This is a genomic window from Seinonella peptonophila, assembly GCF_900129355.1.
GTDB lineage: Bacteria > Bacillota > Bacilli > Thermoactinomycetales > Thermoactinomycetaceae > Seinonella > Seinonella peptonophila.
Genome location: NZ_FQVL01000004.1, coordinates 1 through 57,671 on the forward strand (window position 1 = coordinate 1; position 57,671 = coordinate 57,671).

Here is a 57,671-nt window from a genome sequence, read left to right on the forward strand (position 1 = left end):
TTTTCTGTCAATTTGACAGTCTGATCAGCGTACTTCGCTCGATCGACCAGTGGCTCCCAGATGGGAATCTCAATGATAATCAGCAATTTTATTTCCGTTTTATTTTATCATATCTTGATTCGGAAGATATCCAAGATCACTCCAAAAATGGAATCGCAGACGAATAATCCATAATATTATGTTAATTTGATCGACGCGTGTCCCAGACCCCCGAAGGGCCCTGGGAACGCAGTGGTCGCCATCTTAGAGCTTTTCAACGGCGACTCTGGAAGCGCTAGTCGATGCGCTCCACCTCTGCCTCGCGTACGACGTGCATGACCTTGGTGATGATCGTCACGTCACCCACCAGCGAGTCTTTGATCCACCCGTTCCCCTGCTTGTATCCCGGGAAGTAGGTACCCTCCGTGAATTCGAGGGTGATCCTGGTCTCACTCCACGTCGCGATCTTCGACGAGGTTACTCTAATGATTGTGCCAAGATCTCAATCACATCTAATGTATCGACTTGTGCTTCCTTTTCTTTTGCTTTGACACCGTCTGAAAGCATGGTTAAACAGTATGGACAGGCACTCCCGATTAAATCAGGGCTAACTGCTAAGGCTTGCTCGGTTCTGGCGATGTTGACTCGTTTTCCTTCTTTCTCTTCTAGCCACATCAGCCCACCCCCAGCACCACAGCACATCGCACGCTCACGATTGCGCTCGATCTCGACTAGTGTAAGCCCTGGAATCTGTTTCAGAATAAACCTGGGCGCATCATACTCTCCATTATATCGACCAAGATAACATGAATCATGATAGGTGACCCGTTTATAGACTGGATGGACAGGCTTTAATCGCCCTTGGCGCAGTAACTGGGCAATCAATTGTGTATGATGAAGTACCTCCACCTTATATCCAAAATCAGGATACTCATTCTTGATGACTTGCAGTGCATGTGGGTCAATCGTGACAATCTTTTTGACATCGTATTCTGAAAATGTCTCAATATTGACTTGTGCCAATTCCTGAAATAAAAACTCATTTCCTAAACGCCTAACGGTATCGCCTGAATTTTTCTCTTCGTTACCCAGAATGGCAAATGAAACATTGGCTTTTTTTAAGATTCGAACAAGAGACTGCGAAATTTTCTGACTACGACGATCATAAGAACCCATTGACCCTACATAAAATAAATATTCAAAATCAGGAGCTTCTTTCACAGTCGGTACAGGTACCTCCGCATGTTCGACCCATCGAATACGATCTTTTTTACTCAACCCCCAAGGATTCCCCTGTCGTTCAATCTGTTGCATGGTTCGGGCAGCTTCAGGCGCCATCTCTCCTTGATCCATGACTAAATAGCGACGTAGGTCTACGATCTTATCTACGTGTTCATTCATAACAGGACAGACTTCTTCACAGTTGCGGCAAGTCGTACATGCCCACAGCTCTTGTGCTGTTACGACTCCTTCATGTAAAGGTAAAACCTGTGTAGGCTTATCCTTTCCTAAAAAAGTAAAGCCGGGAACCCATGGTGAACGCGAAGTCATCGCTGCTCCTTTGACAGTTAAGTGATCACGTAAGTTAACAATTAAATCCATTGGCGAAAGCATTTTTCCAGTGCCTGAAGCAGGGCAAACTTCTGTACACCGCCCACACTCTACACATGCATATAGATCAAGCAGTTGTTTTTGGTTAAAGTCTTCAATTTTTGCCACACCAAAACTTTCTTGTTCTTCATCTTCAAAATTGACTGGTGCCAATTTGCCAGGAAAGCGCAATCGCTTGAGAAAAACATTGATCGGTGCTGTTAATAGATGAAAATGCTTTGATTGGGGAATATAGAGTAGAAATGCAAAGAGGACAAATAGATGGAGCCACCAACATACATAAAAGGCAAACCAAGCAAATGATGGAGAGATCGATGAGCGAAACAGAAGAGCAAAAAATGAGGAAATCGGAGTCGCAAATCCTAAGGGCAATGAAAAGATGATTTTTTCAAATACAGCAGCGCCTAAGATCGTGCTCATCAAGCTAGTCAATAGTATGACAACAATCCCTGAGCGAAAGCCTCTTTTTAATCGAGGTAGACGCTCGACATACCGACGATACCCTGCATAGATCGTCGCAAACAACACAAGCGTAACGGTAACTTCTTGAATACCTAAAAAAACATGATAAGCAGGTAGCGGTAGATGCTGCCCTGGAAAGAGACCTTTTAGCACAAGATCAATCGCTCCAAATTGGATGATGATAAAACCATAAAACATCACAACATGCATAAAACCACTTCGACGATCTTGAAGAAGCCTTTTTTGTCCAAAAACATGAATTGCGACCTCATGTATACGATCTTTTATGCGCCAATCGAACAAGTGAGGTCGCCCTAAACGAATCCAACGATATCGACGATATACAACATCAAAAAATAGCCAAAGCACACAACCTGTCATCATGAGAAATGCCAATAGCTGTACAACCTGCCATCCTATCACTGGCCGCTCTCCTTTCAATCAAGTGTATCACTCTGTATAGAAAGGTTAACTTTAGAATAGAAAGACCTTGGATTGCAGCATTTCAGCTAAGATGTATGCTTCATTTTTACAACCATAATGATTCAACATAATATTCTGCTGTGAAATATTGATTCCACGACTTCTTCCTATGATTCATAGCGTATTCTTCAGTCTGGTACTATTCAATCTATATATATTTTATCATAAAATAAATAATGATTTCTTTTACACAAATAGCCCTAATAACATTTCACGAATCATCTTTCCAGCTAATACGACCGTTTGCTCAGTTGGATCATAGGCAGGTGCAACTTCGACCAGATCAGCTCCAACAATCTGTAACTCCGCAGCAGCAAGCGTATGGATCACTGTAAACATCTCTTGACTGGTAATTCCGCCTGAGTCTGGTGTACCAGTCCCTGGCGCAAATGCAGGGTCTAATACATCAATATCTATTGAAACATAAACGGGTCGATCTTTTATCGTTGGAATGATTTGTTTTAAAGGCTCTATCACTGCAAAGGGATAAAAATGAATCCCTGCTTCCTCAGCATAGGTTGCTTCTTCACGTGTCATGGAACGAATTCCAAATTGATATAGATTTTCTCCTCCAATCCGCTCAGCAATCTTACGCATGGGAGTTGCATGCGAATATACTTCTCCCTCATAGTCCTCCCGCAAGTCAGCATGCGCATCAAAATGAAGGACAACTAAATCTGGATACTTCGTATAAATCTCCTTTACAATCGGCCAAGTTACCAGATGCTCTCCTCCGATTCCAAAAGGAATCTTCTCATAACTTAGCAATTGTTGAACAAACACACTAATCTGTTCCAAGCTTCGCTGGGGGTTGCCAAAAGCAAGTGGAATATCGCCTGCATCAAAATATTGAATCTCTGATAAATCACGTCGTAGATAATGGCTATACTCTTCATGTACCAAAGAAGCCTCGCGAATTCTAGCAGGGCCTAGCCTGGAACCAGGGCGAAAACTAGCTGTCCAGTCCATCGGCATGCCATAAAGAACAACGCGTGAAGTCGTAAAATCATGACTTGATCCAATAAAAACATTTCCTGAATATGCTTCATCAAATCGCATGTTTTCATCTTCCTTCCTCTATCTTTTTTTTGAATATTATCATACATTCATAAGCAAGCTAATTGATAGCTTGGTTCAGCTTGTAGTCAGAGTCACGTAATGGCTCGTGCTCGTAGTTCTCGGTGACGCTCCGACCCGGGCTTGCAAAGATGTGTAACTGTCGCGTTCTGTTAGCCTTCGCGGCCAGGCAAAACTCGCTTCCTCCGGCATTCGCCTGCGGAGACTCGAACAGTTTGATCGAAAGGAAAATGCCGCTTCTGCTGCCGTTCTGCTAAGTTGCGCCCGAAATGGAGCTTTGCCGATCACCTCTCCACTCGCTCATTCGGTTTTTCTTCAGTCTGAAGCAAGTAATCTAGTAACTTGGTTACTTTTCTCTTAACCATATAGCAAAGTCTGGGAGCATGGAGGGAACTGTAAACTTTTTGATGGTGTGCCTGTTTGCGCAAGGCGAATGCTAGAAGAATATTATTCCTTTTTATTCCAAATACTAACATTGCCTATCATTTGAATTGGAATCAAAAGGAGCCGACTTCTATGCAGATGCAACGTTTACGACACATTGGATTTATTATACTAGGAATCGCCCTGTTGTTTGGGCTCTTTTTGCTCTATTTATATTTAAAACCGCTTCCTCCCCCTGATCTACCCATGCCTAGCAAAATATACGACGATCAAGGTAAATTGATTGGACAAATGCAAGCAGGGGCACAATCTGAGTTTGTTCCACTTCATCGACTACCCAAACATCTTATCCAAGCGACCTTGGCTGCAGAAGATGAATCTTTTTATCATCACTTTGGTTTCTCAGTTCGGGGGATTGCACGTGCTATTTGGACCAATATCAAAGCAGGTAGAATTACACAGGGAGCCAGCACTATTACACAACAGTTAGCTAGAAATCTATATCTTACACAAGATCGCACATGGAGTCGCAAGATAAAGGAAGCCATATTAACATTGCAATTGGAACTCCACTATAATAAAGATCAAATCCTAGAAATGTATTTAAATAAAATTAATTATGGAAATGGTGCTTATGGTGTAGGCAAGGCAGCACGTCTCTATCTAGGCAAAGATGCAAGCAAACTAAATCTTGCCGAAAGTACTTTTCTTGTCGGAATTCCCCGAGGGCCTGCTCTCTACTCACCCTATCATCATTTTGAGCGAACAAAAAAAAGGCAACAACACATCTTAGCCTTAATGGTCGAAGATCATATGATAACCCAGTCACAAGCACATGAAGCTGCTGAAGTTGTGATCGCTTTAACGAAACCGAAAAAAACCACAGAGATGCGTGCATATTACTTCCGTGATTATGTATTACAACGGCTTGTCCATAAATACGGTCTTGAACCAGAATATGTCCAATCTGGCGGTCTTCATATCTATACCACGTTAAATCAACAGCTTCAGAAGCAAGCTGAAACAGCCGTTCAACGCCATTTATCATCGGCAGATTCACTTCAAGGCGCACTCCTATCAGTTGATCCACATACAGGTGAAATCAAAGCAATGGTAGGAGGAAAAGATTATCGAAAATCGCAGTTTAATCGAATCTTTGCTAAGCGGCAGCCTGGTTCTACCTTTAAATCAATCTTATATTTACATGCCTTACAACAGGGCTATACACCTTCTACACAAATCATGAGCCGTCCCACTTCTTTTGCTTATGAGGGTGGAGTCTATCAGCCTGCCAACTTTCAAAATCATTATCCAAATCGGATGATCAATTTACGTGAGGCAATTGCTCGCTCTGATAATATTTATGCAGTTACAACGCTTTTCCAGGTCGGGATTAACTCTGTGATCGACTTAGCACAGAGGCTTGGCATGAAAAGTCCACTGCAACCCACTCCTTCGCTTGCTTTAGGAAGTTATGCTGTCACACCCTATGAATTGACCGAAGTATACAGTACCATTGCTAACTATGGTGTTCATCATGATTTAACTGGGATCAAACGAGTCGTTGACGCGAATGGGGAAGAATTGCTTCGCGAACACTCGAAAGGAACACCTACTGTCTCGCCTGCACATAGCTTTGTCCTGACACGTTTACTTACTTCTGTTTTTGAACCGGGTGGTACAGCTTATCGCGTTCGTCAACTTTTCGACCAACCAGCTGCTGGCAAAACGGGGAGTACAGACTGGGACGGCTGGATTACTGGCTACACACCGAATCTGACTACTACCGTTTGGGTTGGCTATGATCAAAACCGAAAACTCCCCCATATCAAAACAAGGGCTGCTCAATATATATGGGGTGACTATATGGATCAGGCCAGTAAAAGGCAAAAACAAAGACTTTTTCCTGTTCCAGCAGGTGTTAAAAGTGTTCGCATTGACCCAGAAACAGGCTTTCTAGCAACTCCTTTTTGCCCTCATTCCACCCAGGAATATTATGTTGCGGGAACGGAGCCACACCAAACCTGCCCCCTTCATCCAGTACCGTCCTCCACCTCACCTAGTCAAAAACCTTGGTGGAGAAGGATTTTTGAATGGAAGCTATGGTAAATATAATATTTACACAGACACTGACGACTAGCCTAAGATCGCGTGAGAGATGATCGACAAAGAGACTAGCCGCTTATCAAATTAAGTTCTAGTCAAGGAGAGATAAACATGGATGAACAAAGAAGTGAAAAACCCAATCGGAATGTAGGAGACTATTTAAAAGGGTCAAAAAAAGACAAACCAAGTAAAGACCCTATAAGCCATTTCTTAAAACCTAAGGAACAGGCACAAAACCAAGATGACCAAGAACGTGAATAAACACAAAAATAGCGAACCGACCACTCAGAGAGAGTGAAGGGGTTCGCTACTTTTGTGTCCTAGCAAAGTGTTCCGAAACCATATTTAGTGTACTCCTGTGCCATTCTTGCGACAAGAAGATCATTCTTTTGTTCACATACCGTTCACTTTCATAACAGCTGCTGCTTTAACTCATCAGAACTATTTGCCCAAGTCTCTTTATTATGAGCTTCAAGGAAATCGCGCAAGGCTTGTTTAGCAGCAGCAGGTAATTCATCTATGTTCACTCTTCGCTTTAATGCATCATCCATTCGATTCACATGTTCAGCAAGGTTTTTCCATCCTTTTCGCAATTCGTGATCAATCATCATGGAACAAGCTGTTATCCCAGCATAGAAAGAACCGGTTGCATTCCGATCCACAGTCACCCAGATAATCCAGTATAATTTTCCGTCTTTAACGAGTTCTTGATCTTCCTGAAAACGAATCCCTCGTTCAACCCGGCTCTTAGCATGAATCAAGCCCGGTTCAATCGATACTTTTTCTCCATTAATCAACAGAGCAGATAAATGATTCAAATTTAATGTTCCAGTATGATAACCACCATGAGTTGTCCGATCTCCACTCACAATATTGAATTGCGATTTACGTTCTTTCATATCCCCTACCTCCTCGCCAATCATTGTACCAAATGGATCAATGTAAATGTAGGATGAATCATATTGAGACTTTAATGAAGAAAAAAAGAAGGCTTACTCATGCGTTTTTGCGGCGTCTCTGGACGTTTGTGATGATGCTCGTTTTGTTGTTCAAATAATTGTGCCTGTAAATGCCGAATCTCCGAAACAATCTGTTTTCGAACTTGCCGCAGAGGCAGATGAATATTAAAAGTAGTGCCTCGACCAGGCTGACTGGTAACATGAACCTGTCCGCCGTGATCATTGATAATCCGATGACAAATGGAAAGACCCATACCTGTCCCTTCACCTTTTGTTGTAAAGAATGGTTCAAAAATTCTTGAAAAATGTTCAGGTTTAATGCCACATCCATTATCTTGAATGCGAATCATCACACGACCATGAAGCTCCTTCCATTTCACCTCTACTTTTCCATGATCCATTAAAGATTCTAAGCCATTTTGGATAAGGTTAATAATGACTTGCTTGATTTGTTCTGCATCAGCTTCGATCATCACCGCTTTACTGGGTGCAATCACTTTTATCTCATGACCCATTAGAAAAGACTTGGGTTGAAGTAGACTCATCACATCTTTCACTAGTTGATCTAGACTAAATTCTTGGTAACGAGCTGGCTTTGTCTCACTCAAGTTAAGAAATTGCTTTAGTAAATCATTGATACGATCAATTTCAGGTAGGATGATCGATTCCCATTTTTTCACCTCCATATTTTCCGCCGCTGAAATCTGGACAAACCCGCGAATCGAAGTGAGAGGGTTTCGAATCTCATGTGCCAAACCCGCAGCCAACTGACCGACCGCAGATAATTTTTCCAGTCTTTGACGATGCTCTTCCTCCCGATGGCGCAATCGTCTTTGCTCTATTGATAAGCGTTGTTCTGCTAAGCGAATCAGCTCATCTGCCGATTTTGCCTCCAATGGATATGTTGCTGTACCAACGCAATAGTTCACTAGCGTTCGATCAGCCTTAATCTCTTCCATCACACGCTCAATCGTATCCAAGCAGAGACGAAGAACAGATCGATCTCCAATAATGCCAATGGCAAACTGGTCTCCATCATAACGAGCTAACTTGGCGAAATGGGGTAAGTTTTTTTTAAGCTGCCTTGCTAATAACATTAAGATTTGATCTCCAAACTCAAGCCCTTCTTCCATATTGACCTGACGAAAGTCTGCCAAATCAACACAAACGACATGATAATATTGATCAGGTCCACAGCGCACAAGACTTTGAATCACTTGTTCCTTAAAGCCGCCAAAGTTATATAGGCCCGTCAAATAGTCTCTACGGTAAGTATCTTCAATCGTATCATGATATTCTTTCAACCTCTTTTGATTTTCCCGAACTTTGTCAGCCAGATATTGATTCTTCTCTTTATAGTGCTCAATTTTATGATTTGACTGCTTTAGTTGTAACAAAGTCCAGGCAACTCCTATAAAGAGTAATACCTCACCCATTAATTCTATGAGCATATACTTATTCCAAGTCGTAAAACTGTCTATAACGAGAAAAACAGTGGCAAAGATAAGCGTGATCGCAATATTACTTTTGCTTTGCGTTCGGTATAAGACAATACCCTGTGCAATAAGGTAAACTGCGAGCATCGGGATCGTCTGTGTCAAAATGTCTAATGTAGCAACTGATCCTAGTACGAGTAATGCATAAAGATAGACCGTGGATTTTCTCTTCTGACAAGCAATCCCCAGAAAAAGTAAACTCAATAGCAAAACAGTCCCTACACCAACGCACAGCCAGTGTAGAAAGGGATGCTTCAGAGCAAAATCTCTCACGAGAAAATAGAGGATATGATACTCGTAGCTGCTATGATAACTCAGCATACTTGATGACCACACTCCTTTACCGATTGAGCGTGCACCCCACTGATGAATTTAAGCTGAAACATAGGGGATTTCCTCAATTTAATTTCCTCTAAAATAAGGAAAATTTCATCTTATGTCTACTATTTCGACAAAATATATCAAGTTTTTTTGTCATTTCTGACGATGATAGGCAAAATAAAAACCCTGATATGACAAACAATGTCAAAACAGGGATAGATAAACAAAGCATCGAATAAGAGTGGTATGCGATGGAGCCGGTTCAGCCTGTATAGTTTACGAGATGGCTATAAACTGGATTTCCTTTTTCCTTTTTATTGTCCATCTCCTGACGCGCATCTTGTTTTGTGCCATTCTCCCAAATCGTATAAGGATCATTTACTGGAATGACTTGGTCATTTCGAAACATGGCTACATTCTGCCCACCATAGGCTTGTCCCGATTCATGGGCTTCCATCGCACCATTAAAATTTCCGGCTTGCTCCACTCCACGCGGTGGGAAAAGAGGTTGATCATTTAACAGGGTGTGTACAACTGTTTCTTTTAAGATATTTTTAATCTCTTCACTCCGGTATCCGCTCTCTAAGCCTTTGATCCATTGATAGACAGGCCCATCTTCTGGTGTGAAGGTAACATTTCGTTGCGTTGGTACATAGTCACCACGCATTTGAATTTGTTCTTTCAACGTACGTGCATCACAGATTGACTGTAATGGAAAATAGTTATTTCTGAGATAAGATTGAATGCAATACTTGACTAACATTGGAAACTGACCTTTTGGTAATATTTCATACCAGTATCGCACTAAGCGATCCTTTTTACCAAGATATACTCCCACAGTAATAGAAGACATATCAGCACCTCCGAAAAACGATTGAAAAATTTTAAATTACTTGAATTAATATTAATGGTAACAGTACCCATCCAATATAGTCAACCAAATACTTTGTCGAAAGATAGCAAATATACTCGGAAGCGAAAAAAACATGCTTTTTGGATGTACAAATTCTTCTTTTGGTCTTATTTCTCTTTTGTAATTACAAAAAAATTAAAAAATGCAAACCCGCTTTCTTTCTTTTGAACACTCCTTCCTATTGCAAACTCCCTGTCCTTGACATCCATTGTTTACGTTAAATGTTTCATCTATTAATTACTGCATAAATTCCAAAATTTAGTTCCTATTCTATTAAATTCCTAAAACGCCTTTTTGATATTTCATCATCTTATTTAAAAGGACAATGTTATTCTATTAATATTTTTTTCTTTTTCCTTATTTTGATAATTTACGTCTGAGTCTATTAGTTCATCTAAATTCGACAATTTATTCTATAATTCGTTATCTCCTTCCACCGTCTTTCGACAGGCGCAAAAAGCGGCAGCGAAAATCTGCATCTCATGATACAATATCCTTTATTGCACCTTTTTTCTATCCTTGTCAATGTCCAGAATGTGAACAATAATGCATAACATTAAATATTTTATTATCTATAAGATTAATTACATGTCTTATACGCATAGATCGAGCTGTATAATCAATAGACAAGGGCATGAATAGCTTGTAGTACCTCGTCCAAATCATCGTTGTGCGCATCATTTTTCAATCATTAGGCAAGCTGAGTAAATCGTCCTGAACCAGCAGACGTGGTGACTTGCATACATCTATGCAGCCTAGATTGGAATCAAAGCGTAAAAGATTGACAGAACCTGTAACTTGGTCGACAAGCTGACGTATTTCATGTGATATGCTTTTAAAAAAGGAATTCAAATGATGTGAGGGGGCTGGATTGGATGACCACACGTATTTTAGTGGTTGAAGACGAGAAACCAATCGCCGACATCTTAAAGTTTAATTTGGAAAAAGAAGGTTATGAAGTAGAATGTATCCATAATGGAGATGAAGCGATTCAGGCTGCAATTGCAAATCCGCCAAAGCTGATGCTGCTTGATCTCATGTTACCTGGTGCAGACGGGATTGAGGTTTGTCGGCAAATCCGCCAGCATCATCAATTTCCGATCATTATGCTCACCGCAAAAGACTCTGAAGTGGACAAAGTGCTTGGGCTGGAGATCGGCGCAGATGATTATGTGACGAAACCCTTCAGTAATCGAGAATTGTTAGCTCGAATCAAAGCTAACTTACGTCGAGTGGAGGAACAGAACAAACCGACTACACCAAAGGAAAATCAAGAACAATCCTTCCAAAGAGTTGGCGAATTGTCAATCGATGAACAAAGCTTTATCGTTCGCAAGCGTGATCATGATATCGACTTAACGCAGCGTGAGTTTGAATTACTTCTTTATATGGTAAAAAATGTAAATCAAGTTTTAACTCGGGAACATCTTCTTCAATCCGTTTGGGGATATGATTACTTCGGCGATGTACGAACAGTCGATGTAACCATCCGCCGACTTAGAGAAAAAATTGAGGACGATCCAGGCGCACCTAAATATATTATCACTAGACGTGGCATCGGCTACACATTGCGGGATCCAAATGCAAAACGTTAAAAAATCGTTCTCTAACTGGTTTGATTCCGTAAATAGCCTCCAATGGAAACTGGTAATCATCTACCTGCTGTTGATTATCATTGCCATGCAACTCATTGGTGCCTACTTCTTTCGTTCATTAGAAGATGAGTATGTTTCCGACCTACAAAAAGATTTACAGTCTCAAGCAAGTCTACTTGAAAATCCTCTTCGAGACACAATGCAACAAGACCATAGTCTCGTAAAGACACGAGCAGAAATTGATAAATTGCTAAAACGTCTTGTCTACTTAAAGTTGATGGATAAAACCTCGCCAAATATTGAGATTCAGATTACAGATGAAAAAGGTTTTGTGATTACTACAACAGGAACCAATCGAAATATTATCGGCAATAAAAATGTCCGTTTAAATCAAATTAAACCAAACCGCACCAATATTAGGCGTGATACACAAACAGGAAAAGATTATCTTGTCTATAAGCATGAAATTGTAAATGACAAGGGTATTCCAGTTGGTACTATCTATATGGAAGCATCATTAGAAAAAACATATAGTACCATTCGCTCCATCAGTAATCACTTTATCCAGATTACAGCATTATCTCTATTTGTGACTGCTTTCCTTGTCATCATTTTAGCGCGGACGATCACGACCCCCGTTAAAGAGGTAACAGCACAGGCTACTGCGATGGCTTCCGGCGATTTTGATCGAAAAGTAGATGTGCATAGTAAAGATGAAATCGGACAATTGGGTACAGCATTTAATCATCTAGCTTCACACTTACGAAAGGCACTCTCTGCAAATGAAGAGGAAAAAGGTAAGCTTGAATCGGTTCTGGCTCACATGAGTGATGGTGTGATCGCCACAGATAATCATGGCAAGATTATTGTTAAAAACCAACAAGCTGAACGATTACTTGGACAAACCATTCAACTCGGTGAATCGATTCATGACACACTTACATTAGGACAGCCCATCTCGCTTCCTCTGACTAAAAAAAGGCAGTCCTTAGTAGAACGCTCAAATGATGACCCAGAGGAACAGACAATCATCAAGACTACTTTTACGCCGATTACTAGGCAAGACCAAGAGCCAATCGGCATAGTTGCTGTGCTTGAGGACGTAACAGAACAAGAAAAGCTCGACCGACAACGAAAAGATTTTGTTGCCAATGTCTCCCATGAATTGCGCACGCCTTTAACGACGATTAAGAGTTATTTGGAAGCGCTTAGCGATGGAGCAATGGAAGAGCCAGAGCTGGCAACTCGTTTTCTGCAAGTAACACAGCAAGAGGCGGAGCGAATGTCCCGCTTGATCAATGATTTATTGCATCTGTCTCGACTTGATGCACAGAAGATCAAGATTCAGAAAAAAGCAATGCGAATTGACAATATCCTACAGAGCGCTGCTGATCGCTTCTCACTCCCTGCCGAGCAGAAGCAAGTTCATTTATCCTGTACAATTGAAGAGAAACTTCCACAGGTCTATATCGACCCCGATCTAATGGATCGAGTATTAGACAACCTGATTTCAAATGCAGTCAAGTATACATCGACAGAGGGAACGATTACGATCCATGCTCACCGCTTATTAGACGGATCTGTCGAAGTTTCGATTCGCGATACAGGCATCGGCATTCCAAAAAAAGACCTTGATCGGATTTTTGAGCGTTTCTATCGTGTTGATAAAGCTCGCTCTCGCGATATGGGTGGCACAGGGCTGGGGCTTTCCATTGCGAAAGAAATTGTTGAAGTGCATGGTGGGGAAATTGCGATTCATAGCACATACAAAAAAGGGACCACTGTTTCATTTACCCTGCCGCCATTTGAACCAGAGGTGATCAGGTGATGAATCAACGTTATCTAGAGCGAATCAAATCAACCATCTTAGTCTTTTTAGTTTTGCTCAGTTTTGTCCTAACAGGTTATCTATGGTACAGTGCACCCTCCTATGAAGAGAATCGTGATGACGATTATATTCAACCACCATACATTGGCAGTGAAAAAGACAACGATATTTCAACCTATGATCTTACACAGCCCCAACAGATTATCGCTCATCGAACAGGTCAACATCTGCTCATCCATTCGAATGAAAAAGTATTTCAGGAATTATATAATATGGTTCGAGGCGTCTCTCTAGTTGATTTTACGGTGGTACAACCAACACCTGAAGATTGGAACCGTTACTACAATCAATCACAAGCATCAGAGTTGCAGTTTCCAAATGGGTGCACCGTAGGACAGTTGGACACTTTTTTCCAACGTACAACACTAAGGGATGAAAGTACTTTACAAGCATTATCACAAATCAACCGACTTGGTTTCTTTACAGATAGTAAATCAAATCGGGTATGGATGTGGTTTTTTTCCGATGATGCACAACAAGTGGTACAAGCGCGCGTTGATAATCTAACACCAACCCAGCTTCAAACAGCTTTAAATCAAGTGATGCCTAACCGCAATCCACTTGTCATTCCAGTCCCCACGAATGAAAAAGCACCTTGGGACCCTATGAACAAAAATATTCCTTTCTCACATATGCTTTATCTGCCCACTGCGCCATTAAGGGTAAACAGCTTTGCATACGATTTTCGAACAATCGATATTAATACGATGAAGCAATGGCTTTTTAAAGACCCTTATGTGACACCGATTCAGCTTAATAATGACGAGCTGCTTTATATGTACAACAGCCAAGATCAAAATATCTACAGTGATCAGATTATCAATTATCGCAAAAAACAAGGCATGATGACTTACACCAATTCGCCTACTCCTACAGAAAAACCTAGAATGTTAATACGCGAGGAATTAAATCTAATCAATCAATTTATGCAGCTACACCGTGGCTGGACAGGGTCTTATGTTCTAGATCAATTAACATCAGATAAACAGGTAAATACGTATCTTTTTCGCATGTTACTACGTGGATTCCCTGTATACTGGGAAAACGAACAACCCGGAAACCAACCCAATACGATTGAGTTAAGTGTAACCCAAAACAGTGTTAGCAAATATTCGCGTTCACTTATTTTGTTAACTGGATCAACACCTGAACAAAAGCCCAACTTGCTACCAGCTCATGATCAATTACTCGACCAATTAAAAAAGAAAAAAGTGTCGCTGGCCAGCATATCATCTATTTACCCTGCTCTAATGGGGGCACAGCGTAATGAACAACACATTCTGCTTCAACCTGTTTGGGTAGTCAAGTATACAGATGGGAAAATCGAAACAATCTCTGCGGAGAAAGAGGAGAGGTGACAAAGATGGATTGGAATCGAGCCAAAACCATATTTATTATATCTTTTGTCGTTCTCGATCTCTTTCTCGGTTTGCAAGTTTCCCAAATCATGGAGGCGAAATCCCGTTACTTAGAGAGTAATGAGATTACCGAAAACCAAATCCGCGATCTACTAGAAGCAAATCATATTCGCCTATCTGTTCCTTTTCCAAAGGAGATTCGCAATATTCCTGTTCATCAAGCAACAATTACAACATTAACAGGCTGGGAACGAGATGAGAAATGGGCCTACCGCAAACGTTGGGAGAAAGGGATTCAGTTTAAAGATGAGCGTTCATTACAACGATTTCTAAAGCAACAACTTCCCTTCTTCGATCAATTTCAACCTGAACCAAAACTATTTACAGCAGATCGAAAAGTATATATCCAAAACCATAATGGAATCCCCATTTTTGATGGTAGAGTGGTTTGTGAATTTAGCAAAGGAAAATTGGTCGCGATCCATGTCCTTCATTTTCAATTAAAGAAAGAGACAGCAGTCGAATTTATTCCTTTTAACAATGCCTTAAACAATCTCATTACAAGCGGAAAGCTGCCGAGAAACTCTACGATTACACAAATCGAGCTTGGATACCGCTCGCCCTATTATGCAAACCCACAAGAAGTAATCCTTGTACCTGTTTGGCGATTCCAAGCTAATCAAAAATACTATTATACGAATGCAACAAATGCAACAACAGGGAATCTAGGGGAAAATGCTGAATCTGTTCAGTAGAAAGGAGGCCGAAACCCGTGAAATTTAGTGTTTTAGCAAGCAGTAGTACAGGAAATTCCATCTATATCGAAACAGATCGCGCGCGGTTTTTAATCGATGCTGGTCTATCTGCAAAGCAACTGGAGCTGCGTTTGAAGCAAATCTCAGTTGAACCTGAAACTCTGTCAGCCATCTTTGTTACACATGAACATATTGATCATGTAAAAGGAATTGGAGTATTAGCTCGTCGCTATCAACTACCCATCTATCTTAACGAACAGACTTGGAAACACCTACCCAAAAGTGTTGGCGAGATTCCAGAGGAATTGATTCAGCTTTTTCCCTGTTATGGTGAAATCGACCTTTCGACCGTACATATTGAATCATTTGCTATCTCACACGATGCCGCTGAACCGATGGCTTATTTGGTTCAAGCAGATGATTCCCGACTGGCAATTGTGACCGATTTGGGCTATGTGAGCCAAAAAATTATCGACCGAGTACAGGGTGCGCATACTTTAATCTGGGAAAGTAATCATGATGTTGAAATGTTACGGATGGGTCGCTATCCTTGGAATGTCAAACGTCGTATTCTCAGCGATACAGGGCATCTTTCCAACCAAGATTCAGGTGAAGCATTAGCCCAGATCATTTCTGGACAAGGTGAACAAATCTATCTTGCCCATCTCAGCCAAGAGAATAACTTGATTGAACTGGCACAACTTACCGTTAAGGAGATTCTAGAGGAAACTGGATATCAAATGGGGCGAGACTTATCATTGCACCCTACTTTTGCTGATCGTCCTACTCCACTAAAAGAAGTCAAACGCTATGCAATTGCAAACTGAAGATATATGAACCCGCCATACATCTTCGTAGCCCAAAATGGAGTCAAAGCGTGAACTAGATTGATAAAAAAGCCCCCTTGAACCTCGATCACAAGCGATTACGTGACTCTGTCTATAAATGTAAGACCGAAACTTTCATGACATTTTTCATAAACCTGCCAATAGAAATAAACGAATTTCGTATAATACTCTGGAAGCATTGTCATACTGAACTTATGTAATTTGAAGGAGGCGTTTGTGTGGGATTTTATGATAATAACCAATCATATAACCGCCGCCCACCCACAATCTTAATCGCCATCATTTCTGCCATTGTTGGTGGGCTGATCGTAGGAGTTATTTTAACCCCTATATTTTTAATGAAGGGTACCTTCTTCAATGATGAGAAACAGAGCACTTCGTTAACAGAACAGACCGGTCAAACCAAAACAACAACCGTAAAAGTAAATACGAATATTACACAAGCTGTTAAGACAGCGGGTGGTGCGGTTGTTGGAATTATTAATTTACAGCATAGTAACAACCCATTTGAATCTTCAGAAGTTAAGCAAGGAACCGGTTCGGGAATCATCTTTGAAAAAGTTAATGGTAAAGCGCGTGTAGTTACTAACAACCATGTGATCGCCGGAGGAAATGAGATTCAAGTCGTTCTCCCAGATCAGAATGGTAAGTCACAGCCAGAAAGAGCAAAAGTACTTGGACATGATGAAGTAACCGATTTAGCTGTACTTGAGATCGATGCGAGTCATGTCAAAACGGTTGCCCAATTCGGTAATTCTACCTCACTGCAATCTGGAGAACCTGCAATTGCGATTGGTAACCCACTGGGACTTGAATCTTCTACAACAGTTGGTGTAATCAGTTCACCTAAGCGTTCGATCAATTTGACCGAAGATATTTCAACTGATGTAATCCAGACTGATGCCGCAATCAACCCCGGAAATAGCGGTGGCGCATTGGTGAACAGCGCTGGGCAAGTGATCGGAATCAACAGTCTTAAAATTGCAGAAAGTGGCGTTGAAGGCTTAGGTTTTGCAATTCCGATCAATGATGCCATCCCGATCATCCGTAACTTGATTACCAAAGGCGAAGTCCCTCGTCCATACTTTGGTATTCGCTTAGTCGACCTACAAGACTTGCCAATCGAAACCCGGACACAAGATTTAGGACTTCCACAAAATATGATCGATGGTACCGTCATTGCCTCTGATAAAATTGAACGCCCCGCTGCCATAGCTGGTCTTCAATTTAAAGATGTGATAGTCAAACTGGATAACCAGTCGATCAAATCACGTTCAGAGCTACGCCGATACATCTACAAGTACAAAAAACCAAACGATAAAGTTACAGTCAGCTTCTATCGAAATGGTCAATTAAAAACAACCACCGTACAATTAACCAAAGCACCTAATTTTCAACTAAATCAATAGTAAGATCATAACGAAATCCCCCTTATCTAGGGGGATTTTTTCTTAAATGTGTGCTATGAATTTCTGATCAGTTCAATTTTCACTAGATTGACAATTATATAGTTACTCATATATTATACTGAAAGAGTATAGAAATTCCTTTTGCAATAGGGTAACAGGGCCCTACAGAGTGCAAGGAAGAACCCAATGGGTGTCGATTTGGCGACAACAACAGAACCCCTACGAACAACACGCCCGACAGGGACAAGCACACGACGAAGCGGAAGCCGAACGCATCGGAGCGTGGACCCGCTCTGACCTACTGCCGCGACTGCGGTGAAAGGCACCGCCCGAATCAGCACACCAAGTAATATGCTGGTTGAGGACTAGTCGATCCTCGGTGGCAGTGCATTGGGCATGGACATCGCATATAATAGACCGAATATTATGATATATATTTTACCGAAATCTGATATGGTTAAAACAAAAACAATATGATCTATTCTATCGGTTTTCATAAACATTTCCCATTTCAACTTACAACTTCTCTCTAAATTAAAGCACACTAAAGATGACTAAAATCAAGGAGTTAAACATATATGAATAAAAAATTATATACCTGTGAAGAACATATTGAAATTGCTTTGGATGAATTTGTTGATCAACTGACTCTAGCCCCTGAAATGGAAAAGATTACTTCACCAAATGAAAAATGCTTCTTTTGTCAGCAACAGGCCAGATATCTGTTATCCATTTGTGAGGAGGGTGAGTCCGATGCGCATTCGACTGATCACAGTCGGTAAACTCAAGGAGAAATATTTACGACAAGCCTGCCAAGAATATCTTAAACGTCTACAAAGCTATGCAAAAGTGGATGTGGTCGAATTAACAGAGGCTTCACCCGCTCTCTCGACGGAGCAGCAAGTTACAGACGAAGAAAAGCGTATGCTAGCTGCAATCTCACCTGATTCTCATGTCATTGCCTTAGCTATTTCCGGGGAAATGATGAGTTCACCACAATTGGCTGAATATCTACAGCAACAGACCACTTATGGACAAAGCCATTTTACTTGTTTAGTTGGTGGCTCATATGGCCTTTCTTCCCAAGTACTTAAACATGCAAATCTCCAACTTTCATTTTCTCGGCTCACCTTTCCGCATCAACTCTTTCGTGTCATGCTTCTTGAGCAACTTTATCGATCCTGTAAAATCAATCGTGGGGAACAGTATCATAAATAGTTAATTCAATGGATAAACAGTAGCTGCTTAGTAAAATACGCTAAAAACACCACGCAGATGCATGGTGTTTTCTCGTCTATAATGTGTAAACAGGTCGTATTTGAATCGTTTGATCTCGTCCTGGGCCTACGGAAAAGATCGTTAAGGGAATACCAGTTAATTGGGTAATTCGCTCTAAGTAATGCTGTGCAGCAAGTGGCAGATCATTTAGGTTACGAACACCTGTAATATCCTCTTTCCAGCCTGGCAACTCTTCGTAGATGGGTTCACACTGGGAGAGTTGATCAAGACTTGCTGGATAATTTTCGATGACTTTTCCATTTAGATGATAGGCAGTACATATCTTCAAGGTATCCAATCCGGTCAATACATCAATCGAGTTAAGAGAGAGACCTGTAATTCCACTTACTCTTCGTGCATGTCGAACAACTACTGAATCAAACCAACCCACTCGACGAGGGCGTCCGGTTGTTGTCCCATATTCGCGCCCCACTTCTCGAATCTGGTGTCCAACTTCGTCATGAAGCTCAGTAGGAAAAGGACCATCACCAACTCGTGTCGTATAGGCTTTTGCTACACCTACCACCTGATGAATCTTGGTAGGACCAACGCCTGAGCCAATACAAACCCCACCAGCTACAGGATTAGAAGAAGTAACAAATGGATAAGTACCTTGGTCAATATCTAACATGACTCCTTGTGCCCCTTCAAATAACACACGACGTCCTTGATCTATCGCATCATTTAGCTCCACTGATGTGTCTGTGACATAAGGGCGAATCCGTTCCGCAGCATCTTGATATGTTTCATAAATTTCATCAAACGAAAAGCCTTTTTGTTGATACACTTTCTCTAACAGTCGATTTTTCTCTTCAAGGTTACGCTTTAGCTTTTTAGCAAATAGATCAGGATCGAGTAAATCACTTACACGAATCCCAACTCGCGCCGCTTTATCCATATAGGCAGGGCCAATTCCCTTGCCAGTCGTTCCAATCTTACTTTCACCCTTAGAGGCTTCCTCTGCCTGATCTAGCTGAAGGTGATATGGCATGATCAAATGTGCTCGATCAGAAATGCGTAGGTTGGAAAGGTCAACTTGATGCTCCTTTAGATAATTGAGTTCTTCCACAAGAGCTAGAGGATGAATCACCATGCCATTGCCTAAGACACATACTTTATGTTGATAAAAGATACCTGAAGGTATCATATGTAGTTTATAGCGAGTTCCTCCAAATACAATCGTATGACCAGCGTTATTTCCTCCTTGATAGCGAGCTACAACCTCAGCTCTCTCGGCTAAATAATCGGTGATCTTTCCTTTCCCTTCGTCTCCCCACTGGGTGCCAACGACTACGACTGTGGACATTTGCCTGATTCCTCCTTGGGTGTATGAAATCGATTCGAACATGTTTCCACTCATAAGATATCTATCTATATTGTATCAATGAGAAGATGAATGAGTCAAATAAAAGACGAACAATACCCTTAGATGATAATTTGATTATTCGTCAATTCCTTGAAATGTACTTTCAAGACTTAGAAATTTATTGTAGTTTTTTAGAAATAGCAGTTCTACTTTTCCTACTGGACCATTTCTCTGTTTACCAATGATCACTTCTGCTATATTCTTCTTCTCTGACTCTTCATTATAATAATCGTCTCGATAAAGAAACGCGACAATATCAGCATCCTGCTCAATCGAGCCCGATTCACGAAGATCGGAGAGCATCGGCCTTTTATCCTGGCGTTGCTCTACAGCGCGCGAAAGCTGGGACAAAGAGATGACCGGTACGTTAAACTCTCTGGCAATCAGTTTAAGCGAACGTGAGATTTCAGAGATTTCCTGTTGACGACTATCTCCACCACGTCCAGAAATAAGCTGTAAATAATCGATTACGACCATTCCCAACCCTTGCTCTGTCTGAAGGCGACGCAACTTGGCACGAATATCAAATACACTAACGCCTGGCGTATCATCGATAAATATCGGAGCTTCACTTAAACTACTGATCGCCATCGTTAGTTTTTCCCAATCTTCATCTTGTAACCGTCCTGTTCGAAAAGCTTGCGCATCAATATTCCCCTCTGCGGCCAGCATACGCATCACTAACTGTGGTGCGGACATTTCCAAGTTAAACAAAGCGACTGTCTCACCTGTCCGCATGGCCACATTTTGTGCCACATTTAACGCAAAAGCAGTCTTACCCATACTTGGTCTCGCCGCAATAATGATCAGATCAGACTTTTGAAAACCAGAAGTCATTCGATCTAGATCAATAAAGCCAGTTGCCAATCCTCTAAGACTATCTTTATTCTCATGCATCATCTCAATTTGCTGGTATGTATCAAGCAACACATCGCGAATGGGTACAAAGCCACCACGAATTCTTTTTTGTCCTATCTGAAGAATTTGCTTCTCCGCTTCATCTAGTATCTCTGTTATCTCATCTTCACTGTTATAGCCCATTGTGGCAATCTGTGTAGCAGTACGAATCAGACGTCGAAGAATCGACTTCTCCTCCACAATCTTGGCATAATATTCCACATTGGCGGCTGTTGGGATCACGGTTGTCAATTCGGTGAGATATGTTACGCCTCCTACCTCGTCCAATAATCGCCTGTCTTGTAATTCGGATGTAAGTGTGACAACATCGACTGGTACTCCCTTTTCAGCCAACCCCATCATCACTTCAAGTAATCGTTGATGCCCCTGGCGGTAAAAATCATCGGGTTTCAACCGCTCAATGACAGGGATCAGAACGGATGGCTCTATTAAGATCGCTCCCAATACAGCTTGTTCAGCTTCATGGTTGTGGGGAGGTAGACGATCTGCAAATAAATCACTCATACGCTTCCCATTACGAGCTATCCGTTTCCGTAACGGGTTCCCTCCTTTCTATTACACTTCCTATTCTCCCTGTTTTGTCTTCACCACAACAGTTAAACGGGCACGAATTCCTGGATATAACTTGATCGTTACAATTGTACCACCCAATGTACGCATTGGCTCAGCTAACTGAATTCGTTTTTTGTCGAGATCTATTTGATATTGTTTCCGCAATTCTTGACTGATTTGTTTTGAAGTAACAGAGCCAAAAAGCCGTCCACCTGCGCCCACTTTGTCAACTACAATGGTAAGTGTCATTTCATTTAAACGCTCTGCCAATTGACGAGCTTTTTCTTCTTCAACTTTTTTCTTCTCAGCCTCAGCTTGTCTTTGTTTTTCTAATTGATTTAGATTTGAAGCAGAAGCTTCTACTGCTAATCCTCTTGGTAGCAAAAAATTACGTCCATATCCATCAGCAACCTCTTTGCAATCCCCTTTTTTTCCGGTTCCTTTTACATCTTTGAGCAAAATGACTTTCATCAGTCTTTCTCCTCTCTATCACTGTACTTCTCCACCACTTTTTTTAGGATCTCTTTTGTCTCCTCAAGTGAACAATCTTTCATCTGGCTCGCTGCGTTGGTGAAGTGACCGCCTCCACCCATTGCTTCCATAATCAGTTGGACATTAATCTCACCTTGCGAACGCGCACTGATTGCTACTAGTCCATCTTTACGCTTTGCAATCACAAACGAAGCTGCTACTCCCTTCATATTTAACAAGGTATCAGCAGCCTGAGCGATCAATAATTGATCATATACCTCATCCTCCTTGCCAACGGCAACAGCAACCTCATCTCCCCACATTTCAGTCTGCTTTAACATCTCTGCACGCTTAATATATTGATCTAAATCCTCTTTTAGTAGGGATTGCACCAACGCTAAGTCAGCTCCTTTTTCCCTAAGAAAAGAAGCAGCTTCAAAGGTGCGCGATCCTGTCCGAAAAGCAAAATGCTTGGTATCAACGACAATGCCTGCGAGAAGTAATGTTGCTTCAAACGCACTCATTTCACATTGCTCATCTTGATATTGAAGCAACTCCGTTACCAATTCACAAGCAGAAGAGGCATACGGCTCCAGATAGACCAGAATCGGATCTTCTACAAAATCCTCCCCACGCCGATGATGATCAATCACAACAATATGACGAACTCTTTCTAATAATTTTGGTTCAATCGTTAAGCTAGGTCGATGCGTATCAACCATCACTAACAATGTATCACGCTCATGAATCCAATCTTCTACTTCCGATGCAAGACTAAAGAGCGATTCGATGGTAGGGTACTCCTTGATTTTTTTCCATACACGATCAATGGATGGATTACTTTCGTTTAAAATAATATGCGGCTCACATTGATGATATTGAGCAAAACAAGCTACACCTACAGCAGCTCCAATCGCATCTAAATCAGGATTCATATGGCCCATGATTACCACCCTGCGATTTGCTCGAAAGAGATTGCTCATCGCATGTGAAATAACCCGAGCGCGTACACGCGTTCTCCTTTCAATCGCATTCGTTTTTCCACCAAAGAATACGAGGCGTTCTTTTTCCTGCACGGCTGTTTGATCTCCGCCACGGGCTAACGCTACGTTCAAGGCTGCACGGGCGGTTTTGGCACGATCTAAGACCGATCCCGTTGAGTTTGAAACGCCCATACTTAGCGTAAGTGGAATCGGTTGATCATGTGTTGCGTTTCGCATTTCATCTAAAATGTCAAAATGAGATTCGATCAACTTTCTCAAGTAGAGAGCCTGCGTGACAAAAAACATTTTATCTACGTCAAAGCGTTTCAATGAGATTTGATAGCGCTCTGTCCAAGCTGAAATCATCGAATTCACAGTGTTTAGTAAAATGGTTTCTTCTTGGTCAGTTAACTGTTGTCTGACTTCATCATAATTATCAATATAGAGATAGCCTACGATTGGCTGCTCCTGCTCATATTTTTCTTCGAGCTGTACCAATTCAGTTATATCACGAAACAATAAAAATTGATGCTTTGAATCATAACTAACTTCATAAGTAGATTCGCCTAAAGCCATTTCACTGACTGTCGCAGGATTGCGTAAATGCTCTAAATCCAAAGGAAATACTTGATCAACCACCTTACCAATGGATGAAGTGGATACATTCATTTTTTTACTTACATATTGATTATGCCACTCAATGACACCATCGTCATTGATTAAAACAAGTCCATATGGAAGATGATGAATAGCAAATCGATGCCCCTGAATCACTCTTCGCTGTATAAGCAACAAAGCACGCCGCCATTCATCTTGATATAAACGACCTTGTAACCAGACAAAGAGTAAACTTAAAAACCATAAACCGCCCCCAAGTCCAGTAAGCCACCAATTACTAGTGAAATGATATATAAATACTAAAAAAATTAACCACAGAAAAAAAAGTAGCAGATAAGAATGCCGATACCTTTTTGTAAATTTTGGCATTATCCTGTCTCCTCGGTCAGAGTACAGAAGTTCATTTCTTGTAACGGTTATTGATTCGTTGACGCCAAGAACCACTAGCATCTAGAACCCCAAAGACAACCATGACAAGAACTAAAATGGGGATGAATAAGGTTAGAAAAATCAGAGGGATTAACCATAGTTTACTTTTTCCCCAAACATGGAGGAGAAATGCACAGAATGAGAAACCTTGTAGGACAAAGAGTAGTTGCAAAATATGATATATTACTTTCAAATATGGATATTGCTGGAACGAACTAAACATGAGTAATATAGCCAATAAGATTGTTGTATAGGCAAAAACCCGCGGCAGAAGCCAATTGTGAAATCTGGGCATTGGTTCACGCGTAAATCCTTGCTTCGTCAGCCATCGGCGTCCTAGTTTAAAGGTAAAAATGGGGATCGGAATAACGGCGAGTAAAAGTACAAAAGGCAGTATGTCATAAAAATTTAAAGGGGTCGTTTCCATCTTTAAACCAAAGACTGTGGTCATCTGTTGCTGTACCTGTGTCACTTGAGCCCAATATTGCTGCGCTTTGCTCAGTAGGGAAAATAGCCATTCCCCTAGTCCAAGGACGATCCAAAGTGATATAAAAGCTGTCACGATCCCACTTAAAACTACATCCGTACTCGGTTGCTTTTGATCACGATATACTTTCCCCATTACTAAACCAATCAAAATCGGATCGATTAAAGCTATTGCAATCGATCGATATGCAATGGCAATCAGAACCGCTACTACAAATGCACTAATAAATGCTGTCCAAAAATTCCGCCTAACTGTTAGCATCATGATCGGTAAAGGTATAATCCATATGGTGATCAAATTAATCGGTGGTATCAAGACGGAGAGCAATAATAGGAGAAACAAACCCATATAGAAAAAGATGTCCCTAATGGCTCCTGTTGTTGAATTCTGTGACAAATGATCGTCACCTCTTATTCATATATTCTTCAAGTGTCGATAAGTCACCATACCAACGCTCTAGTTGATGACCTTCACGACTATGATCGCGCAATTTTTCAGTTACTACTTGATCAACTTCTCGGTATGTAAAGCCTACTCGGCGTCCTAACACATATATACAGATCAATAAGCTAGCTATTGCCTCAATCATTAAATGCTGATTTGCATGGTATAGACCTTTAAAGAGGTTTGATACTTGATCGAGCAGCTCAGTCTTCAACCAATCGAGCATTTTTACATTTTTCGCAAATTGCATTCTTCGTTCCGGTTGTCCCATCGAAAAGCACTCCTTCACTATAAAAGCAGAACCTATAAGGAAAATTTCCACATTTTCCCTTTCGTTTCCTGCTTGCTCATTGGAGCACCTTTCCAAATCAACTAATAAACAGTGAAATAACACTTTATTATCATTTGTAGTCAAGCAACATGACTCCAAGATTTTCTTTTGAACTTTTCTATATCTAGACGAAAAACAGGGGATTTTCTAAACCCCCTGCTTGATCAATCGTTTGTATATGGCAATAGTGCCATTTGCCGAGCACGCTTGATTGCTCGTGTAAGTTGACGCTGATACTTAGAACAAGTCCCTGTCACACGTCGAGGTAAAATCTTACCCCGTTCACTAATAAATTTCCGTAGCAAATCGACATCCTTATAGTCGATGTACGTGATCTTATTCACGGTAAAGTAGCAAACTTTACGACGTTTATTCCCACGACGACGAGCCATCTGATTCCCTCCTTTATCACTGGCTGATCACACAATTAAAACGGTAAATCATCGTCCGAGATGTCAATCGGCTTGCCATCATTCGCAAAGGGATCCGTTGGTCGATCCATATCACGATCAGTTGAGCGACCACCGCCATATCCTCCACTATTCGATCCGCTTCCATAAGAGCCAGTGCCCGCGTAGGAAGGTTGACCGCTTGCTTGTTGATCCCGATTTCTAGAATCTAGAAAACGAACATCATCTGCCACTACTTCTGTTGTATACACTGTTCGACCTTCCTGATTTTCATATCGTCCAGTTTGAATCCGACCTTCTAATCCAACCAATGAACCTTTTCTCAAGTAATTCGCACAGTTCTCGGCAAGTCCACGCCAACAAACAATATCTATAAAATCTGCTTCGCGTTCCCCTTGCTGATTGGTAAACTTGCGGCTGACAGCTAAGCGAAATCTAGTCACGGCAGTTCCTACATTTTGTGTATAGCGTAGCTCTGGATCACCCGTTAAACGACCAATTAAAACAACCCGATTCAACATAGACATCCCGCTCCCTTGTTCTAAAATCGATTGACAGAACTGTCTGTAGCTCCACTTCTTCTCACGACTTCAGTAGCATACTCTATTTTTCATCTAGATTAATCGTCAAATGACGGATAATGCGATCATCAATGTTAATCACACGGTCTAATTCGGTTAACGTTGAAGCATCTGTTGTCTCAAATTGATAGACAGTGTATAAACCTTCGTGATATTTTTGCTGATCATGGTTAATCACATAAGCAAACCGACGACGACCCATATCGTTTGTTTCAGTGATCTGTCCACCACGTTGGTTAATCACATCTTGAATTTTGTTACGTGCATCCGTTAGCTTTTCTTCTTCTACATTTGGACGTACAATAAACATGATCTCATACTTAGACATTCGTCTCCACCTCCTTCTGGACTAAAACGGCTCTACTCTCTCATAGAGCAAGGGGCGAGCTTTCACTCACGATAATACATTCTAACAAATCATGTACAGATCAGCAAGTGATGATCCACTATTTGACACAAATATGTGATCATATGTTCGTATCGTATTTATCAATTATATACAATTCTCTACAAATATATTAGAATATTACCTAAAGTACTATAGAAAGGAGTTTTTGAGATGCGTCCCTATGTCTCAAACCCGATCAGAAGTAAGCTAACCCATGGAACAGCTATCTTAGCAAGTGTGCTTGCCCTTGCGGGTTGTTCGACTGGTTATGCACAAAGTACTGATACACCCCAATCAAAAGTAAAGGTTACCTCGACACCAACCACCACAGAAACGACACCTATGCCCACCCCGACTCCAACTGAACAATCACCTGAATATGCAGCATATTTAATCCAATGTAAAGCAGATGATACAGGCAAAATTGCCAAAGAAGAAACCATCAAAGCACCTTCTTCATTAGGCTCCAATCAGCTTTCCCCAAAAGGTAAACCACTAACAAATAAACAATCATTTGTCAGTACTTGGGTCCATCTAATCAAAGCCCCTGACCAGACAGAAGCTCAACAGAACTTACTCATCTCTATTATTTGTGCACAAGGGAAGCAGTTTGATAATAATGAACAGTTTTTTAAAGGTGATATCCAAAAAGAAAATCAAGGATATAAATTTAGCGGTTATAAAGACTACAAAATCTATTCATCACCTAGCTACACAGTAAAAGGAAATATCTTTGCTACTAAAGATACGATATATATTACTACCAAAAACAACACAAACCTTACGAATGATCAAGTAAACTTACTCGGTGAATCATTTATAGAGAGTCGAACAAGATAAACTAGGTGAAAGGAGTTACGTCGATGAAACGCATTCAGAATAATAGGGTCAAAGGAACTGTTCTTGCTGTATCGGTTGCTGCCTCATTATTAAGCGGATGTTCAGGTCAATCATCAACTCCCTATGCATCCTATTTATTAACTTGTGATCGACAGGAAAGTACCCTTTCCAAAACCGTTCGTTTACATGATCCCCCTGCTCAATGGGGTACGTCAAAAGAAGGACCGAGTGGCGAAAAAGCGGATACCTCTTCGGTTTGGGTGAATGGTTATCTAAAAAGCGACCAACAAATGCAAAGCATCTCCGATATCCTTTGTAGCAATATTGAATCGACCAATGAATATAAAGTCGCCTCTTTTAATGGTACATTGGTTGCAAGCCGAAAAGCAGATGGAATATTACCAGACATATCTAAAAAGAAGCGAAATGGAATTGGCGAAGTTCTTTTTAATGAAACAAGTCAAGAACTAGAAATGAAATTAGGGACAAAGATCGAAGGAACTTATCTACAAGATCTTGTGGAAACACTAAGCCCATTACAAGTGAAACGTGAAGTAAACACATCTCCACCATCGAGAGCGGCTTACCAAATCGATTGTCAAGAAGAGGAGATCATCAATAAAGAATCACCAAAAGAATTGAATGGCTGGGGGACTGTTGCTGAGTCACCAGACGGTAAACCGATCCCAGATGATCAACGGGAACAAACGGTCTGGGTTAATGGTCTTACAACTGATTCAGGTCAAGAACAAGCAGAATCTACTTTGGTGAAGACAATTTGTGGAGATGATCAGAGCGAGCCATTCATTGATGGATCGAATACAGAATATCGCTATGACCTTTCATGGCAAGACAATGTCTTAATGGTGGAAGATAAAAAAGTGGACACTTTTTTTGCACGCATGGGAAGAATTGGATCATTCACAGGTGAAAACGTATCTATCAATACAGCGTCTAAGTTAACACCAAGCGAACTCAAAGATTTAGGGGATATTGTAGTGATCAATAAAGCAGTAGGCATTCGAGAACGATAAAACTTCATTCCATCAAATAAAGCTTGCCTGATTCCTCAAGGCAAGCTCCAAAGTTAGACAAAGCCACGTGATTGGCTCATGATCGTGGTTCTCGACGACGCTCCGACTCGGGCTTGCAAGGATGTGGGACTGTCGCGTTCTGACAGCTTTCGCGGTCGGGCAAAACTCGCCTCCTCCGGCATACGCCTGCGGAGACTCGAACAGTTTGCCCGTAAGGAAAATACGCTTCAGCTGTCATTCCGCTAAGTTGCGCCCGAAATGGAGCTTTGCCGATCACCTCTCCACTCGCTTATTTGGTTTTTCTTCAGTCTGAGGCTTGTCTGATCTCAAGGCAAGCTCTTTAGCTTGTAGACAAAATCACAATAACAACTTAGCAAGCTAAACATTAAAGCGAAATGTGATCACATCTCCATCTGCGACTACATATTCCTTACCCTCTAAGCGAAGCCATCCTTTCTCCCTCGCTTCAGTAATGGAGCCAGCTTCTACTAATGCCTGGTATCCAACGACCTCAGCGCGAATAAATCCTCGTTCAAAATCGGTATGGATTACACTTGCCGCTTGCGGTGCCTTGGTACCTTTGCGAATCGTCCATGCGCGTACTTCTTTCTCTCCAGCCGTAAAATAAGTAATTAAACCTAGTAAGCGATAAGTAGCTGCAATCAACCGATCAAGTCCTGATTGCTGAAGACCTAGTTCCTCAATAAAAAGTTCTTTTTCCTCACCTTCTAGTTCGGCAATCTCAGCTTCAACTTGAGCGCTTACCGTTACCATTTCAGCTTCTTCTTGTGCTGCTATTTTTTGGACAATCTGTACATGCTGATTTTGATCGGCTTGCGCTACCTCATCTTCGCCAATGTTTGCCACATAAAGAATCGGCTTTAAAGTCAATAGATTTAAACCTTTTAAAAGTTGTAATTCCTCTTCATTCCATTCGACTAGGCGGGCCATTCTCCCTTCTGCCAATTCGGGTTGTAAGCGTGACAGAAGTTCATATTCTATCTTTGCCTGTGGATCACCACTTTTCTTTTGCCTTGCTAATCGATCCATTCGACGCTCTACTGTATCTAAATCTGCCAACACAAGTTCCAGATGAATGGTCTCAATATCTGCTGCAGGGTCCACTTTACCTGACACATGGGAAATATTATCATCTTCAAAACAGCGAACGACATGAAGAATTGCATCTACTTCGCGGATATGCGCTAAAAATTGATTTCCTAGTCCTTCTCCTTTGCTTGCTCCTTTTACTAGACCTGCAATATCTGTTATCTGAACAGAAGTAGGTATTACTCGCTGTGGTTGAACTAGTTCAGCAAGTTTCTGTAATCGTTTATCCGGAACATCTACGACTCCCACATTTGGATCAATGGTACAAAAAGGGTAATTTGCTGATTCAGCACCCGCTTGTGTAATTGCATTAAATAATGTTGACTTCCCTACATTCGGCAAGCCCACCACACCAGCAGTTAATGCCATTTTTCATCTTTCCTCTCCGATTTATATCAAGCAGAGAAAAAGCACCCTTTTGGTGCTTCCAGCTTGTAGACAAAGTATAAGTCGTTTTTTATTTCTGAGAACCTAGCTTTAGATACGCTGTGTGATCAAAAAGTATGGATACCACAGGTTCAGTCTGCATAGACGTATGCAAGGCGCCACAACTGTTCGCTTAGAGCGGGATCAACTGACTACACACGTCATAATGAGACATGCAACATTAGCCACTTAGCAATACTTGTACATGACGTGTTACTACAGTACTATCGCCTGTTCTTCACTACATAGTCGTGGTTTTGAAACGCCTAGGCAAATGTGGTAAAGAGCATTTGTCCAGCTTTCTTGCAATCTTTTTCCTTCAGTGAACAAATGTTATTTTCATTTGACTATTAACCAAAATGTAGATTTTTACTTCAAGCTGGTTTTTATGATTCACTTTTATTTGGGTGTACTTTTTTTAATCTTTTTTCAAACCGGCTGCGCGGTAACAGAACACTATGTCCACATCCTGTACACTTAATTCGAATATCCATACCCATTCGAATCACTTTCCAAGCATTTGTACCACAGGGGTGAACTTTCTTCATCTCAACGATATCCCCTAGCGCAAACTCTTTTCGCTGCAAATCAAATCACACTCTCTATCTCATTCTTCTCATTTTGTTGAACGACTATCACCTGAGTTTCTTACAAACACAAACCTAACGACTCATTAGCTTAGTAGTATCAGCGGTGCAATCAAAGTATGCTCTGATTACTCCTGACTATTGCTTGGTTTTCGCATCATTGGTGAGTTTGGGTGGTTGAGTCTATATGAGACATCTTCCAGCACCCATCTCTATCTTTCATTTTCAATGAGCTGATACGATTCTAACAAAAATGGCTGTTCTTAGCATCCCATAAAAAGAAATATCCTGGATAGAAAAGATTCACCATGATTTCACTTACTCCTTCTGTGTGAATGGATATAACCAAATCATAGCGAGTAAAAACAAATTTAAGACCCCATAGAGTGGATACAACCAACTTACTAATGAAGAAAAACCGATTCGTGCAAATGGGATCAAAATACTTAACATCAGGAATCCAATCAACCAATGAGGCCAAGGAAGAAGCCCCTGCATGCGATAAGCAAGTCCATAGAGATTACTTACAGTTGTTGTATAGATCGATAACCAAAGTACAATGGTTATTCCTAATAAGATCATCGGAGATACATTTTGCACTAACGCAAATAATGGGATCTCATATTGTGATAGCAAATGTGAGGCGCGAAGCAAACAGATATTAAAAAGAATTGCAATCAATCCAAGTACAATAAAGCTGATCACTCCTGCAATCCAAATTTCACTTGGATGATTGATTGTTTTCCCCATGGTCGCTAATACAGCTACTAGAGAAATGATATTAAAAGCTGCATATGCAATGGCTGATGGCCATACGGGCAAATGTATACTTTCTGCAACCTTTGTTCCGACATATGGATCTGGTTGAATTAAGTAATATATAAAAACAGCTAAGAGAATGATCGATAAGATGGGCATAAGAATTGTATTGATAGAGAGCAGCCCGCGAATATCAAAAAAGAGTATCAAGAAAGATGGTAACGCTAATATTAAGCATCCCTCAAAAAATGATTGATCCCATTGCTCAAATATAGCTCCACTCCCAGCTAACATGACAATCGAAGTGGTCAATAAATAGATTAATATCAACCCATCAAATAAAATCGCAAAACGTTCTCCCATTAACTTGCGTAATAGTTCCGCATAATTTTCCGTTTGATAGCGCCAACTGATAAATAAAATAATCATACCCGCTCCAAAGAAAAGAAACAAAGATAATAATAGTGACCAATGACTTGCTGTTCCATACGATCCAAAAAACTCCCAAATCTCTCTCCCAGAAGCAAAGCCAGCACCAATCGTTGTACCAATTATCGTCATACTAATTTTTAACGATGGAATCAGCCGTATCCGCACATTCAATCACCTTCCGCAGTTCATTGGTACATGTATATTTCTGAAAATCTATCCGTATACTGATAAAGAACTTTTTTCTGAAAGGTATGATCATATGCAAGAGCTCGAGGGAGTGAATCGAGTCTCTATTACAGATCACTCAGCAAAAGAAAAAACAGCTCATATTTTGCAGCAATTGCTTCTCCCTTTCCACCCTATTCATGAATTAGTCTGTATCTGCATTGGAACAGATCGATCTACTGGAGACTCTTTAGGTCCAATGGTGGGAACTTTATTGACTCGAAATCGTTTAACCAATTGTACAGTTTATGGCACTTTAGATCAGCCTGTTCATGCGCTAAACCTTGAAGGAACATTAAAAGAGATCAAACGCAAGCATATTGATGCGACTTATCTTGCAATCGATGCTTGTCTTGGAAAAGCACGTAGTGTAGGGCAGTTACAAATTGGAAAAGGTCCTATTCGTCCTGGAGCTGCTGTAAATAAAAATTTACCCGCAGTTGGAGAGCTCCATATTACGGGTATCGTAAATATCGCTGGATATATGGAATTTTTTGTTTTGCAAAATACACGTTTAAGTATGGTCTTGCAAATGGCAGAAATCATCTCTGGTGCAATCCAACTTACGCTCTCATCAACCGTTCAGTTTGACAATCAAATAGAGACAAGTATCGATCAAACTTCGATCCAGCAGCCACTCTCTACTCAGTTTGACTAGAGGTTGCTCATCTCCTGAAATCGAATATAAGCGGGTGGTACATGCTTGGTTAACCAAACATTTGGTTCTGTTCGGTAAAAGAGGAATCCATCGCTTCTCATCCTACCAGCTTCTATGATCAGAATTATCGGCTTCCCATGTCGACCACCTACTTGCTTTGCTGTATGGAGATCCGTAGAAAGATGGACATATTGTCGATTCATTCTTTGTAATCCTTCTCGGAGAATAGATGCTAAAAATCGTGTTGCCGTTCCATGAAATAACAGTTCAGGTGGATTTACTGATTCTGAGTGTTCCTTTGATATAGATATCGAATGACCATAACGCGCTCGAATCCTTTTACCATCTGTACTTAGTTCGAAACGGTTCTTATCATTCGTTTCCACAATTTGATGCAGCTCATCGACTGATAAACCTTTTTTATTCTTTTGCAAAGCAATTAATAATTCTTGCACAGAAACCCATCCTTGTGGATCAGGTTGTATATGAATGATTTCTGGCTGATGACGCAATACAAGAGTCAAAAATTTACTCATGTGTTTTTGTTCTGATCGGTTCATTTTCAGACTCCTTATATTGATTGTTCTCTTCCTATCAGCTTGAAGACAACAAAGTTTCTGATCCTTTCAAATAAGGCTCCGCGATATTGATATCTAGAACAAACCCCAGTCAAAAGGCCATCAATTGCTTGGCAATCAATGGCCTTCATGAAAACAATCTTGATTAGTCAATAAATGCATTTTGATTTAGATATTCGATTAGCCGCTCTAGCTCTTGCTCAGAATAATACTCAATTTCAATCTTCCCTTTACGTCTGCCTTGACGAATCCTGACAGGTGTACTCAAAACTTCTTGTAATAAATCCTCATACTGTTTAAAACGAGCAGAGGGTTGTTGTGACTGTTGCTTTTTTGAAGTTTGTCTACTTGTTAACTTTTGTACCCATTCTTCCAACTCACGTACACTTAGCTGCTCCTTCTTTACTTTCTCTGCGAGCTTCCGTTGTAAAGCCTCTTCTTTAATTCCAAGCAATGCACGTGCATGACCCATGCTCAATGTTCCACGTGAAACATCTTCCTGAAGTGTAGGCGGAAGTTGTAATAGTCGTAGAAAATTAGCTACATGCGGCCGGCTTCTACCTACACGATCCGATAATTCTTCTTGCGTCAACGAAAAATGCTGCATTAATTTTTGATAAGCATTGGCTACTTCAATCGGATTCAAATCTTCACGTTGTAGATTTTCAATTAAGGCAATCTCCATCATCTGACGATCATCACATTCTCGGACAACCACAGGCAATGTTTCGATTTTCGCCAGTTCAGCAGCTCGAAATCGTCTTTCACCGACTACAATCTCATAACCATGAATACTTTGTCGAACAACCAATGGCTGAATTAATCCATGTTCTTGCATCGATTGACTTAAACTTTGTAATGATTCTTCATCGAATTGTTTCCGTGGCTGATATGGATTTGGTCGTAACTCTGATAAAGAGACTTCCGTCACTGTCTCATCTTCCGATAAATCAGGGAGAAGAGCACCCAATCCTTTTCCGAGCCCTTTACTACCCATGTTGAATCACCTCATTTGCAAGTTGGAGATAGCACTGCGCACCTCTTGACCGAGGATCATAGGTTAAGATCGGTTTCCCATGACTAGGCGCTTCACTTAGGCGTATATTTCTTGGAATGACCGTCTGATATACTTTCTCGCCAAAGTATCTCTGTACCTCCTCTACTACCTGCGCAGAGAGATTAGTTCGAGCATCATACATCGTACAAAGAACTCCTTCTACCTCTAAGCGTTTGTTTAGGTGTTTTTGAACCAACCGAATGGTATTCAAAAGCTGTCCAAGCCCTTCTAACGCATAAAATTCACATTGGATCGGGATTAAGATTGATTCGGCTGCCGTTAAGGCATTTAAGGTAATGATCCCTAATGACGGAGGGCAATCGATCAAAATATAATCAAAACGATTTTTGAGCGGCAAAATTTCCTGTTGTAACCGTTTCTCTCTTGAAATCGCCTGACTTAATTCAATCTCTGCTCCTGCTAATTGAATCGTAGCTGGAATCACCCAGAGATGATCCAAATCTGTTGATAATACTACTCCTTCAGCCGGATGTTCATCAATCAACACATCATAAATACATGCTTTTACGTCTGCTTTATTAATTCCTAAACCACTTGTGGCATTTCCTTGTGGGTCGATATCCACTAACAACACTTTCTTTTGTTGATATGCTAAACTTGCTGCTAAATTAACAGAAGTGGTCGTTTTGTAGGGTAGGAGCTTGGCGCCATTACTGTGTCACCACAGTTGGTTTCCAAACCCCCCCCTCCGAACCGGACGTGCACCTTTCAATGCATCCGGCTCTTCAGTCGTTTCTTAACCAAACAAAACATTTTTTTCATTACGAAATTCCATTCACTTCATCGCACAAAATGATCATCTCAAATTGATTCTCATTTTCAACCAAACGATCACTCAACTCTTTCTGCCTTTTTGAGTTATGAAATAATATGCTTTTTGATCATTCTACAGCTATCATCGTTTACATGAAGTTTTGCTTTTCCTTGCCTTTTTAACGGTTGATCGAAGTAGGTTAGCACCTTATGTAGACCAGACTCCGCTTTATATCCAATTCCAATCAATCTTTTCGTTCCTGTACCCTGCCTTCGTTTCACATCGACCCCATATTTTTGAAATACCTGTTTGACAGAAATTTTTTCCTTGAGCGCAATTGTTTTTGCCAAACTGTAATAATGAAAGTAACGAAACGTTCCCAGTTTAGAGCTAACATCACTTGCCAAACAATAATAATCATAAAGTCTGCTCATCTCTCTACGGTAGAGAGAAATAAGCTCAAATAGATCAAGGTGAACACGTGCAGGATGAGGCGCTGGTTTATTATGCTTCGAATATGGCTTTAGATACGAGCGCAGCACCTGATTAGACACCAAAAGTTGAATGGGTTGTAACTCCTGATTTGATTTGGCTCTAGTCAATTCATAGCCTAAAAACTGAATAGATTGATCAGCAAGATGGCAAAATTGTAGTAACCCTTGTGATGGTCTAATGTTTAGTTCCTGATCCAAAAAAGTAGCAATTTTTTGATAAACCTGCTTTGCCAATCCTTTAGTCCCTCTAATCCCAATTAAAAAATGATCATTATATCGAACATAATGGATATTACGACTAGATAATAAGATGGGCTCATGTTGTGCGAAAGCCCCTTTCTTATTTTCCATCAGCTCATCAACAAACACATCAAGTTCATGATAATAAATATTACTTAGGATGGGACATAGCTGATTGTTCGGCCACTCTAGATAACCAGCATGTAAAAAGCGCTTCACTAACTCCAGAATTCGTCCATCATTCATTTTTTTACCCAATCGATTGATCAACAGACTATGGTCAATTCCAGAAAAAAAAGATTGAATCGTGCCCTTTATGAGCCAAGTTGACCCGACCGCACCTTGTTTAAAGGATAACAGACCCGTATGGATATTGCGATTTGGTCTAAAGCCATGTGATGACTCTAGAAACAAGGGAGCAAAAATTGCCTCTAACATAAATCGCAAAACTTCTTGCACCAATTGATCCTCGATGGGTAACACATCAAAGGATGTGGACTTATTCTGAGAGGTGTTGCTATTCCTGATTGCTATTGGATAAAAGCTTTCCCTTTTCATTTTCTCAATCAGCCGTCGAACCTGTTCTAAGTGGATATGTTGATTCCTTCTTGTGATGGAATTTCTCTGTGCAATGAAACGATACGCTAACAAGTAAAACTCAGGGTTATAAAAGTTACGATAAAGTCTGTGAAAAACATATTCAGCACAATCTGTTGTTCGTTGGTTAAGTAATGCTAGGATAACTTCAGCTTTTCGCATCTCGCGTACCTCCGTAATCCTTCATTTAAACGACCTGACCTCCTTCGCCATGTAGTAGGCTTTCCCTACCTCCGACTACTATGAGGACTCCGTCATCATATGGGATATTCAGAAGACATTTCATCCACCTTAATCGATGATATTCTTCATAGCTTATTACATTGAGCGCAAACTGAAAGACAAAGCACGCTTACAGAGTCGTGGTTACAGACACTCCATGTTATTGAAATAAGAGATGCCTCCCGTTCAGGTGACAAAGCTATATGGGATGGTCCGTATCTGCTCGCTCAGAGCGGTATCAACTCGGTTATACACGTCATAGTAAATTTGCAGCATTAGCTACTTAGCAAAACTTGTGTACAGAGCATGCAGACAACACTACCGCCTATTCTTACCTACACAAATGCGACTTTGTAGGACTTAGACAAATGCGGGTGAAAGAGCATTTATCCAGATACATTGAAAACCACTTCCTCTTATAGATCAAGCTTCTTTGCCCACTCTGTTTTCTCAATGTAAGGTTTTCTACATAGCTTATGAGCATAAGCATTCCCACTTAGATGATCTCCGCTTTGATTATTGAACACATGGATGCGACGTAGGTTCCCGTTCGTTTCTTTTACACACTATACTTGTGTGTTGGAAAAAATATGGAGAGTGCGTAAGACGTGGGTCATCCTTACGTAATATTTTTCCGTGTACCATATGTTAGCAAACTGTACACCCCGGCAGTTAGGGCAAAGAAACTGGGTTTCAAGCAGTTTAGCTTTGACCTTATCGCATCAATGGTCTTGCACTTCAAGCTGTTTAGCTAACATCCAACCCAAGTGCTTTTCTGACATGCTATGTTCCCCTTTGATGTTTCCATCTCAGGTAAGTCAGATGACCACAGGATTTCTCTCCGATCCTGACCTCCAACAAGGCAATGTTCAATCTCCTTTACGGACGCACACCCACACCACCTTTTTGATTCGCAATCGCAATTATTCGACCCATCGAATCACCTCTCATCATAAGTTTCATCGTAAGCCAAAATAAAGAAAAGAGGCATGATGTCGCCTCAGTGAAAGAATTCTCTCTTCATTGTAATAATTGTAAGGATAGAACGAAAGATAAATTTCTCAATCAATCGACAAAAAAACTAATTCTCTTGTTTTGGAATTCGAATTGTCATCTCAATAAACTGTTGATCATCTTGTTCAATGGTCTCAATCATCATCCCTGTTTGCCGAACCATTTCGATCGAATGACGAATGGTATTCACAGCAATTCGAACATCACGCGAATAATTCTTTCTAGCCTTCATTGCTTTTGTGTGATCTTCCTTTTCAGTGAACTGCATTCGTCGAACTCTCTCTTCGGTCTGTTTTACTGTTAATTTCCGTTCAATGATCTCTTCCAAGAGAGTTAATTGTTGAATGGGGCTTTTTAAAGGAAGTAATGCCCTAGCATGGCGCTCACTAATTGTTCGTGAAGAAAGTGCTTGTTGAATTTTTAAAGGGAGTTGCAATAAGCGCAATTTATTTGCAATCGTTGATTGACCTTTCCCTAATCGCTTCGCCAGTTGCTCTTGAGTTAATTGATGAAGTTCAATCAACTTTTGATATGCTTGCGCTTCTTCAATCGCTGTCAACTCTTCACGTTGTAAATTTTCAATCAGTGCAACAGCAGCAGCTTCTTCATTTCCCATCTCCCGAATAATCGCAGGTATCGTTGGTAACTGGAGCTTTTGCACTGCTCTCCATCTTCGTTCACCAGCAATCAACTCATATCCAGCATCAATTCGTCGTAAGACAACAGGTTGAATAACACCATGTATTTGAATGGTTTGACAGAGCTCTTCCAAGCGTTCATCGTCAAAAATGACTCGTGGTTGATAAGGGCTTGGTTGAATCCGATGGACAGCGATCTGCTTTACTTGATCTTGTTCCCGATCTGTTAAACCAAATAGACGCATCCTCACACCACCCTTCACTATAAAATTCGCTATTTCCTGGAAATACCCCTGCTTCACTACCAGTAAATACAAGTGAGATGTAGAAGAACTCTGATGATGTGAGTGAAGAGATAATCGATAAAGCTCTATTTCGGGTGCAACGAGCGAAATGGTAGTTGAAGCGGCTTTTTCCTTCAAGCAAACTGTTCGATGCTCCGAAGTATGTATGAACGTGAAGGCTGACAGAACACGACAGCCACCTATCTTTGCAAATGTGGATCGAATCGTCGTCAATAAGTCACGATCACAAGCAGATCACGTGACTTTGTCTACAATCTGTAACGATGTTTCACGTGGAACAATGTAGCTTGTAGACAAATGCTACAAGCTCATTTTGTAGTACTTGGAAATCAAGCCCTTACTTCATTACAATAATAATAGTGGACGACTTCTCTTTAATCAGACTCATATTTTCCTGTTATTGATATGCTTACATCAAAACCTTTCCATCTAGTCAGTTGTGTTTAAGCTTTGGCTACAGAAACAGAAAAGTGAAAAACCTGAACCTTAGACGATGAACAAGCCCTGATTGTGGTACAAAACATGATCTGAACATAAAAGTTGCTGATTCATTAGAATCCAGTAGTTTTTTGTGATCCAAGAATCCTCAAACTGATGAAAAACCCAATTGATGAAAAGAAGAGGTTCGTACAATTGGGTAGAAGAAGGAGAAATAGTGGAGTCAATATTTCGCTGTAGACGGAAAAATGCTCCTTCACCCGCATTTTACTAGGCGCTACAAAGCCGAATCTGTGTAGCGAAGAATAGGTGGTAGTACTGTCTGCACACGCCGTGCACAAGTTTCGTTAGACAGCTAACTGCAAGTCTCACAATGACGCGCATAGCCGAGTTGATGCCGCCCTGAGTGAGTAGACGCATCGCCTTGAAGACATCAACACATTCGGAAATGGAGGCAAAGCATAAAATATTGACGGAACCTTTACTTTGTCTACAGGCTAAGGTTTCTTGATCAAAAAATCCCTTATCTCTTAATGTTAGCGTAGGTGAAAGGATATACAATTCTTTATTAATCTTCAGTTTTGTTAAAATCACCCGATTTCGATTGCTAGCAAGGGTATCCTAGTCTTAGCTAGCAAAACTTTCTCTTAAAACATACGATCACTTATTGACCCTTGTCCCTTGCTATTGATAGAATCTTGAAAGAAGGAGCAGTCCAAAAACGGCTAGGAGGAAAAAAGGAAATGACTACACCTGTATACATAGGAAATGACCAAGGTTACTATGGAACCAAGGTTGTCAGTCGGGCAAATGGCAAATTTTACAAAATGTTTATTCGTAATATGGTTGTCCCGAATCGTGTAGGAGAGATCACGTATAACAACGATCCGCATAACATCATGTATAGAGAAAAAGAAGGGGATCGGGAATGGTTCTGCGGAAAGTTGGCCGTTGAGCAATCAGGTGATGATGAATTATTTGACTCACATAAACGTCGTCTGTTTAGCCCATCCTGGTTTCGTGAGCAAGAATATTTGATCATGTTTCGTGTGAGTACAGGACTCATGTTACAAGGTAACTCAGAACCTGTCGTATCAGTTGCACTGCCTACGGATAGTTATATTGATTTCAAAGAAGAGTTAAAAAGAAGACTCATTGGTAAACATAGCTTTGAAGTGAAGCAAGGAAATCTACCATATCGTAAAATTGAATTTGAAATAAAAAAAGAAAATCTTTATGTCATTAGCCAGCCTATGGCAACGCTCTTCCATATCGCGCTTGACAGAGATGGAAAGCTATTAAATGAAGATCTTTTTATTCAAAAAGTAAGTATCAATGATCTTGGGTTTGGTACTTCCGACATTGAAACGCTGCATGGTGAAACCATCATTAAGCGCCAAAGCTTCACTTCACGACACGCTATGATTAACGTTTACCAAAATCTATCCAAACGACTGCTCGAATTTACGCAAGGTGTTGATCCTGATAAGGCGGGAAAAGAGTATCCGATCTGGAGCTTACCTCGCATTGTTCGTTCAGGAGAGATCAGCTTTAAAGGGAAAATTCATGATGTAACACCACTTGTCCAAGAATCGATTAAAGAAGTGGGTGAATCATTAATCGAAGAGGTATGGAACCGCCTAGACTATGGTGACGACATTACGTACATCATCCTAACTGGTGGAGCTTCCATTCCCTTTAAACCATACTATCGGGAACGCTTTGGTGATAAATTAATCTTCGCAGAAGATTATGGAATAGAAGCCCAATTCGCTAACGGTTTTGGACTTTGTAAGTTCTCTCAATCCAAATCAAAATCAGTTCCGATCAAAGATGTCATGGAAGTAGCTGCAACGATTCAACAAGAATTCTCAGTCCCTGATGCGATCAGTGAACCTGTTAGCTCAAATAAAAAAGTAAAGGCAAAAAAATAATTTAGCCCGATTTACCGATTGTTCAATGCCCCCAAGAAGAATGACTTGGGGGTTGAGTTTGTCTTAGAAAACCCCTTTCGATTACAAAATATCCACAGTAAGCTCATACAAAGAATTGGTCTGATCGGTAGCGCATGATTTTTAGAAGAAATCTACAAAAGAAGAACATGTTGAGACTGTAGATAAACACCTATGAGCAAGTGGCAGTTTTGATCGGTAAAGCTCCATTTCGGGCACAACTACGAAATGATAGCTGAGGCGGCATTTTCTCCTCTGCAAACGTATCAAGTCTCCGCAAGCGTACATTGGAGGAAGCCAGTTTTACCCAGCCGCGAAGGATGACAGAACGCATCAGCCAAACATCCTGGATGACGCCCGAGTCGGAGCATCACCGTAAACCACGATCACGTGCAGCTCAGATGACTTTGTCTACAAGCTGAAACATACTGTTTTATCTTTTTCTTTTCTTTGCAAGAAATACATGCGCCATGCTATTCACAACACGATGTAAAAAATTAGACTAGCGAGTTTGCTAAAAAAAGAGGATAATAATATAGAGATTGGCAACTTATATTTATATTCTTTCAAAAGTGGATAAAGGAGGGAAAGCTGATGAATCGTAGCACAGAACAGTATGATCTCATCATTATTGGATCAGGAGAAACGGGCCATTCTGTAATCAAAACGCTACAAGAACAAGGTAAAAAAGCATTGTTGATTGAGTTAGAACCTGGTACATCGATTACCACGGTACAAACCAAGCAACAGCCCTCCTCTCCAGTCGGTCAACTATCGAAACAGCATAATATAGAGAGAACGGCAGAAGATACGGACCAGATTCTAGTCTGTCAACAAAAATTGGTAACTCAGTTCAATGAAACGACTACATATTCATTTTTACCACAATTGACCCAACCTGTAACACCTGAAGAAACATCTTCCATCATCAATCATCAGACAAAAAGAATAGAAGAAAGCGACATTGTGGATGCTGAGTTTATTGATATTTTTCCAAAGACCGAGCGACAGAATCTTGATATAGCTATGGATGAACATGAAGCTGATGAAATACTTGAAGTTGTTGAACCAGAACTGATTGGGGAAGAAAAAGAGTCGTTGACAGATCATGAAGATTTGTTTGATGGGGAGTTTTCATCACCGTTTAAAACACCTTTCCCAGCCCCAAAAACTCATTTTTCAAATGTAGAATCTCATACATTTGAAGAGCAAAATGTAAAATCAGAACCACCCATGCATGAACAATTGTTACGGCGCAAATTTCAAGCTGATGATCCTGAAGATTCGATTGAGCCATCCTTCCCCCTCTCTTTTGATGGGTTACAGATGGATGACCATCGACCAACGACAAATTGGGCGCAAAATGTTACACCGCTCTTGTCAAACAAAGAGCTTCATCAACAGCCCGAAGAAGAGGATTCCTTCCTTGACACATTATTAGATAAGCCGCTTCCAGTAGAACGGGAATCAAGACTTCGAAAACGGTTTATGAACAAGCAACGCATCGAGCAACAATTGGATTATCATGAACCAAAATCTGCTGAGCCTGTTCCAATTCCAAGTCAAAAGCCAGAGATTAAGCCACCTACTTTTAAAACACAGATTAAGCCACAAATGATTCAACAAAAATCTGAACCAATCTCTGAACAGAAGGAAGAGGCAAATCCTCTTGAAGTGAGCAAACCAGTTAACATAGAACCCATCGTTGCCCGACGTCGTACAAGGACACAGAAGAAGAAGATTATGCTTACAAAGAATGAAGCGCTTTTTGAAACCAAATCAAAGAAAAGAAGACCACATCCATCAAGAAAGGCAAGCCAAATTGAAGAGACCGATGAAAGCTTATACAACTTCGAGAATCCTTCAATTCAGCCGTTTATGCGTCCGCCTTCAACAAACGAAGATCCGATTACTGCCTTTAAAAACGATGAACAACCAGTACTAGAAAAAGATTTATTTGATACGGATGAATTTATTGAAACAGCACAACCTACTTTACCAACTTCAAATAACGATTCCTTAAAACGGGATGATATTGAATTTGAAGAACCATATGACGGCTATAACTCTTGGGATGAATTTGTGACCCCTTATTCTACAAATAATCGCAAACGGCAAGAGCTAGATCAAATTGAGAAACGGAAAATCGCTTTACGTGGCTTACACAATTTAATTAATAATCTAGGTTGATGAAAAGAAAAGAACCGATCCTAGCTATCAATTAGCGCTTTGCTTGGATCGGTTCTTTATGTGGTAAGCCCGCACGCCTTGGGTAACGACGCGGAGAATGATCTCTTTTCTTCATTAACAGGAGATTTCGCTCTCCTATTGACCCCGGCAATGTAAGATGGCACTTCTTTAAACTTGCTTTTCCTAACACATGGAGGGCATAACTGGCTTCCTCGATTTCTTCGTCGATCACAGCCCCCTTCTGTGCGATAAAGGAACCTTGAACCTTTACAAAAGGGAGACAGTATTCAGCTAATATATTCAGACGAGCAACTGCTCGAGCTACAGCTAGGTCAAACTGTTCCCGATATTCATCCCTCTGCGCTAACTCTTCCGCTCGGCTATGAACCGCATCAATTGCACTTAACTGTAATTCTTCAATCACTCCTTGTAAAAAGCGAACTCTCTTCTGCAAAGAGTCGATTAATAAGACCTCAAGCTGTGGAAAAGCGATTTTCAAAGGAATACCCGGAAAGCCTGCTCCTGTCCCTACATCGATCAACTTCTTGATTTGTTCAAAAGAAGTATATGCTGCAATGGAGAGAGAGTCATAAAAATGTTTGATGTAAACCTCTTTTTCATCTGTAATCGCTGTTAAATTTAAATACTGGTTGGTTTCGATGATCCGATGATAATATTGATCAAACTGTTCCAATTGAAGAGATGTGAGCGAGATCGAAAAATCTTTCGCCACTCGCTCTTGCATCCATCTACTCATTTCTTTCACTCGTGTACCTTTTCCTTTCGTACTGCTCGGTTTCCTTGTTCCATATGAATCATTAAAATGGAAATATCGGCTGGACTTACCCCTGAGATTCGAGAAGCTTGACCTAGTGAAAGCGGTCGAACTTGTGTGAGTTTTTCTCTCGCTTCAGAAGAAATACCTTCGATCATTTCATAATTCACCCAATTAGGAATCCGCTTTTCTTCCATTTTCTTCATCTTCTCTACTTGTTGCAGAGATTTTTGGATATAGCCCTCATATTTAATTTGAATTTCAACTTGCTCCATTACATCCTCACTTAATGGTGTCGGCGATGGTGATAGCGAGGCAATATTTTGGTAACTCAGCTCTGGTCGTTTTAGTAATTGAGCTAGTTCGATAACTTGTTGGATCTCGTTGGTGCCCATTTTCACTAATTGATCCCGTACTTCAGCAGTAGGACGAATTCTTGTCTGATGTAAGCGAGCGATTTCACTTTTGATCGCCTGCTGTTTTGCTTGAAAACGCTGATATCGCTTCTCTTTAATCAGCCCAATCTCATAGCCGAGGTCTGTAAGACGAAGGTCAGCATTATCATGGCGGAGCAGTAGACGATATTCAGCCCTCGAAGTAAGTAAGCGATAAGGCTCAGCCGTTCCTTTCGTGACCAAATCATCAATCAATACACCGATATACGCCTGTGAACGATCCAAAATGACTGGTTTTCTACCCTGAACTTTCCTTGCGGCATTGATTCCAGCCATAATACCTTGCCCAGCTGCCTCTTCGTAACCTGATGTGCCATTGATCTGACCAGCCGTAAATAAACCTTGGATTCGCTTTGTTTCGAGACTGGGCCATAATTGAGTAGGGACAATGGCGTCATACTCAATCGCATATCCAGTTCGCAACATTTCAACCTTCTCTAAACCTTTGATCGTACGTAACATTTTTTCTTGTACATCTTCAGGTAGACTAGTTGATAATCCTTGCACATACATTTCTTCTGTATGCCGACCTTCCGGCTCAATAAAGATTTGATGCCTTCCTTTATCGGAAAAACGAACAATCTTATCCTCAATAGAAGGACAATAACGAGGTCCTCTTCCTTCAATCACACCCGAAAACATAGGCGCCCGATGTAAATTATCACGGATTTGCTGATGTGTCTCTTCGTTCGTATAGGTTAACCAACATGGAAGTTGATCTGTTATATATTCGGTTGTTTCATATGAAAAAGCACGTGGTTCTTCATCACCTGGCTGAATCTCCATCTGCTCAGTATCGATTGATCGTGAGTTAATGCGAGGAGGTGTACCTGTTTTAAACCGCACCATCTCAAGCCCTAGCTCCATCAAATGATGAGCCAATTGAATGGAAGGCTGCTGGTTATTTGGTCCGCTTTCATACGCAAGATCGCCTATAATTACTTTTCCACGCAAGTAAGTACCCGTTGTTAACACGACTGCATCTGCACGATACTCAGCTCCAGTTCGCGTTATCACACCATAACAACGATCCTTATCTACCAAAAGACGTTCCACCATCCCTTGTTGTAAATCAAGCATCGATTCCTGTTCGATTGTTTTCTTCATTTCACGCTGATACATCACTTTATCAGCTTGGGCACGTAGAGCATACACAGCTGGGCCTTTCCCTGTATTCAGCATCCGCATCTGTATATATGTTTTATCTATATTTCTTCCCATTTCGCCACCCAGCGCATCAATTTCTCTGACCACATGACCTTTAGCAGGCCCACCAATCGATGGATTACAGGGCATATAGGCGATGGTGTCCAAGCTCAAGGTTAAGAGCAGGGTGCGACAATTCATCCGAGCGGCTGCTAGTGCAGCTTCACATCCGGCATGACCAGCACCAATCACAATCACATCGTAATGTTTCACTTCAATCACCCCTTTTCATCACTTGAACATCTTTACTTTCCCAAACAAAATTGAGAAAAAATCTGATCAATTAAGTCTTCAGCAACCGCTTCCCCAATCACTTCGCCCAATGCTTGCCAAGCATTTTTTAAATCGATTTCAATCATATCGATTGGGATGCCTACTTCTATACCTTTCATTCCTTCATCAAGATTTGAAAGAGCTTGTTCCAATAAAGCAATATGTCGCGCATTCGATAGATACGTAGCATCTTGATCTACAACTCGACCAGAAAAAAATAGATCGGCAATTGCTTGCTCTAACTCTTCAACGCCCTGCTCTTGAACCAATGAAGTCGTAATCAAAGGCAAGTCACTAGCGAGCAATTTCAGCTCATCCCATTCGACCTGTTGAGGAAGGTCAGTCTTATTTACAATGATAATACCAGTCTTTCCTTGCAACCAGGTAAGCAGTCTTCGATCTTCGGTATGCAATGGCTCCGAAGCATTTAAAACTAGCAGAATAAGATCAGCCGTTTCTAAAGCCTTCTTTGACCGTTCTACCCCGATCTTTTCAACCACATCTTCTGTTTCACGAATTCCAGCTGTATCTAATAACCGTAACGCAATTCCCCGTACTTTTACATACTCTTCAACTACATCTCGGGTCGTTCCTGGTATATCTGTTACAATTGCACGATTTTCTTGTGTCAACACATTTAACAAAGAAGATTTACCTACATTGGGTCTTCCCACAATCGCTGTAGAAATACCTTCACGAATGATTTTACCCTGTTTAGCAGTCTGCAACAATCCTTCAATACGTTGGTGAATTTCGCTCATTCGTTCCTGTAAAAAATCAGATGTCATCATTTCTGCATCATATTCTGGATAGTCAACATTTACAGCCAGATGTGCAAGTGTCTCTACAATTTCAGTGCGCAACTGCCGAATGAGCCGAGATAACCTACCTTCAGCTTGATTTAAAGCTACTTGCGCCGCCTGATCTGTTTTTGCGCGAATAAGATCAATCACTGCCTCCGCTTGAGATAAATCGATGCGACCGTTTAGAAAAGCTCGTTTGGTAAATTCACCAGGCTCTGCCAAACGAACACCCATCGTTAATAAGGCTTTCATCGCTTCTTCAACTGGGATCAGCCCACCATGACAACTGATCTCGACAGTATCTTCTCTCGTAAATGTCCGTGGAGCTTTCATCACTGTCACAAGCACTTCATCAATCAGCTTCCCAGTACGTGGGTGATGAATTTTACCATAGTGAACAGTATGAGAATCAACTTTTGACAGCACTTCTTTGCCACGGTAGAGTTGATCAACATATGCGATTGCATCTGACCCACTAACACGGATTACTGCAATTCCACTTTCACCCCATGCAGTCGCAATTGCGGCAATGGTATCATGCTCCATTATGCCACCACCTTTCTATCAATATGAAAAACCCCTCAATGGGGGTTCTGATGTGTAAACATAAACAGGGACTAACTTGCCGTTTTTTCCTGTGGATTACCACCTGAGGGTTTAAAGATCAAGACGTACTGTAGAATGGTTAAGATATTACCAAAGAACCAATATAGTGATAAAGCAGAAGGAAAACTATAGGCAAAGACAAAGATCATCACAGGCATGATAAACATCAAGATTCTCATCTGTGGATTGTCGCCAGAGCCCGTTACGAGCAATTGCAAATATGTTGTGATCGCTGCTAAAATCGGTAAAATCAAGTATGGGTCTGGTTTTCCTAGCTGCATATAGAGAAAACTTGAATCAGCAATATGCGGATTTCGCATTATCGCTTGATAAAATCCAAACAATATCGGTAACTGGATCAATGAAGGTAAACAGCCTGCCATCGGGTTCACCTTATGTTTTTGAAACAATTGCATCATAGCTTCTTGCTGCTGCTGAGGTTTATCTTTATATTTTTCCTGTATTTTCTTCATCAAAGGTTGGATTTTTTGCATTTCTTTTGTACTCTTCTGTTGCTTCCATGTAAGCGGGAAAAGTACTAATCGCACTAGGAAAGTAACTAATAAAATGGACCAACCATAGTTTCCTAGAATTTTTTTAAAGAAATCCAACAAATGAGAGAGAGGAATGACAAAGTACCGATCCCAAAATCCAGCATTGTGTTCATCAATCTTTTTCATACTGGAAGGATTTGGACTACAACCCGCTAGCGCAACGAGAGAGATAACCAAAACGAGAATTATAGCGATTGTACGTTTTCGTTTTAGCAAAGGGGATCCTCCTCTTTCTGCTCCTTTTGTGGTACATGATCAATCCCTCCTGGATGAAATGGATGACATTTGGCAATCCGTTTCAATGTATACCATCCGCCTAACCAAAAACCATGTCGCTCAATCGCAATGAGTCCATATTGCGAGCAAGTGGGGTAAAACCGGCAGACAGGTGGTTTAAGTGGAGAGAGATAACGCCTATATATGTGAATCATGCCTAATGCAAAACGTTTAAGCATCGATATCACCTCATTCCGGTGATCGCGACCGGAAGCATTTTGCTTTCTTCATCACATGACGCAAGCTGGACTCGACTTGTTGAAAGGTTAGATCAACCGCTGGCTTACGAACAATAATAATCAGATCGACATCATGTTTTAATTCATTTGCCCAACTGCGAACAACCTCTTTTACACGACGGCGAATCCGATTGCGAACCACGGCTTTTCCCACTTTTCGACTAACTGAGATCCCTAATCGAAAAGAATCATGTTCTCCAGGGCGTCTGTAACGTAAGAAAACAACGAATTGGCGGTTTGCGACTGATCGACCGAGCCGAAACACGCGACGAAAGTCCCGTCGTGCCTTTAAACGATAAGTTCGATGCAAATGAGGAACAGCTCCTTTATTTTCATCGATAAATAGGAAAAAAGGCCACAGTTCAAACGGTGGCCTAAATTATGCAGATAAAACTTTTCTACCTTTTCTTCTACGATTACGCAAGACTCTGCGGCCATTTTTTGTGCTCATGCGTTCACGAAACCCGTGAACGTTTTTACGTCTCCGATTACTCGGTTGGAATGTGCGTTTCATAAGTTTTGTCTGACCATCTATATAAAAGCAACTCACGTACAAAAATGCGTTGTTGAAATGCTTCTGAATGGTCAGTTTATCCTCCCTTCTCATACTTCGGTCGTACAGTCGACAATCTCTCACATTATAGCGATTGAAGCTTGCCTATGTCAAGATTCTTCATTATCCACAGGTTATCCACACCCATTTTTGCAGATTTAAAGTTATTCACAGCTTATCCACAGGTTATCCACAGCTTATCCACATATTCAGGAGCTGTGGATAACTTATTTTTACTGCTTGTGGATAATGTGGATATATTCTCTGAAGTCCTTGTAAATAAAGGCTAAATTTGATATGCTAATCTTGCTTTTATCCGTGGATAACTTCATCATCAAACACACTTATCCACAGGTTGTGGATAAGTCCCTCTTTTTTTATCCACAGGTGTGGATGAGCACTTCTACGGCACCTGTGGATATGTGAATAACTAAGGAAAATAGTGGGCGCGATTCGATTTTGCCCTGTGGATAAAGTTTTTTTGAAAGGAGCCAATCTGATTGGACCATCTTCATATTCAAGAGCTATGGGCGCAAGCTCTTAATCTACTACAGCAGCAAGTGAGTAAACCTAGCTTTGAAACATGGCTGAAAGCAACTGAAGCTATCGATTTTCGTGATGACATTTTAATTGTGACAGCGCCCAACGATTTTGCGCGTGACTGGCTTGACTCTCGGTATGCTGACATCGTGCGTTCAGCCTTAAAAGAAGTGACTGATTCCGTAATTGGCATTCGCTTTGTAAGTCGAACGGAAAAGCTAGAAGAAGTTGAAAAGCCAAAACCAAAAAGGCAGCAGACAGAGGAAACCAATCACTCGCGCTCACAGCTTAATCCTCGTTACTTGTTTGACACATTTGTGATCGGCTCAGGCAATCGATTTGCTCATGCCGCATCTCTTGCTGTTGCTGAGCAGCCAGCCCAGGCTTATAATCCGCTCTTTATTTATGGTGGAGTAGGTCTTGGAAAGACACATCTGATGCATGCAATTGGTCACTATATCTTGGATAACAACCCAGAAAGTCGAGTCGTATATATATCCTCCGAAAAATTTACAAATGAATTTATCAATGCAATTCGTGATAATAAAGCGACTCAGTTCCGTGATAAATACCGTTCTGTGGATATCTTGCTGATTGATGATATTCAGTTTTTAGCTGGAAAAGAACAGACACAAGAGGAATTTTTCCACACATTTAATGCTCTTCATGAGGAAAACAAACAACTGATTATTTCTAGCGACCGACAACCAAAAGAGATTCCCACTTTAGAAGATCGCTTACGCTCTCGCTTTGAATGGGGCTTAATTACTGATGTACAGCCTCCTGACCTAGAAACACGAATTGCAATTTTGCGTAAAAAAGCGATCGCCGACAAATTAGATATTCCCAATGAAGTACTTGTCTACATTGCAGATCGTGTAAGTACCAATATTCGCGAGCTTGAAGGAGCATTGATTCGGGTCGTCGCCTACTCTGCTCTAGTCAATCAACCGATTACTCCTGATCTTGCAGGTGAAGCCCTTAAAGAAATCATGCAAAACCCAAAACCGAAAGTTGTCAGTATCCAACAGATTCAAGAAATCGTCTGTAATTATTACCATCTACAAGTTGATGATCTCAAAAGTAAAAAACGAACCAAGACAATCGCTGTACCTAGACAAATAGCGATGTATCTCTCGCGCGAATTAACCGATTTCTCGCTTCCACGAATCGGTGGTGACTTTGGTGGACGGGATCATACAACTGTCATCCACGCACATGAAAAGATAAGTCGACTCATTGAAAATGATCCCATTCTACAAAAAGAAGTTTTGGAAATTCGAAAGAGAATAGAACAAAATTTGTGAACAAATTATGGATTTTTATAAAGTTATCCACAATTTTCTGTGGATAACTCCCCTGTTCCCCCCACCAGAACGAACAGTATAGAAAAAGTGCCTGTGGATAAAATGTGGATAACTTTAGCGACTTATCCACATTTTATCCACAGGCACTTTCTTATATTACTGCGGGTTTTACCCACTTATCCACATTATCCACAGCCCCTACTACTACTACTACACTTAAAAATAATAATTAATTAATATATGCGCGTTGCATTCAAAATATGTTCCCCTTTTCCTCGGCACCTATGTTGTGGATAATAGAGGGGTATTTATTTTTCCCTCACTCCATGATAAAATCAATAATGTGAACATATGTGCGCATTCACTCTACATACACAAGTTTGAATGAAACCCTGTGATTGAAAGTAAGAGAGGTGAAGAACATGAAATTTCAAGTCAGCAAGTCGGCATTGGTTGAGGCTGTTTCCCAGGTATCGAAAGCGGTCTCATCCAAAACGACAATTCCTATTCTCACTGGTATTCAGGTGATTGCCCATGATCAGGGCCTCTGTTTCACAGGGAGTAATTCGGATTTGACCATTCAAGTCAATGTACCAAATCAAAAAGAGGAACAACAACAAGTAACTGTCGAAGAAATGGGCAATATCGTACTTCCTGGTCGAATTTTAGGTGATATTGTTCGAAAGTTACCTGGAGATCAAGTAACTTGGGAAACGACAGAAAAGTTCCAGACGGTTATTCAATCTGAGCAGGCTCGTTTTGAACTCATTGGATTGGACCCTGATGAGTATCCTCGACTTCCACACCTAACTAACCGCAGCTCATTTACACTTCATACAGATACATTGCGAACAATCATCCGTCAGACACAATTTGCTGTTTCACATGATGAAGCAAAGATGATCTTGACTGGTGTGCTCTGGCAATTAAAACAAGGCAAACTTACAAGTATTGGTACAGATGGTCATCGCTTAGCTAGAAAACAAGTCGATATCGAAGGATCAGAGGATTTGTTTTTTGAGCATGTGATTATACCAGGCAAAAGTATGGCTGAGTTAGCAAAAACATTTAATGACTCGGATGGTTATGTCGATATTGTAGTTGCCGATAATCAGTTGCTTGTTCAAAATGAACATCTTGAATTTTATACGCGATTGATCGAAGGAAAATATCCTAACACAGATGACTTTATTCCAGAAGATGGCCAGATTGAAGTGATTTGCTCTACACGTGATTTATTACAATCTGTTGATCGTGCATCATTGATTAGCCGTGGTGGACGAGATCATGTGATAAAATGGACAATAAAAGATGGTATTGTGGAGATCAGTTCGATCTCTCAAGAGATTGGGAAAGTGACGGAACAAGTAAAGGCACAGGTGTCAGGGGAAGAATTAAGCATCTCCTTTAATCCTCGATACATGATGGAAGCTCTTCGCTCATTAGATTGCGAAGAAGTGCGACTCCTATTCAAAGGAACAATGGCTCCTTTTACACTTCGTCCAAAAGAATACCAGGATACACTGCATCTCATTTTACCGATCCGTACTCACTAATTTTTGGGGAAATGGATCGATGTATGAAGAAGATTGGATCGGAGGCGTTCATCATGCAGCGTGTAGTGATTCAAACGTCTTATATTACTTTGGGTCAATTTCTAAAGAAAATAGGTGTGGCTCAAACAGGTGGAGAGGTAAAGCACTTGCTTTCAGATCAGCAAGTAAAAGTTGATCGGATTGTAGAAGATCGTCGTGGGCGTAAGCTATATCCAGGAGCAAATGTTGAGATTAGGAATACGGGTAGCTGGATCATAGTCACAGAAGAAGAGTGAGATGAACAAAGGAGGAGCCGATGAATCGATTGCGTATCCAGTCGTTACAAGTGAAAGAATATCGCAATATCCAGTCGGCTCAACTCGACTTTTCGTCAGATCTACAGCTCTTTATCGGCCTGAATGCACAGGGTAAGACGAATTTGCTTGAGTCCATCTTTCTATTGGCTCTAGGAAAATCTCATCGAACACGATCTCATCGCGATTTGATTCAATTTGGGAAACCATTTGCGGTAGTTGCTGCAACCATCCAAAAACCACATACAACGGATCATGTACGGATTGTACTATCAGAAAAAGGAAAAAGAATCGAAAAAAACGGAGTCGAACAACCACGACTTAGTCAATATGTTGGCACATTGCCAGCGGTACTTTTTTCACCCGAAGACCTTGAGCTTGTTAAAGGAAGCCCTCGGGTTCGACGTCGTTTTCTAGATATGGAGATTGGACAAGTAAGTCCTACCTATATCTATCAGTTAAATCAATACCAACAACTGATCCAACAACGGAATCGTTTGCTTAAAGACCCCGTTCCTTCAGAGAGCATCCTTGAGGTTTTAGATCAGCAACTCGTTCAATTTTCCATCCCGATTTGGAAAAGGAGATTGCTTTTTTTGAATTCTCTCAAAGTGTGGGCTAAGGAAACATATCAGATGATTGCTGATGAAAAAGAGACGTTAGAGGTATATTATCAGCCATCTACCACGCAATTGAGTCAACATGAGTCTGCTGAGTGGGAAGATATGCTGAGTCAGGAAATTCGGCAGATACGAACGAAAGAGCTGAGAAGGCGAACAACTTTAATCGGCCCTCATCGAGATGACTTGCGATTAGAAGTAGCAGGAGTCGATGTTGGTGCTTTTGGTTCACAAGGTCAACAGAGGACAGCTGCTTTAGCACTTAAATTGGCTGAATTGGAACTGATCCGTGAAGAGATCGGTTATTACCCGATCCTCCTGTTAGACGATGTGTTGTCTGAACTCGATGACTCAAGGCGTTCACATCTACTCAAAAAAATCCAAGGACGAGTACAGACGTTTGTAACAGCGACGAGTCTAGAGGGGCTTGATGCGCAGACGGTGAGTCGAGCTGCAATCTATCAAGTTGCTCAAGGAAAGATAACAAAACAGAGGTGACGGTCATGTTTATTCATCTAGGCGGTAGTCAGACCATTCGTCTTCGTGAAATAATCGCTATTCTTGAGGCAGAAGGACAAGACCTTTCAGTGCATGATTCTTTTATCGCGGCTGCAGATCGGGAAGGATGGATAGAGAGAATCACAGAAGATGAAATCAAATCTTATGTTGTGACTGATTTTAAAATCTACGCTTCGCCCATCTCTTCGATCACACTGAAGAAGCGAGCGGGATTTCAACATCAGAATTTAAAGGTAGGTGACGTAGATGCCAGTTCAGGATGTCAATTATAATGAGTCGCAGATTGGTGTTTTAAAAGGTCTTGAAGCTGTTCGGGTTCGACCTTCCATGTATATTGGGTCAACCTCTTCTGACGGACTTCATCATCTTGTCTGGGAAGTGGTTGATAATAGTATCGATGAAGCGTTGGCAGGATACTGTGACACGATTCAGGTTATTGTAAACACGGACGAGAGCATTACTGTAATCGATAATGGGCGTGGCATTCCAGTCGGTATTCATCCAGAAGAAAAAATACCGACTTTGGAAGTGGTTATGACCATCTTGCATGCCGGAGGAAAATTTGACAATGAAGGATATAAGTTTTCAGGCGGATTACATGGTGTTGGAGTCTCTGTCGTAAATGCTCTTTCTGAATCGCTTGCGGTTGAAGTAAAAAGAGATGGAAAAATACATCGTCAGGAGTATGCACGCGGCATTCCGCAGAGTTCTCTACAAGTGGTTGGAGAAGCGGAAGGAACCGGAACCACGACTACATTTAGGCCTGATCCAGAGATATTTAAAGAGACAACGATCTTTGATGCGACAATACTACAAAATCGGCTACGGGAATTAGCATTTTTAAATGCAGGATTACGGATTATCTTTAAAGATTTACGCACAGAGCAGGAAGCCGAGTATAAATATGATGGTGGTATTAGCTCTTTTGTAGAGTATTTGAATCGGAACCGTGAGACATTACATGCACCACCTATCTACGTAACTGGTGAGCGTGATACTACACAAGTAGAGGTAGCTCTGCAATATAATGATTCTTATAGTTCTAGGATCTTGTCTTACGCGAATAACATCCATACTCATGAAGGAGGAACACATGAGGCTGGATTTAAATCTGCGTTAACGCGGGTGATTAATGATTACGCAAGGCGCAATAACCTGCTCAAAGAGAACCAAAGTAATCTGACCGGTGATGATGTACGGGAAGGTCTGACTGCGATCATCAGTGTGAAAATTATGGACCCACAATTTGAAGCTCAAACGAAGATTAAATTGGGAAATAGCGAAGTCCGTACGATTACCGAGCAGTTGTTGAATGAAAAAATCCAAATTTATCTTGAGGAAAACCCTGCTGTTGCTAAGAAAGTGATTAATAAGGCGATGATGGCGTCTCGTGCACGTGAGGCAGCCCGAAAAGCACGGGAACTAACAAGGCGGAAAAATGCGCTTGAAGTTAGCGCATTGCCTGGAAAATTGGCAGATTGTACATCGCGCAAAGCAGATGAGAGTGAACTCTTTATCGTGGAGGGTGATTCCGCTGGAGGCACAGCTAAGCAAGGACGAGATCGGATGTTTCAAGCGATTCTGCCACTTAAAGGGAAAATCTTAAATGTGGGGAAGGCGCGTTTAGATCGGGTATTGTCAAATGATGAGATTCGCACCATTATTACAGCCCTTGGTACAGGGATTGGCGAAGACTTTCAACTTGATAAAGCTCGCTACCATAAAATCATTATTATGACGGATGCTGATGTCGATGGATCGCATATTCGGACATTGATGCTCACCTTTTTCTATCGTTATATGCGTTCGTTGATTGAAGAAGGATATATCTATATTGCGCAGCCTCCGCTCTTTAAAGTGTCACAAGGAAAAGTGATTCGCTACGCTTATAATGATCAGATGATGGAACAGATTGTGGAGCAATTCAAAACAAGAGGAAAAGGCAAGATTGAAGTTCAGCGGTATAAAGGGCTTGGAGAGATGAATGCGACACAACTTTGGGAGACAACAATGGATCCCGATTCTCGTACTTTGTTAAAAGTATCTCTAAAAGATGCAATAGATGCAGATCAAGTCATTGAGATGTTGATGGGGGATCGAGTAGAACCACGACGAGATTTTATACAAGCCTATGCAGCCCAGGCCAATCTAGACGTATAATGATCGTTTTCGAGGGCAGGGAGATGATGATTAGATGCCAGAAATAGAACGTATAGAGGAAATTAATATTAGTCAGGAAATGAAATCTTCCTTTCTTGACTATGCAATGAGCGTGATTGTAAGTCGGGCTTTGCCTGATGTGCGCGACGGGCTGAAACCTGTGCATAGAAGAATCCTTTATGCTATGCATGAGCTGGGACTGACGCCGGATAAAGGTTATAAGAAGTCAGCACACGTAGTAGGGAATGTGTTAGCTAAATACCATCCACATAGTGATTCGGCTGTATATGATTCCATGGTCAGAATGGCTCAGGATTTTTCCTACCGGAACATATTAGTAGATGGGCATGGTAACTTTGGTTCAGTCGATGGAGATGCCCCTGCTGCGATGCGCTATACAGAAGCGAGGATGGCTCCAATTGCAATGGAGATGCTCCGGGATATACAGAAAGAGACGATTGATTTTGGCTTAAACTATGATGGTCAGTTAAAGGAGCCGCTTGTTTTACCTTCTCGTTTCCCTAATCTTTTAGTAAATGGGGCAGCCGGCATCGCTGTAGGAATGGCTACCAATATCCCCCCTCATAATCTAGGGGAGGTTATTGATGGTATCTTACTTTTAATTGATCAACCTGAAACCGAGATTGATCAATTGATAAAAGTGATCAAAGGTCCTGATTTCCCAACAGGTGGAATTATTCTTGGTTATGATGGAATCAAGAAAGCGTATCGGAGCGGAAGAGGCAGTATCCAAATTCGTGCAAAGACACGGATGGAGGAATCCGGTAATGGAAAGATGCGTATCATTGTTGAGGAATTGCCTTATCAAGTCAATAAAGCTCGTCTAGTGGAAAAGATCGCATCACTTGTACGAGAAAAGAAACTCGATGGTATTACCGATTTACGTGATGAATCGGATCGAAATGGAATGCGTGTAGTGATCGAGTTGCGCCGTGATGTAAATCCACGAATTGTCCTCAATAACCTATACAAGCATACTTCACTACAGACTAGTTTTGGTGTGAACATGTTGGCATTGGTTGATGGGCAGCCGCAGGTTTTAAACTTAAAACAAGCGTTGGCGCACTACTTAGACTATCAGATTGAAGTCATTCGCCGACGTACACAGTATGAGCTGAACAAAGCAGAAGAGAGAGCACATATTCTCGAAGGATATCGAATTGCGCTTGATCATATTGATGAGGTTATCACCATTATTCGCGGCTCTCAGACGGCTGCTGAGGCGAAAGATAGCTTAACTGAGCGCTTTGGTCTGACAGATAAACAGGGACAAGCGATTCTTGATATGCGCTTACAACGTTTGACTGGATTAGAGCGTGATAAGATCGAGGCTGAGTATAAAGAGCTGAAGAAAGAGATCGCCCACTTGCGTTCTATCTTAGCGGATGAACAGAAAATTCGTGGTGTCGTAAGCGATGAATTAAAGGAAATTCGCGCTAAGTAC

The 57,671-nt window shown here is 41.1% G+C and carries 51 protein-coding genes and 1 pseudogene (1 of these 52 running past the window's edge); 22 read left to right on the top strand and 30 right to left on the bottom strand.

Annotation, left to right across the window (positions count from 1 at the left end; translation table 11 throughout):
• Positions 1-456 precede the first annotated feature (456 nt).
• Entirely contained in the window at positions 457-2,475 is a 2,019-nt protein-coding gene (locus BUB71_RS08420) for a heterodisulfide reductase-related iron-sulfur binding cluster (protein ID WP_422785137.1), read from the bottom strand.
• A 246-nt stretch (positions 2,476-2,721) separates the two neighbouring features.
• A complete protein-coding gene (speB, locus tag BUB71_RS08425; RefSeq protein ID WP_073154410.1) occupies positions 2,722-3,594 on the bottom strand; it encodes an agmatinase in 873 nt (290 codons plus the stop codon).
• Positions 3,595-4,128: 534 nt separating this feature from the next.
• On the opposite strand from speB, the gene BUB71_RS08430 reads away from it, so the two are divergent.
• Positions 4,129-6,105, top strand: a complete 1,977-nt coding sequence (locus BUB71_RS08430) for a transglycosylase domain-containing protein (RefSeq protein ID WP_073154411.1) — start codon at positions 4,129-4,131, stop codon at positions 6,103-6,105.
• A gap of 108 nt (positions 6,106-6,213) precedes the next feature.
• Positions 6,214-6,363 carry a hypothetical protein gene (locus BUB71_RS19525; RefSeq protein WP_175552319.1) on the top strand — a complete coding sequence of 50 codons (150 nt, stop codon included), beginning with the start codon at positions 6,214-6,216 and terminating at the stop codon, positions 6,361-6,363.
• A 149-nt stretch (positions 6,364-6,512) separates the two neighbouring features.
• Here BUB71_RS19525 and BUB71_RS08435 read toward each other — a convergent pair whose 3' ends face one another.
• The 3 genes from BUB71_RS08435 to BUB71_RS08445 form a co-directional block, all read right to left on the bottom strand.
• Positions 6,513-7,001: a YwhD family protein gene (locus BUB71_RS08435; RefSeq protein ID WP_245815555.1), complete on the bottom strand. Its 489-nt coding sequence runs from the start codon at positions 6,999-7,001 to the stop codon at positions 6,513-6,515.
• 71 nt (positions 7,002-7,072) lie between these two features.
• Complete coding sequence (locus BUB71_RS08440) at positions 7,073-8,878, bottom strand: ATP-binding protein (RefSeq protein WP_073154413.1); 1,806 nt, start codon at positions 8,876-8,878, stop codon at positions 7,073-7,075.
• Positions 8,879-9,140: 262 nt separating this feature from the next.
• Positions 9,141-9,731 (bottom strand): hypothetical protein, encoded by a 591-nt coding sequence (locus tag BUB71_RS08445; protein ID WP_073154414.1) that lies wholly within the window; start codon positions 9,729-9,731, stop codon positions 9,141-9,143.
• A gap of 935 nt (positions 9,732-10,666) precedes the next feature.
• On the opposite strand from BUB71_RS08445, the gene yycF reads away from it, so the two are divergent.
• From yycF to rlmH, 8 genes are all read left to right on the top strand, one after another.
• Positions 10,667-11,386 (top strand): response regulator YycF, encoded by a 720-nt coding sequence (gene yycF, locus BUB71_RS08450; protein ID WP_073154415.1) that lies wholly within the window; start codon positions 10,667-10,669, stop codon positions 11,384-11,386.
• Positions 11,373-13,214, top strand: coding sequence for an ATP-binding protein (locus BUB71_RS08455; protein ID WP_073154416.1), 1,842 nt, complete (start codon positions 11,373-11,375; stop codon positions 13,212-13,214). Before yycF ends, BUB71_RS08455 begins: the two co-directional genes overlap by 14 nt.
• Positions 13,214-14,632 (top strand): two-component system activity regulator YycH, encoded by a 1,419-nt coding sequence (gene yycH, locus BUB71_RS08460; RefSeq protein ID WP_073154417.1) that lies wholly within the window; start codon positions 13,214-13,216, stop codon positions 14,630-14,632. The genes BUB71_RS08455 and yycH overlap by 1 nt, the downstream gene beginning before the upstream one ends.
• 5 nt (positions 14,633-14,637) lie before the next feature.
• Positions 14,638-15,387 (top strand): two-component system regulatory protein YycI, encoded by a 750-nt coding sequence (gene yycI, locus BUB71_RS08465; RefSeq protein ID WP_073154418.1) that lies wholly within the window; start codon positions 14,638-14,640, stop codon positions 15,385-15,387.
• A 17-nt stretch (positions 15,388-15,404) separates the two neighbouring features.
• Entirely contained in the window at positions 15,405-16,214 is an 810-nt protein-coding gene (locus BUB71_RS08470) for an MBL fold metallo-hydrolase (protein WP_073154419.1), read from the top strand.
• A 239-nt stretch (positions 16,215-16,453) separates the two neighbouring features.
• The gene (locus BUB71_RS08475) at positions 16,454-17,644 is read left to right on the top strand and encodes a S1C family serine protease (protein ID WP_073154420.1); all 1,191 of its coding nucleotides are present in this window, start codon (positions 16,454-16,456) and stop codon (positions 17,642-17,644) included.
• Positions 17,645-18,222: 578 nt separating this feature from the next.
• Entirely contained in the window at positions 18,223-18,426 is a 204-nt protein-coding gene (locus BUB71_RS08480; protein ID WP_073154421.1) for a CxxH/CxxC protein, read from the top strand.
• Positions 18,398-18,862 (top strand): 23S rRNA (pseudouridine(1915)-N(3))-methyltransferase RlmH, encoded by a 465-nt coding sequence (gene rlmH / locus BUB71_RS08485; RefSeq protein ID WP_073154422.1) that lies wholly within the window; start codon positions 18,398-18,400, stop codon positions 18,860-18,862. Before BUB71_RS08480 ends, rlmH begins: the two co-directional genes overlap by 29 nt.
• Positions 18,863-18,938: 76 nt before the next feature.
• Here rlmH and BUB71_RS08490 read toward each other — a convergent pair whose 3' ends face one another.
• The 9 genes from BUB71_RS08490 to rpsF all read right to left on the bottom strand — a co-directional run bounded on the left by BUB71_RS08490 (position 18,939) and on the right by rpsF (position 26,840).
• Positions 18,939-20,228 (bottom strand): adenylosuccinate synthase, encoded by a 1,290-nt coding sequence (locus BUB71_RS08490; protein WP_073154423.1) that lies wholly within the window; start codon positions 20,226-20,228, stop codon positions 18,939-18,941.
• A 135-nt stretch (positions 20,229-20,363) separates the two neighbouring features.
• Positions 20,364-21,710, bottom strand: coding sequence for a replicative DNA helicase (gene dnaB / locus BUB71_RS08495; protein ID WP_073154424.1), 1,347 nt, complete (start codon positions 21,708-21,710; stop codon positions 20,364-20,366).
• 60 nt (positions 21,711-21,770) lie between these two features.
• Positions 21,771-22,229, bottom strand: coding sequence for a 50S ribosomal protein L9 (rplI, locus tag BUB71_RS08500; RefSeq protein WP_073154425.1), 459 nt, complete (start codon positions 22,227-22,229; stop codon positions 21,771-21,773).
• The gene (locus BUB71_RS08505; RefSeq protein WP_073154426.1) at positions 22,229-24,199 is read right to left on the bottom strand and encodes a DHH family phosphoesterase; all 1,971 of its coding nucleotides are present in this window, start codon (positions 24,197-24,199) and stop codon (positions 22,229-22,231) included. The genes rplI and BUB71_RS08505 overlap by 1 nt, the downstream gene beginning before the upstream one ends.
• 31 nt (positions 24,200-24,230) lie before the next feature.
• Positions 24,231-25,142 (bottom strand): DUF2232 domain-containing protein, encoded by a 912-nt coding sequence (locus BUB71_RS08510; protein ID WP_073154427.1) that lies wholly within the window; start codon positions 25,140-25,142, stop codon positions 24,231-24,233.
• Between the two features lie 7 nt (positions 25,143-25,149).
• Positions 25,150-25,461 (bottom strand): MazG-like family protein, encoded by a 312-nt coding sequence (locus BUB71_RS08515; protein ID WP_073154428.1) that lies wholly within the window; start codon positions 25,459-25,461, stop codon positions 25,150-25,152.
• A gap of 224 nt (positions 25,462-25,685) precedes the next feature.
• Positions 25,686-25,913 carry a 30S ribosomal protein S18 gene (rpsR, locus tag BUB71_RS08520; RefSeq protein ID WP_073154429.1) on the bottom strand — a complete coding sequence of 76 codons (228 nt, stop codon included), beginning with the start codon at positions 25,911-25,913 and terminating at the stop codon, positions 25,686-25,688.
• A 35-nt stretch (positions 25,914-25,948) separates the two neighbouring features.
• On the bottom strand, positions 25,949-26,452 hold the full coding sequence (ssb, locus tag BUB71_RS08525) for a single-stranded DNA-binding protein (protein ID WP_073154430.1): 504 nt from the start codon (positions 26,450-26,452) through the stop codon (positions 25,949-25,951).
• An 82-nt stretch (positions 26,453-26,534) separates the two neighbouring features.
• Complete coding sequence (gene rpsF / locus BUB71_RS08530; protein WP_073154431.1) at positions 26,535-26,840, bottom strand: 30S ribosomal protein S6; 306 nt, start codon at positions 26,838-26,840, stop codon at positions 26,535-26,537.
• Positions 26,841-27,071: 231 nt separating this feature from the next.
• Here rpsF and BUB71_RS08535 point away from each other — a divergent pair, with 231 nt between their 5' ends.
• Entirely contained in the window at positions 27,072-27,740 is a 669-nt protein-coding gene (locus tag BUB71_RS08535; RefSeq protein ID WP_073154432.1) for a hypothetical protein, read from the top strand.
• Positions 27,741-27,763: 23 nt separating this feature from the next.
• Positions 27,764-28,774 carry a hypothetical protein gene (locus BUB71_RS08540; protein WP_073154433.1) on the top strand — a complete coding sequence of 337 codons (1,011 nt, stop codon included), beginning with the start codon at positions 27,764-27,766 and terminating at the stop codon, positions 28,772-28,774.
• Positions 28,775-29,152: 378 nt separating this feature from the next.
• On the opposite strand, the gene ychF is transcribed toward BUB71_RS08540, so the two are convergent.
• From ychF to BUB71_RS08555, 3 genes are all read right to left on the bottom strand, one after another.
• Positions 29,153-30,253, bottom strand: a complete 1,101-nt coding sequence (gene ychF / locus BUB71_RS08545; RefSeq protein ID WP_073154434.1) for a redox-regulated ATPase YchF — start codon at positions 30,251-30,253, stop codon at positions 29,153-29,155.
• A 443-nt stretch (positions 30,254-30,696) separates the two neighbouring features.
• Positions 30,697-30,897: a DUF951 domain-containing protein gene (locus tag BUB71_RS08550; protein ID WP_073154435.1), complete on the bottom strand. Its 201-nt coding sequence runs from the start codon at positions 30,895-30,897 to the stop codon at positions 30,697-30,699.
• A gap of 318 nt (positions 30,898-31,215) precedes the next feature.
• The gene (locus BUB71_RS08555; RefSeq protein WP_084731318.1) at positions 31,216-32,253 is read right to left on the bottom strand and encodes a YkvI family membrane protein; all 1,038 of its coding nucleotides are present in this window, start codon (positions 32,251-32,253) and stop codon (positions 31,216-31,218) included.
• Between the two features lie 94 nt (positions 32,254-32,347).
• On the opposite strand from BUB71_RS08555, the gene yyaC reads away from it, so the two are divergent.
• Entirely contained in the window at positions 32,348-32,971 is a 624-nt protein-coding gene (gene yyaC, locus BUB71_RS08560) for a spore protease YyaC (RefSeq protein ID WP_073154436.1), read from the top strand.
• Here the strand turns inward: yyaC and BUB71_RS08565 are convergent.
• The 5 genes and pseudogenes from BUB71_RS08565 to noc all read right to left on the bottom strand — a co-directional run bounded on the left by BUB71_RS08565 (position 32,968) and on the right by noc (position 38,831).
• The gene (locus BUB71_RS08565; RefSeq protein ID WP_073154437.1) at positions 32,968-33,531 is read right to left on the bottom strand and encodes an RNA 2'-phosphotransferase; all 564 of its coding nucleotides are present in this window, start codon (positions 33,529-33,531) and stop codon (positions 32,968-32,970) included. The two genes, yyaC and BUB71_RS08565, sit on opposite strands and share 4 nt — an antisense overlap.
• A 163-nt stretch (positions 33,532-33,694) precedes the next feature.
• A complete protein-coding gene (locus tag BUB71_RS08570) occupies positions 33,695-34,546 on the bottom strand; it encodes a ParB/RepB/Spo0J family partition protein (protein ID WP_073154438.1) in 852 nt (283 codons plus the stop codon).
• Positions 34,539-35,255 (bottom strand): annotated as a pseudogene (locus BUB71_RS08575) (ParA family protein); the annotation flags it as partial. The gene BUB71_RS08570 and the pseudogene BUB71_RS08575, both read right to left, overlap by 8 nt.
• A gap of 230 nt (positions 35,256-35,485) precedes the next feature.
• Positions 35,486-36,874, bottom strand: a complete 1,389-nt coding sequence (locus tag BUB71_RS08580) for a reverse transcriptase/maturase family protein (RefSeq protein WP_073154439.1) — start codon at positions 36,872-36,874, stop codon at positions 35,486-35,488.
• Positions 36,875-38,015: 1,141 nt separating this feature from the next.
• On the bottom strand, positions 38,016-38,831 hold the full coding sequence (gene noc, locus BUB71_RS08585) for a nucleoid occlusion protein (RefSeq protein WP_073154440.1): 816 nt from the start codon (positions 38,829-38,831) through the stop codon (positions 38,016-38,018).
• A 1,241-nt stretch (positions 38,832-40,072) separates the two neighbouring features.
• On the opposite strand from noc, the gene BUB71_RS08590 reads away from it, so the two are divergent.
• Positions 40,073-41,263 (top strand): ParM/StbA family protein, encoded by a 1,191-nt coding sequence (locus BUB71_RS08590; RefSeq protein WP_073154441.1) that lies wholly within the window; start codon positions 40,073-40,075, stop codon positions 41,261-41,263.
• Between the two features lie 190 nt (positions 41,264-41,453).
• On the opposite strand, the gene BUB71_RS19530 is transcribed toward BUB71_RS08590, so the two are convergent.
• The gene (locus BUB71_RS19530; protein ID WP_175552320.1) at positions 41,454-41,615 is read right to left on the bottom strand and encodes a hypothetical protein; all 162 of its coding nucleotides are present in this window, start codon (positions 41,613-41,615) and stop codon (positions 41,454-41,456) included.
• Between the two features lie 260 nt (positions 41,616-41,875).
• On the opposite strand from BUB71_RS19530, the gene BUB71_RS08595 reads away from it, so the two are divergent.
• Positions 41,876-43,471 carry a hypothetical protein gene (locus BUB71_RS08595; RefSeq protein WP_073154442.1) on the top strand — a complete coding sequence of 532 codons (1,596 nt, stop codon included), beginning with the start codon at positions 41,876-41,878 and terminating at the stop codon, positions 43,469-43,471.
• Between the two features lie 31 nt (positions 43,472-43,502).
• Here BUB71_RS08595 and rsmG read toward each other — a convergent pair whose 3' ends face one another.
• From rsmG to rpmH, 7 genes are all read right to left on the bottom strand, one after another.
• Positions 43,503-44,228, bottom strand: coding sequence for a 16S rRNA (guanine(527)-N(7))-methyltransferase RsmG (gene rsmG, locus BUB71_RS08600; protein ID WP_073154613.1), 726 nt, complete (start codon positions 44,226-44,228; stop codon positions 43,503-43,505).
• 5 nt (positions 44,229-44,233) lie between these two features.
• Entirely contained in the window at positions 44,234-46,129 is a 1,896-nt protein-coding gene (mnmG, locus tag BUB71_RS08605) for a tRNA uridine-5-carboxymethylaminomethyl(34) synthesis enzyme MnmG (RefSeq protein WP_073154443.1), read from the bottom strand.
• Positions 46,130-46,152: 23 nt separating this feature from the next.
• On the bottom strand, positions 46,153-47,529 hold the full coding sequence (gene mnmE / locus BUB71_RS08610; RefSeq protein WP_073154444.1) for a tRNA uridine-5-carboxymethylaminomethyl(34) synthesis GTPase MnmE: 1,377 nt from the start codon (positions 47,527-47,529) through the stop codon (positions 46,153-46,155).
• 71 nt (positions 47,530-47,600) lie between these two features.
• Positions 47,601-48,359: a YidC/Oxa1 family membrane protein insertase gene (locus tag BUB71_RS08615; protein WP_073154445.1), complete on the bottom strand. Its 759-nt coding sequence runs from the start codon at positions 48,357-48,359 to the stop codon at positions 47,601-47,603.
• Positions 48,353-48,598, bottom strand: a complete 246-nt coding sequence (yidD, locus tag BUB71_RS08620) for a membrane protein insertion efficiency factor YidD (protein WP_217653541.1) — start codon at positions 48,596-48,598, stop codon at positions 48,353-48,355. Before yidD ends, BUB71_RS08615 begins: the two co-directional genes overlap by 7 nt.
• A gap of 10 nt (positions 48,599-48,608) precedes the next feature.
• The gene (rnpA, locus tag BUB71_RS08625) at positions 48,609-48,968 is read right to left on the bottom strand and encodes a ribonuclease P protein component (RefSeq protein ID WP_073154446.1); all 360 of its coding nucleotides are present in this window, start codon (positions 48,966-48,968) and stop codon (positions 48,609-48,611) included.
• Positions 48,969-49,037: 69 nt separating this feature from the next.
• The gene (gene rpmH, locus BUB71_RS08630; RefSeq protein WP_073154615.1) at positions 49,038-49,172 is read right to left on the bottom strand and encodes a 50S ribosomal protein L34; all 135 of its coding nucleotides are present in this window, start codon (positions 49,170-49,172) and stop codon (positions 49,038-49,040) included.
• Positions 49,173-49,711: 539 nt separating this feature from the next.
• On the opposite strand from rpmH, the gene dnaA reads away from it, so the two are divergent.
• The 7 genes from dnaA to gyrA form a co-directional block, all read left to right on the top strand.
• Positions 49,712-51,058, top strand: a complete 1,347-nt coding sequence (gene dnaA, locus BUB71_RS08635) for a chromosomal replication initiator protein DnaA (RefSeq protein WP_073154447.1) — start codon at positions 49,712-49,714, stop codon at positions 51,056-51,058.
• Between the two features lie 422 nt (positions 51,059-51,480).
• The gene (dnaN, locus tag BUB71_RS08640) at positions 51,481-52,614 is read left to right on the top strand and encodes a DNA polymerase III subunit beta (protein WP_073154448.1); all 1,134 of its coding nucleotides are present in this window, start codon (positions 51,481-51,483) and stop codon (positions 52,612-52,614) included.
• A 53-nt stretch (positions 52,615-52,667) separates the two neighbouring features.
• Positions 52,668-52,889 carry an RNA-binding S4 domain-containing protein gene (locus tag BUB71_RS08645; protein ID WP_073154449.1) on the top strand — a complete coding sequence of 74 codons (222 nt, stop codon included), beginning with the start codon at positions 52,668-52,670 and terminating at the stop codon, positions 52,887-52,889.
• Positions 52,890-52,909: 20 nt separating this feature from the next.
• A complete protein-coding gene (gene recF, locus BUB71_RS08650; protein WP_245815557.1) occupies positions 52,910-54,025 on the top strand; it encodes a DNA replication/repair protein RecF in 1,116 nt (371 codons plus the stop codon).
• Positions 54,026-54,030: 5 nt separating this feature from the next.
• Positions 54,031-54,318 (top strand): extracellular matrix regulator RemB, encoded by a 288-nt coding sequence (gene remB / locus BUB71_RS08655; RefSeq protein WP_073154450.1) that lies wholly within the window; start codon positions 54,031-54,033, stop codon positions 54,316-54,318.
• The gene (gene gyrB, locus BUB71_RS08660) at positions 54,293-56,206 is read left to right on the top strand and encodes a DNA topoisomerase (ATP-hydrolyzing) subunit B (RefSeq protein WP_073154451.1); all 1,914 of its coding nucleotides are present in this window, start codon (positions 54,293-54,295) and stop codon (positions 56,204-56,206) included. The genes remB and gyrB overlap by 26 nt, the downstream gene beginning before the upstream one ends.
• 34 nt (positions 56,207-56,240) lie before the next feature.
• Positions 56,241-57,671 carry the 5' portion of a DNA gyrase subunit A gene (gene gyrA / locus BUB71_RS08665; RefSeq protein ID WP_073154452.1) on the top strand. It continues 1,020 nt past the right edge of the window, so only the first 1,431 of its 2,451 coding nucleotides appear in the window; it begins with the start codon at positions 56,241-56,243; its stop codon lies beyond the right edge, outside the window.

Bases quoted from the DNA above. Each gene is read 5' to 3' on its own strand.
- speB (WP_073154410.1), bottom strand. From the start codon at position 3,594: ATGCGATTTGATGAAGCATATTCAGGAAATGTTTTTATTGGATCAAGT.
- BUB71_RS08430 (WP_073154411.1), top strand. From the start codon at position 4,129: ATGCAGATGCAACGTTTACGACACATTGGATTTATTATACTAGGAATC.
- BUB71_RS19525 (WP_175552319.1), top strand. From the start codon at position 6,214: ATGGATGAACAAAGAAGTGAAAAACCCAATCGGAATGTAGGAGACTAT.
- BUB71_RS08435 (WP_245815555.1), bottom strand. From the start codon at position 7,001: ATGAAAGAACGTAAATCGCAATTCAATATTGTGAGTGGAGATCGGACA.
- BUB71_RS08440 (WP_073154413.1), bottom strand. From the start codon at position 8,878: ATGCTGAGTTATCATAGCAGCTACGAGTATCATATCCTCTATTTTCTC.
- BUB71_RS08445 (WP_073154414.1), bottom strand. From the start codon at position 9,731: ATGTCTTCTATTACTGTGGGAGTATATCTTGGTAAAAAGGATCGCTTA.
- yycF (WP_073154415.1), top strand. From the start codon at position 10,667: ATGACCACACGTATTTTAGTGGTTGAAGACGAGAAACCAATCGCCGAC.
- BUB71_RS08455 (WP_073154416.1), top strand. From the start codon at position 11,373: ATGCAAAACGTTAAAAAATCGTTCTCTAACTGGTTTGATTCCGTAAAT.
- yycH (WP_073154417.1), top strand. From the start codon at position 13,214: ATGAATCAACGTTATCTAGAGCGAATCAAATCAACCATCTTAGTCTTT.
- yycI (WP_073154418.1), top strand. From the start codon at position 14,638: ATGGATTGGAATCGAGCCAAAACCATATTTATTATATCTTTTGTCGTT.
- BUB71_RS08480 (WP_073154421.1), top strand. From the start codon at position 18,223: ATGAATAAAAAATTATATACCTGTGAAGAACATATTGAAATTGCTTTG.
- rlmH (WP_073154422.1), top strand. From the start codon at position 18,398: ATGCGCATTCGACTGATCACAGTCGGTAAACTCAAGGAGAAATATTTA.
- BUB71_RS08490 (WP_073154423.1), bottom strand. From the start codon at position 20,228: ATGTCCACAGTCGTAGTCGTTGGCACCCAGTGGGGAGACGAAGGGAAA.
- dnaB (WP_073154424.1), bottom strand. From the start codon at position 21,710: ATGAGTGATTTATTTGCAGATCGTCTACCTCCCCACAACCATGAAGCT.
- rplI (WP_073154425.1), bottom strand. From the start codon at position 22,229: ATGAAAGTCATTTTGCTCAAAGATGTAAAAGGAACCGGAAAAAAAGGG.
- BUB71_RS08505 (WP_073154426.1), bottom strand. From the start codon at position 24,199: ATGCCAAAATTTACAAAAAGGTATCGGCATTCTTATCTGCTACTTTTT.
- BUB71_RS08515 (WP_073154428.1), bottom strand. From the start codon at position 25,461: ATGGGACAACCGGAACGAAGAATGCAATTTGCGAAAAATGTAAAAATG.
- rpsR (WP_073154429.1), bottom strand. From the start codon at position 25,913: ATGGCTCGTCGTCGTGGGAATAAACGTCGTAAAGTTTGCTACTTTACC.
- ssb (WP_073154430.1), bottom strand. From the start codon at position 26,452: ATGTTGAATCGGGTTGTTTTAATTGGTCGTTTAACGGGTGATCCAGAG.
- rpsF (WP_073154431.1), bottom strand. From the start codon at position 26,840: ATGTCTAAGTATGAGATCATGTTTATTGTACGTCCAAATGTAGAAGAA.
- BUB71_RS08535 (WP_073154432.1), top strand. From the start codon at position 27,072: ATGCGTCCCTATGTCTCAAACCCGATCAGAAGTAAGCTAACCCATGGA.
- BUB71_RS08540 (WP_073154433.1), top strand. From the start codon at position 27,764: ATGAAACGCATTCAGAATAATAGGGTCAAAGGAACTGTTCTTGCTGTA.
- ychF (WP_073154434.1), bottom strand. From the start codon at position 30,253: ATGGCATTAACTGCTGGTGTGGTGGGCTTGCCGAATGTAGGGAAGTCA.
- yyaC (WP_073154436.1), top strand. From the start codon at position 32,348: ATGCAAGAGCTCGAGGGAGTGAATCGAGTCTCTATTACAGATCACTCA.
- BUB71_RS08565 (WP_073154437.1), bottom strand. From the start codon at position 33,531: ATGAACCGATCAGAACAAAAACACATGAGTAAATTTTTGACTCTTGTA.
- BUB71_RS08570 (WP_073154438.1), bottom strand. From the start codon at position 34,546: ATGGGTAGTAAAGGGCTCGGAAAAGGATTGGGTGCTCTTCTCCCTGAT.
- BUB71_RS08580 (WP_073154439.1), bottom strand. From the start codon at position 36,874: ATGCGAAAAGCTGAAGTTATCCTAGCATTACTTAACCAACGAACAACA.
- noc (WP_073154440.1), bottom strand. From the start codon at position 38,831: ATGCGTCTATTTGGTTTAACAGATCGGGAACAAGATCAAGTAAAGCAG.
- BUB71_RS08590 (WP_073154441.1), top strand. From the start codon at position 40,073: ATGACTACACCTGTATACATAGGAAATGACCAAGGTTACTATGGAACC.
- BUB71_RS19530 (WP_175552320.1), bottom strand. From the start codon at position 41,615: ATGCGTTCTGTCATCCTTCGCGGCTGGGTAAAACTGGCTTCCTCCAAT.
- BUB71_RS08595 (WP_073154442.1), top strand. From the start codon at position 41,876: ATGAATCGTAGCACAGAACAGTATGATCTCATCATTATTGGATCAGGA.
- rsmG (WP_073154613.1), bottom strand. From the start codon at position 44,228: ATGAGTAGATGGATGCAAGAGCGAGTGGCGAAAGATTTTTCGATCTCG.
- mnmE (WP_073154444.1), bottom strand. From the start codon at position 47,529: ATGGAGCATGATACCATTGCCGCAATTGCGACTGCATGGGGTGAAAGT.
- yidD (WP_217653541.1), bottom strand. From the start codon at position 48,598: ATGCTTAAACGTTTTGCATTAGGCATGATTCACATATATAGGCGTTAT.
- rpmH (WP_073154615.1), bottom strand. From the start codon at position 49,172: ATGAAACGCACATTCCAACCGAGTAATCGGAGACGTAAAAACGTTCAC.
- dnaN (WP_073154448.1), top strand. From the start codon at position 51,481: ATGAAATTTCAAGTCAGCAAGTCGGCATTGGTTGAGGCTGTTTCCCAG.
- BUB71_RS08645 (WP_073154449.1), top strand. From the start codon at position 52,668: ATGCAGCGTGTAGTGATTCAAACGTCTTATATTACTTTGGGTCAATTT.
- recF (WP_245815557.1), top strand. From the start codon at position 52,910: ATGAATCGATTGCGTATCCAGTCGTTACAAGTGAAAGAATATCGCAAT.
- remB (WP_073154450.1), top strand. From the start codon at position 54,031: ATGTTTATTCATCTAGGCGGTAGTCAGACCATTCGTCTTCGTGAAATA.
- gyrB (WP_073154451.1), top strand. From the start codon at position 54,293: ATGCCAGTTCAGGATGTCAATTATAATGAGTCGCAGATTGGTGTTTTA.